Below are 54,888 nucleotides of genomic sequence, written 5' to 3'. Positions count from 1 at the left end.
CGCTTGCCGGGTGCACCACTACATCTGACGTCTACCTGAAAAACGGCGAACAAGGCCTGACCGTCGACTGCTCGGGCGAGGCCAATTCCTGGGCCAGTTGCTACGAAAAGGCCGACGCCTCGTGTGCAGGCACCGGCTACCGCATCGTCGGCACCGAGGGCACGCCGGCCTTGAGTGAAGACGACAAAACCCTGGGCAAAGACGTCGGCAACTATAAAAGCCGCAGCGTCGTGGTGGTGTGCAAATAGGCTACAGGTGAATCTCGGCGAACTTGATACCTAGCCCGCGCAGGGTTTCGGTCAGGTCATCGAGGCTGGCAAAGGACTCGACTTCATCGTGTTCGTCCACCAGAAAAAAACTGCGCCCGCCGCTTTTCTTGAAGAAGACGATCCACTCGCCAAGGTCGGCGGGATTCTGGATGACATGGGTGGCCGAGATCTGACCCTCGGCGTGACGGGCGGTGACGTGTTCACGTTTCATATCGGATATTCCGTAACGGCATCAGCCAGAAATGCAATCTTCCCCAGCCTTTTTCACATCACCCGGACGGATCGGCACATTGGACATGCTCTCGTAGAGCTTGATGCTACTGCCGCTGGAGCGTTCTTCAATTTCAAAAATCGCGGAAGGGTCGGCGGAAAACTTCTGCGGCACGATCACCCGTACACCATCCTTGTGCGGCTCGATCTGCGGCGGACGACGGGTGGTCGATAGTTTGCGCACCACACAAGCGGCATATTCCTGCGGCTTCTTGCCGGAAATGACCGCAAGGGTGGGCGGGGTCTGCTTGATATCGGCAACCGAAGCACAGCCACCTATCGCCAGGGCCAGAACCAACACACTCCACTTCATATAAAACCTCCGATAAAGACCCTACGACAGCGGGGATGGTAATTTTCTCCCGCCAACGTAGGATTTATCCCTGATAACTCGAGAAAAAACTGTTTTAAATTGTCGATGTCACCGACAACGGCCCGATAATAAAAGCGCTGGGGCTGATAAACTCTATCTTAACCTACGTATCGTTCTGATTTTTCAGAAAAAGTCCTTCTGGAGACGCCCCCCATGAAATTCATCCACCAGCGCGAGCACCTCAATGAGGGAGACATTGTCGTCATCGAATGCTCACAGACTTGTAATATCCGTCTGATGAGCGACGCAAATTTCCGCAGCTTCAAGAATGGCGGCCGCCACACCTACCACGGCGGCGCGTTCGACAAGTTCCCAGCCAAGATCACCGCACCGAGCACCGGTTTCTGGAACATCACGCTGGATGTGGTCACCCGCCGCGCCATCAGCGTGACCCGCAAACCAGCGCTGTCCCACAAGATCCGTATCGTCCGTCGTACCAGCACCAAACTGAGCTGACCCGGGCCCTTCACAGGAAACAAGCAGTGACCACCACCAAATACGTCATCAAGTACAAACTCAACGGCGAGCGCCGTTTCGAGTTCGCCCAACTGCACAGCAACAGCGTGGAAGAAGCCAAGCAAGCCCTGGCCAAGATTCACGATGCCAGTGATGAAATTACCGACATCACTGTGAGCAAGGCGCTGTAAGCCGATGCCCGGCCCCACTGCTGACCTGTTTGCCGATGACGCCCTGCAACAACCCGCGGGGCGTGAACAAATCGGCGATGAGTCCTACGTGCTAAGGGGCTATGCCCTGCCCTGGATCGATCGCCTTCTGCCTGCGCTACGCGGCATTCTGGCGCAATCCCCGTTTCGGCAAATGGTGACCCCGGGCGGCTTTACCATGTCGGCAGCACTGAGCAGTTGTGGTGCGCTGGGCTGGACCAGCGCGCACCACGGCTACCGCTACACCTCGCTGGACCCGCGCAGCCAGCAGCCTTGGCCAGCGATGCCCGATGAGCTGCGTGAACTGGCCGTGCTGGCCGCGGCAGATGCCGGTTTCATCGACTTCAACCCCGACGCCTGCCTGATCAACCGCTACGTTGCGGGTGCGAAAATGTCCCTGCACCAGGACAAGAATGAACGGCGCTTCGACGCGCCCGTGGTATCGGTGTCCCTCGGTTTGCCGGCGATTTTCCTGTTTGGTGGCCATGAACGCAGTGACAAGACGCAAAAAATTTCGCTGTTTCATGGTGACGTGGTGGTGTGGGGCGGCGTTGACCGCCTGCGTTTTCACGGCGTGATGCCAATCAAGGAAGGCCTGCACCCGATCATGGGCCCGCAACGCATCAACCTGACGTTTCGCACGGCAGGATAATTCGAGCGCAAGCTTCAGAGTGTCAGGCCGGTGCGCTGCGTTTAACCTACGCATCTCCATTCAGAGTGCAGAGGCCATGAAAACCGAACAAGACCCGCGCTGGGCCGCCGTCGTCGCCCGCGACCCCAAGGCCGATACGCTGTTCGTCTATGCGGTCAAAACCACTGGTGTGTATTGCCGCCCCAGCAGCGCCTCGCGGCTGCCACGCCCGGAAAACATCCAGTTCTTCGACACTGCGGCGCAAGCCGAGGCCGCAGGCTATCGCGCGAGTAAACGCGCGGCCGGGGATCAGACCCAATTGGCGGAACACCACGCGCACCTGGTGGCCGAGGCGTGCCGCCAGATTGAGCAGGCCGACGCCCCGCCCAGCCTCAGCACGCTGGCCGCGCACGCCGGGCTCAGCCCCTACCATTTTCATCGCGTGTTCAAAGCCGTCACCGGCCTGACGCCCAAGGCGTACGCCAACGCCCGGCGCTCACGCAAAGTGCGCGAGGCGCTCAAGGGCCGGCATTCGGTCACAGATGCGCTGTATGACGCCGGCTTCAACTCCAACAGCCGCTTTTATGAATCTGCCGACCAACTGCTCGGCATGACGCCCAGCGACTACAAGGCCGGCGGCACCAACAGCGCAATGTTGTTTGCCGTCGGCCAATGCTCGTTGGGGGCGATTCTGGTCGCACAAAGTCGCCGTGGCGTCTGCGCGATCCTACTGGGCGATGACCCGGATGCGCTGGTGCGTGATCTACAGGATCAGTTCCCCAAGGCCGAACTGGTGGGCGCTGACCGCGGCTTTGAACAGTTGATCGCGCAAGTCGTGGGTTTTATCGAAACCCCCGCCCTGGGCCTGGACTTGCCGCTGGACCTGCGTGGCACGGCCTTTCAGCAACGGGTATGGCAAGCTTTGCGGGACATCCCGCTGGGTAGCACCGCCAGCTATGCGCAGATCGCCGAGCGTATCGGCGCGCCCAAGTCGTACCGCGCAGTGGCCCAGGCCTGTGGGGCAAACAACCTGGCGGTGGCCATTCCCTGTCACCGCGTTGTGCGCAGCAACGGCGAGCTATCGGGTTACCGCTGGGGGGTGGAACGCAAGCGGCGCTTGCTGGAGCGCGAAGGCCAGCCTTGAGCAACACGAAAATGTACCTGCGTCCAGTGAATAAAACAGACTGGCCGACCGCCAAGGGCCCTGCTAAAACAGCGAAAAATCCTACTAAAGCTGGAGACGCACCCCATGAGCACCTGGCCAGACACCCGCCTTCTTGACCTGCTGGGCATTGAAGTGCCGATCATTCAAGCGCCGATGGCCGGGGCGACGACCGCTGCCATGGTCATCGACGCCAATGCGGCCGGCGCGCTCGGCTCGCTGCCGGCGGCAACCCTGAGCATCGAGCAACTGCGTGAAGCCTTGACCACTATCCGCCAAGGCAGCACGCGCCCGATCAACGTCAACTTCTTCTGCCACCAGCCGCCCGAACCGGATGAAGCCGGCGATCAGCGCTGGAAAGCATTGCTGGAACCCTACTACCGCGAACTGGGCGCTGACTTCGAGGCGCCTACGCCGGTATCCAATCGTGCGCCGTTCAACGACGCCGCCTGCCAAGTGGTTGAAGAGTTCCGCCCCGAAGTCGTCAGTTTCCACTTCGGCCTGCCGGAAAAAGGCTTGCTGGAGCGTGTGAAAGCTACCGGGGCGAAGGTACTGTCATCGGCCACGACTGTCGAAGAAGCAATCTGGCTGGAACAACACGGCTGCGACGCGATCATTGCCATGGGCATTGAAGCTGGCGGGCATCGTGGGATGTTCCTGAGTGACGACCTCAACACTCAAATCGGTTTGTTCGCGCTGCTGCCGCAGATCGTCGACGCCGTGAATGTACCGGTGATTGCCGCCGGAGGTATTGCCGACGCGCGTGGGATTGTGGCGGCGTTCGCCTTGGGCGCTTCGGCCGTGCAGGTAGGAACGGCGTATCTATTTACGCCCCAAGCCAGCGTCAGCGCAGCCCACCACTATGCACTGCGCCATGCCCAGGCGAGTGAAACCGCGCTGACCAACCTGTTCACCGGCCGGCCGGCACGCGGCATCCTCAACCGGGTCATGCGCGAGTTGGGCCCGATCAATATCCTGGCGCCGGCATTTCCAAGGTCCGGGGGCGCGCTGATGCCGCTCAAGGCCAAGGATGAAGCGGGTTTCAGCAACCTGTGGTCAGGCCAGGCGTTGCGCCTGGGCAAAGAGCTGTCCACCTATGACCTGACGCGCCAATTGGCCGAACAGACCCTGGCCAAACTCAAGAAGAACTGACACCTGGGGCAACTTGGCACTGTACCGGCAATGGCCAACCGCTATATATTCCCGTAGATAGCGGTAAAGCCTTCTCCCTATAACAAGCCGTACACCCTTTAAGGAGCTGCTCTATGAAGATTCGTGCCTCACGCCTGGCCGCGTTGGTCGCCGCCCTCGCCTTTGGTGCGGCCCACGCCGACGAAGTGCAAGTCGCCGTCGCCGCCAACTTCACCGCACCGATCCACGCAATTGCCGCCGATTTCGAAAAAGACACCGGCCACAAACTGGTCGCGGCCTACGGCGCCACCGGCCAGTTCTACACCCAGATCAAGAACGGCGCGCCATTCGAAGTGTTCCTTGCCGCCGATGACACCACCCCGCAAAAGCTGGAAACCGAAGGCGACACCGTCAAAGGCTCGCGCTTCACTTACGCCGTCGGCACCCTGGCGCTGTGGTCGGCCAAAGACGGTTATGTAGACGCCAAGGGTGAGGTCTTGAAGAAGAACGAATTCAAGCACCTGTCCATCGCCAACCCGAAAGCTGCGCCATACGGCCTGGCAGCGACCCAAGTGCTGGCCAAAGAAGGCCTGACCGACAAGGTCAAGGACAAGCTCGTCGAAGGCCAGAACATCACCCAGGCCTATCAGTTCGTCTCCACCGGGAATGCCGAAGTGGGCTTCGTGGCCTTGTCGCAGATCTATAAAGACGGCAAAGTCACCAGCGGTTCGGCGTGGATTGTCCCTTCGTCCCTGCATGACCCGATCAAACAGGACGCGGTGATCCTCAACAAGGGCAAGGACAGCGTGGCTGCCAAGGCCTTGGTTGAATACCTGAAAGGGCCGAAGGCCGCGGCCGTTATCAAGTCCTACGGTTACGAGCTCTAAATGCCGCTAACGAGTGCCGATTTTTCCGCCATCTGGTTGACCATCAAGCTGGCGTCACTGACCACAGTGATCCTACTGGTCATCGGCACTCCGATTGCCCTGTGGCTGTCGCGCACCCGTTCCTGGTGGCGCGGCCCCATCGGTGCAATCGTCGCCTTGCCATTGGTGTTGCCACCGACGGTCATCGGCTTCTACCTGCTGCTGACCATGGGCCCCAACGGTTACTTCGGCCAGTTCACCCAATGGCTGGGCCTGGGTACCCTGACTTTCAGTTTCTCCGGGCTGGTGATCGGCTCGGTGATCTATTCCATGCCATTCGTGGTGCAGCCGCTGCAAAACGCGTTCTGCGCTATCGGCACACGTCCTTTGGAAGTCGCCGCGACATTGCGCGCCAATCCTTGGGACACCTTCTTCAGCGTAATCCTGCCCCTGGCTCGCCCTGGCTTTATCACCGCTGCGATCCTCGGCTTTGCCCACACCGTGGGTGAGTTCGGCGTGGTACTGATGATCGGTGGCAATATCCCGGACAAGACCCGCGTGGTCTCGGTGCAGATCTACGACCATGTCGAAGCCATGGAATATGCCCAGGCCCATTGGCTGGCGGGCTCCATGGTGGTGTTCGCGTTCCTCGTGTTGCTGGCGCTCTACTCAAGCCGTAAAACCAAGATGGGTTGGAGCTGACCACGATGATTGATGCACGCCTGCAATTGAACTACTCGGGCTTTGCCCTCGACGTGAACCTGCAACTGCCCGGTCGTGGCGTGACGGCGTTGTTCGGCCATTCCGGCTCCGGCAAGACCACCTGCCTGCGTGCCATCGCCGGGCTGGAACGGGCCGAACACGGTTTTGTGAAGATCAACGACGAAGTCTGGCAAGACAGCGCCAAGGGCCTGTTCGTACCGCCGCACAAACGCGCGCTGGGTTATGTGTTTCAAGAGGCGAGTCTGTTCCCGCATTTGTCGGTGCGCGCCAACCTGGAATTCGGCCTCAAGCGCATTGCACGTCAGCAACGTCGCGTAGACATGGGCCACGCCACCGCACTGCTGGGCATCGGCCACTTGCTCGAGCGCCACCCCCAGCACTTGTCCGGCGGCGAGCGCCAACGCGTCGGCATCGCCCGAGCCCTGCTCACCAGCCCCCGGTTGCTGTTGATGGATGAACCCCTGGCGGCCCTCGACAGCAAGCGCAAAGGCGAAATCCTGCCGTATCTCGAACGCCTGCACGATGAGCTGGACATCCCGGTGCTGTACGTCAGCCATGCCCAGGATGAAGTCGCCCGCCTGGCCGATCACCTTGTCTTGCTCAGTGACGGCAAGGCCCTGGCCAGTGGCCCCATCGGTGAAACCCTGGCACGGCTCGATCTGCCCATGGCCTCGGGCGACGACGCCGGCGTGGTGATCAATGGCACGGTCAGCGCCTATGACACACATTACCAACTGCTGACCCTGCAACTGCCCGCCAGTGCCTTGCACATGCGCGTGGCCCATGCGCCGCTGGCGGTGGGCAAGGCGCTGCGGATCAAGGTGCAGACGCGTGACGTAAGCCTCAGCCTGCAGGCGGAAGAACACAGCAGCATCCTCAATCGCCTGCCAGTGACGGTCACCCAGGAAATCGGCGCCGACAATAACGCCCACGTGCTGGTACGCCTGGATGCCGCAGGCACACCGCTGCTGGCGCGCATCACGCGTTTTTCCCGCGACCAGTTGCAACTGCATCCCGGCCAGACGCTGTGGGCGCAGATCAAGGCGGTGGCGGTCCTCGCCTGAGCAAGCTTTTGGCACGACTGCACACGGCTGCGGTCAATCAGGCATACCGGCCTGATTGTTGCCAAGGAACCGCACCATGCCTGACACCGACCTCCCCCATGACCTGCATTACGTCGACGACACCCAGCCCGGCATCCGCCGCAAGACGCTGCGGGGCAAGTTCCAGTACTTCGATACCCGCGGGGTACGCATCCGCGACGCCGATGAGATCCAGCGCCTGAACGCCCTGGCCGTGCCGCCCGCCTATACCGACGTATGGATCTGCGCCGACCCGCGTGGACATCTCCAGGCCACCGGCCGGGATGCCCGCGGGCGCAAGCAGTATCGCTACCACGCACGCTGGCGCGAAGTGCGCGACAGCGACAAATATTCGCGTCTGCAGGCATTCGGCAAGGCCCTGCCCAAGCTGCGCAAGCAACTGCAAGCGCAAATCGCCGCGCCGGGATTCACCCGCGAAAAGGTCCTGGCCACGGTGGTGATGCTGCTCGACGCCACACTGATTCGCGTCGGCAACACCCAATACGCACGGGACAACAAATCCTACGGACTGACGACCCTGCGCAACCGCCATGTGGGTATCAAGGGCAGCGAGATCCGCTTCCAGTTCCGTGGCAAAAGTGGCGTCGAACATCAGGTCAGCGTCAAGGACCGGCGCCTGGCCACGGTGGTCAAGCGCTGCCTGGAGTTGCCGGGACAGAACCTGTTCCAGTACCTGGACGAAGACGGCGAGCGCCATACCGTCAGTTCCCAGGATGTGAACGCGTATCTGCACAGCCTCACCGGCGCCGACTTCACCGCCAAGGACTACCGCACCTGGGCCGGCACCGCACTGGCACTCGCGGTATTGCGTGAGTTGGAGTGGCAGCCGGAATCCGACGCCAAGCGCCACGTGGTGGCGACGGTCAAGGACGTCGCCAAGCAACTGGGCAACACCCCGGCGGTGTGCCGCAAATGTTATATCCACCCGGCTGTGCTGGAGCATTTCAGCCTGGGTGAACTGTCCAGGCTGCCCAAGCCACGGGGACGCAAAGGGCTCAAGGCGGAAGAGGTGGCGCTGGCGATGTTTCTGGAGCAGCTAGCCGCAGACTTGCCGAAAAAAGCCCAGCCGGGTTAGGCTTTGCATCCCTTCTGACTCCCGGGACGACCGCCGACGTGAACAGCTAAGCCTTCCAAAATGTATCTGCAACAAGCCGCCCGGCGCGCTTGTTGGCCTGTTCGACATTTTTCTGGAGGTGCTGATGACTGACGTCAAACGCCTGCCCGCATTGGTTTCCCTGCAACACCTGTGCTTTCAGTTCGCCAATGGCGAAACATTGCTGCAAGACCTGACCCTGTCCATCGACCACACGCCGACCGGCATCGTCGGGCGCAACGGACGGGGCAAAAGTATCCTCGCCCAATTGATTGCCGGGCGGCTGCAGCCCTCCACTGGCACACTGAATCGTACCGCCAGCGTGGCTTACGTGCCGCAAAGCCTGGATGTCGCCCAAGGCGACACCATCGCCCATCTGACAGGCACAGCACTGACCTTGGCTGCACTTGAACGCATGGCCGAGGGCACTGCGCAGCTGCACGATCTAGAGCTGATCGATGATCGCTGGGACCTGCGCGAACGCCTGTGCAGCGCGCTGGATAGCGCAGGGTTGGCGCACCTCGCGCCGCAAAGCCCGGCCGCTCAGCTCAGCGGTGGCCAATTGGCACGGGTCGCGCTGATCGGCGCGTTGCTGGCGGCCCCACAACTATTAGTGCTCGATGAACCCACCAACCACCTCGACAGCCGCGGCCGCGACTGGCTGCTGCAACAGTTGGCGGGTTGGCGCGGCGGCCTGGTGGTGGTCAGCCACGACCGGCAACTGCTCAACAGCCTGGGGCGCATCATCGAACTCTCGCCCCTTGGCGCCCAGGTCTATGGCGGCAACTACGATGCCTACCGCCTGCAACGCGACGCCGAACAGCAGGCTGCGGTCGCGGCCCTGGAACATGCCCGCCTGGCCCGCAGCCGCGAAAGACGGCGCCTGCAAACCGAGCATGACAGCCTGCAACGCCATGCCGCGCGCGCGCGCAAACAAGCCGAAACGGCTAACGTGGACCGCTTCACCAAGGCACGCTGGAAAAGTACCGCCAGCGAAATCGTCAGCACTGTGCGCAGCGCGCACTCGGCCCACAAGCACGAACTCGACGCCCAGGTGCGTCAGGCCTACGAGCGGGTGCAAGATGAAACGCCGACCTTGCTGGCGCTGCCCGCCTCGACCGTGCCCAAGCGGCGACAGGTGCTGGGCCTGGTGGATGTTCAACTGCCGTGGCTACCGCACACCCGCCTCAACCTTCATCTTGCGGGCGCCGTTCGCGTCGCCGTGCGCGGGCCGAACGGCTGCGGCAAGTCCACGTTGCTCGCGGTGCTGGCGGGCCAATGGCGGGCGGTCAGTGGGGTCTGCAGCGTACATGTGCCCTGCGCCTATATTGATCAACACCTCGCGTTACTCGACGATCAACGCTCCGTCATCGAGCAGCTCCAGCTACTCGGCACACCGATGGCCGAAGCCGAACTGCGTACACGTTTGGCGCTGTTGCAACTGGACGCCTTGCGGGTGACTCAACCGCTTGGGCAGCTCAGTGGCGGCGAACGCATAAAGGCGGCGATGGCGATTGCCTTATGGCGCGCAACGCCGGCACAGTTGCTGCTGTTGGACGAGCCGACCAACCATTTGGATCTGGAGTCGATACTCGCGTTTGAACAGGCGTTACACGGTTTTACCGGCGCGCTGTTGGTGGCGTCCCACGATCAAGCGTTCATGCGTGCAATCCGGCCGACGCACTGTTTGACCTGGGAAAACGAGGGCTGGCGCCTGGAGTGTGTCTGAGGTCATTGCGCGGGGTGTCAAAGCGTCCTACCGTAGTGGCCGAATAATTTCACCCAGGAGCCCGGCCCCATGCTGCCTTCGTCCCCCAAGCCATACGTGAATGCTGCACTTGCCCACCGCCAGCGCTGGCGCGGCCGGGTCGGGATGATGCTGGTGGCCAGCCTTTCGGTGTTGGCGGGCATGACCGATGCGATTGGCTTTATGGCCAGTGGTGATTTTGTTTCGTTCATGAGCGGCAACACCACGCGCCTGGCGGTGGCGATCAGTGCGGGAGATCTGGGCTTGACGGGACGCTTGCTGTTGCTCGTCGCTACCTTTGTCATCGGCAACGCGTTGGGCGTGGTGGTCAGCCGCTTCAGCCGTCGGCATGCCCTGCCGCTGCTGCTGTGTATTGCCGCCTTGTTGTGCGTTGGCGCCTGGTTGCCGATGGTCGATGCGCTACCCGCCTTGCTGGCGGCAATCCTGGCGATGGGCATGCTCAATGCGGCGGTCGAAGAGGTCAACGGTTTGCCGGTGGGGCTGACGTACGTGACGGGCGCGCTGTCGCGCTTTGGCCGCGGCCTGGGGCGCTGGTTGCTGGGAGAACGCCGCAATGGCTGGCGTGTGCAACTGATTCCGTGGACTGGAATGTTTGTCGGCGCGGTGATCGGGGCGGTGCTTGAGCAGCAGATGGGCCTCAAGGCGCTGCTGGTCAGCGGCGGATTGGCGGCGGCGTTGGGGGTCTTGTCGCTGAAGATTCCCCGGCGCTGGCACTTGGGTTATATGCCCCGCTAGAGGAAAAAGATGCTCGTCCGACGCTTCGGCCTCGACGTCCGTGTACTGGTAAAGAGCCATCACGCCGAACGAGCGGGGGGAATGATAAGCCAATGTCCGGCGGCTGTCCCGCCGGGCAATTCCTAAATCCGCTAAGGCAATGGATTACAGGCAAGTCGCGAGTGCTGCCAGGCGACGCTTGGCAGGCATGTTGTCTTCAATGGCGTAGTACTTGACGCTGGCACCCGCGCCCGCGCTTTGCACGTCGACAAAGTAGTCGCCGCCGGTGGTGTACACAGTAAAACCACCCGCCCCGTTCGGCTCCTTGAAGCCGCCGGCGTCCACGCCAAATACGCTCTCATCCTGCCAGCCGAACTGGATGCACTGCGCAACCACCAACGTGGCTTTGTCCGAAGCCAGGGTTTTGTAGGGCGTACCGGAGCGCGCCTCTTTCATCTTCGAACCTGCGCAACCGGCCAGCGCTGCCAGTACCAATGCGCCCATTACCACTTTGTGCATGCCATTGCTCCCCAGGAAAAAACGCGACTCTACCATTTGCGCGCGACGGCGGGGCCAAAGCTGGCGCGGTCTGGCACATGGCATTATGATGCCGCGGTTGATCTCACTGAGGAGGTCAACGGGATATTCTCTACAAGGAAGCGTCATGAAAGATTTCGTCATCAGCGTCAACAACACCGTTCTCTACATCGCCTTGGCCTTTGTTTGGCTGATTGGCCTGGTGTCGATGTTCAGTGCGAGCTTTCTGTCGGGCCTGGCGGTCCTGGTCGGCGGTACGTTGACGTGGTGCATCATCTCCGGCTTCTGGTTCGTCCAGTCGGCCACGTATGAAGAACTGCGCAAGCTCAACGCCAAGAGCTGATATGACACGGCAGCCCCATACGGGGCTGCCTTGCTGTCGGCGGGATGAATTTAGTTTCACTGTGAAGGGAGAACGCGCCACCTATAGTGGCCGGGCTCATTTTTAGAAGCCTCCCTTCTGCCCGCCCTCCCGCGGGCTTTTTTTCGCCTGGAGGTCAGAGCAGCCAGCGCAACAGATAGAACAACGCCATGCTCAGCAGCACAGTGAGCAACACGTTGCGCGTCCAGTACATCAACGCCACCGCGCTGATGCCCGCGAGCAAGTACGGGTTGGCCGGGCTCAGGTTGAGTTGGTGGTCGGCGAGAAAAATGATCGGCCCGCAGATCGCCGTGAGCATGCCCGGCACCGCAAACCCAAGAAACTCCCGCGCGCCACGGTTGAGGCGCACCGGCAGGCGCGGCTCGATAAACAGATAGCGGTTGAGAAATACTGCCAGGCCCATCGCCACAATCATGATGAAGATCATTGCTGCCCTACCCCCAATCGCTTGCACGCATAGCCTGCGCTCATCCCCAGTACACCAGAGACCACCACCGCCGACTCCCAGTGCAGGAAGCTCAGCCAGACCGAAAACAGCAACGCCACGGCCACGCAGACCACGGTCGGCACATCGCGCACCACCGGGGTGATCAGCGCGATAAAGGTGGCGGCGATGGAAAACTCCAGGCCCAGTTGATCCAGGCCGGGAATGCTCTTGCCAAGCACGATGCCGGCCAGGGTGAACAGATTCCAGACGATGTAGAACGTCAGGCCGACCCCCAGTGCGTACCAGCGGTTGAAGGTGTCGCGATCATAGTGGCTGACCAGGGCGAAGAATTCGTCGGTGAGCAAAAAGCCCAGGCTCATGCGCCAGCGCGTGTTGAGCGCCGACAGCGTGGGACGCATGTGCATGCCATAGAGCAGATGCTGGGAGGTCAGCAGCACAGTGGTCAGCAGGATGGAAATCAGGCTCGCGCCGCTCTTGACCATGCCAATGGCCACCAACTGCGCGGCACCGGCGAACACGATGGCCGACAACCCTTGAGCTTCCAGCGGGGTGAATTGCGCATCGATGGCCATGGAGCCGGCCAGCAGCCCCCACGGCGCACAGGCCAGGGACAATGGAATGACGGCGATTGCGCCGCGTGCGAAGGCGTAATGAGGCAAGGCGGTAGGCATGGAAACAGCTCATCGACAGACAGTCGACAAGCATGCCAGCGCAACAAGGGGCTTGTCTTGAACGATCTTGCTCAGGCGAGCCGCACAGACACCTGTTCCACCGAGTCCCGCGCTTCGCGCAACTCGTGGGCGTCTTGATTCAAGCGATGAATAGTATTGAGCAAGCGCTGGCGCAGCACTTCATCGCCGAGTTTTTCGACGGCGCGCATCAGGTCGAACGCCGCGGTTTCGTTATTTTCCGCGACGGAATCGAGGGTCTTGCGCAGGTTGCGAGTGGCACGGGTCACGCGGGGGCTTCCTTCATCAGCAATGGGCAGGCACTTTAGGACATTCGTGTTTCATTTTAATTTCAAACACTTGTGGCTGATTTGAGGAGCGTTGATCCATATCAATCGTAACCGGATTTGACCGACACATATGGAAATACGTATATTCGAATTTCCATATGTATAGGGCCAAGGCCATGTCCGAGCTCATCTCCCCTCCCACGCTGTTCAAATGCCTGGCCGATGCCACCCGCGCACGCATGACGTTATTGATCCTGCGTGAAGGCGAACTTTGCGTGTGCGAACTGATCCATGCCTTGGATGACAGCCAGCCGAAAATTTCTCGTCACCTGGCGCAATTGCGCAGTTGCGGGTTGATGCTGGATCGTCGCCAGGGTCAATGGATCTACTACCGCATCAATCCCGCACTGCCCTCCTGGGTCACCCAAGTGCTGGAGATCACCTTGCAAGCCAACCTGCCGTGGTTGCAGACCGACGCCGAGCGTCTGGATGCAATGGGCGACCGACCACAACGGGCCAGCAGTTGCTGCTGAGCCATCGGAGTTTTTATTCATGCTTGTCGCCATTGGCATCTTTATTTTCACCATCGTATTGGTCATCTGGCAGCCCAAGGGCCTCGGGGTCGGCTGGAGCGCGACGATGGGCGCGATCCTGGCCCTTGCCTGCGGCGTGATCAGCCTGGGGGATATTCCGGTGGTGTGGCACATCATCTGGAACGCCACCGGCACGTTTGTCGCCCTGATCATCATCAGCCTGCTGCTCGACGAGGCCGGCTTCTTCGCCTGGACCGCGTTACATGTGGCGCGCTGGGGACGTGGGCGCGGGCGACGATTGTTCGCCTATATGGTGCTGCTCGGCGCACTGGTCTCGGCACTGTTTGCCAATGACGGTGCGGCGCTGATCCTCACGCCTATTGTTATGTCGATGCTGCTGGCGCTGCGTTTCTCGCCGGCGGCGACCCTGGCCTTTGTCATGGGCGCGGGGTTTATCGCCGATACTGCGAGCCTGCCGTTGGTGGTGTCGAACCTGGTGAATATCGTCTCGGCGGATTACTTCAAGATCGGCTTCAACGAATACGCAGCGGTAATGGTGCCGGTGAACTTCGTCAGCGTCGCTGCCACCCTGGCCGTATTGTTGTGGTTTTTCCGCCGCGATATTCCGCAGGCCTACGACCCGGCCGACCTCGAAGAACCGGCCCATGCCATTCATGACCGCGCCACGTTCCGCGCTGGCTGGTGGGTGTTGGGCATCCTGCTGATCGGCTGTTTTGCCCTTGAGCCGCTGGGCATTCCCATCAGCGCGATTTCTGCCGCTTGCGCCCTGCTCCTGCTGGTCATTGCCGCCAAGGGTCATAAGATCTCCACACGCAAAGTGCTCAAGGAAGCCCCGTGGCAGATCGTGGTTTTTTCCCTGGGCATGTATCTGGTGGTCTACGGCTTGCGCAACGCCGGCCTCACCGCGTACCTCGCGACCTGGCTCGACACCTTCGCCACCTACGGCGTATGGGGCGCCGCGATGGGCACCGGGGTTCTGACGGCGTTGCTGTCTTCGGCGATGAACAACCTGCCGACGGTGTTGATCGGCGCACTGTCGATCGAGTCCAGCCATGCCGTGGGCGTGGTCAAGGACGCGATGATCTACGCCAACGTGATCGGCAGCGACCTTGGTCCGAAAATCACCCCGATTGGCAGCCTGGCCACGTTGCTGTGGCTGCATATCCTCGCGCGCAAAGGCATCACCATCACCTGGGGCTACTATTTCAAGGTCGGCATCGTGCTGACCTTGCCGGTACTGTTGATCACCCTTGCCGCCCTGGCCTTGCGTTTGAGTATCTGAAATGAAAGTCCTGTTCATGTGTACCGCCAACAGCTGCCGCAGCATCTTGTCCGAAGCCGTGTTCAACCACTTGGCGCCGCAGGGTTTCGAGGCCATCAGTTCAGGCAGCTTCCCCAAGGGCCAGGTGCTCCCGCGCAGCTTGAGCACGCTGGAAGCCGCCGGCATCCGCACCGCGGGTCTGTACAGTAAAGGCAATGACGCGTTTGAAGGCTGCCCGCCGGATCTGGTGATCACCGTCTGCGACAAGGCCGCCGGTGAAGCCTGCCCGGTGTATTTCGGGCCAGCACTCAAGGCCCACTGGGGGCTTGAAGACCCTTCGGATGTGCAAGGCGACGAAGCCATGCTCAATGCCGCTTTCCAGGCCACGCTGGAAACCATCGAGTGCCGCTGCCGGGCGTTTTTTGCCCTGCCCTTTGCGCGCCTCGGCGCGGCCGAATTGAAGGCGGAACTTGAGCGCATTGGATTGCTGTAACGGAAATCTGCAGCGTATGCTCCCGCACTTTCCTGAAAGGACGCGGGCATGCTGACGATCTTCTTTTACGCGCTGGTTTTTGGTTTTGTGTTTTGCCTATCTCCCGGTGCCGTGCTGGCGGAGACCCTGCGTCGTGGCTTGCTCCAAGGTTTTACCCCGGCGCTGCTGGTACAAATCGGATCGCTGGTGGGCGACGCGGTATGGGCGGTGATTGGCCTTACGGGGATTGCACTGCTGATCCAGCATGACGCCGTGCGCGTGCCGCTGACCGTGGCCTGTGCGCTGTACCTGGCCTGGCTCGGCGTGCGCAGCCTGCTCGACGCCTGGAATTTGCCGGACGCCGACAGCGCGCCAGCCAGTTCGGCGAAAAATGCACTGGCCGTCGGCGCGACGATTTCCTTGGCCAACCCGAAAAACATCGTCTATTGGGGCGCCTTGGGCAGTGCGCTGTCGGGCATTGTCGGCGCGACGCCGAGCCACGGGCAGACGTTGATGTTCTTTGCCGGCTTCATGCTGGCTTCAGTGCTGTCGTGTTTCCTGATTGCCGCACTGGTGAACCTGCTGCGCCAGAATGCATCGCCCACTTGGCAACGCGTCAGTTATGGCGCCTGTGGCGTGGTGTTGATCTACTTGGCCATTCTCGCGGCACAAGGCATTTGAAGTTATATATCGACTAACTTCCAAGTGCCTCTTGTCTGAATGAACTCTGAACGCCGGGCATTTTAATTAATCATGCGTTGACATTTTGTAACTGCCTGAGTAGATTGCCCCTGCCCGCAACTGGGGCCTTTTTTAAACCTCACAAAAGAAGCCAATGGACACAGTATCTAGTCGCTGTCCGAGCACCGCGTTTGCGGGCATCGGGCGCCAAACCCAGAATATGACAGGACTCGCCTCCCCGGTCCGGTAAGCTGCGCTAGAGCTCGATGCTCCACCGTAACTGCCTCGCCGGTCGCCCGTCCGGTCCCGAGGTGTGTTATGACCTTCCAAGCCTTTGTTTTACATGATGTTCGCACCTTGGCCGCAGCCCTGCGCGCCAAGCTGTGCCGCACGCCTGGCGGTTTTTCCGCGGGCCGCTCGGCCTTTGCCACACCCTCCCCCAAAGTGCGTCCGGCGCATCCGCTGGCGCATTGGCGTATCTGCCCACACAGCGGCCAACTGGTGCAGCACTGGGATCACGCCGACCCTCAAGATCCACAGAGACCGAAGGTTTCCAGCCTGGGTCTTTACGTGAGCGCACGCGCCGCTTAAACCCGCTGGAAACAGCAACTAACTGATTATGATCCTGGAGTTCTTTATGAACTATTCCAGTTGTAACTCGCTGCGCGCTAATTAATTAACGCCGCAACAACCGTTGTCCAGACACTTTATTTAAACCGATCGCGAAGTCCGCGGCTCGGCATGCTTTCGCTCGCCTGTCAGCAGGTAAGTACCGGGTATGTTTTGTCGAGAATTGGCGACAGGAGTACAGCAAATGAGCGCCGTAAAAAACACGCCACTGCACAACAAAAAAACCAGCGACGCCGACACCAGACTGTCGATGCGCGCCGCCCGCGAAGCCCACAACGGTCTGTCGGCCACACTCGCCAACGTACGCGCCACCCGGGATGGCCTGACCGAACTGGATGCCCAAGCGCGCCTGCAACGCGAGGGCTACAACGAAGTGGCCCATGACAAGCCGCCACACGCCATCGTCCAGTTCCTGCAAGCACTGAACAACCCGTTCATCTACGTGTTACTGACCCTGGGCGGCATCAGCTTCGTCACCGACTATTGGCTGCCGTTGCAAGCCGGTGAAGAGGTCGACCTGACCAAAGTCATCATTATCATGACTATGGTCATGCTCAGCAGCCTGCTGCGTTTCTGGCAGGAGCACCGCTCGGCGAAATCCGCCGAAGCCTTGAAAGCCATGGTGCGCACCACCGCCACCGTACTGCGCCGCGAACAGGTCGGCGCCCAACCGACCCTGCGTGAAGTGCCGATGCGCGATCTGGTGGCCGGCGACATCGTGCAGCTGTCGGCCGGCGACATGATCCCGGCCGACATCCGCCTGATCGAGTCCCGCGACTTGTTTATCAGCCAGGCGGTCCTCACCGGCGAAGCCTTGCCGGTGGAAAAATACGACACCCTCGGCGACGTCACACAAAAGTCCGCCGCGCCCCTGGCCGCCGACCAAGGCAACCTGCTGGACCTGCCGAACATCTGCTTCATGGGCACCAACGTGGTCAGCGGTCGCGCCACCGCCGTGGTGGTCGCCACCGGCTCGCGCACGTACTTTGGCTCCCTGGCCAAGGCGATTGTGGGCTCACGGGTGCAGACCGCGTTCGACCGTGGGGTCAACAGCGTCAGTTGGCTGCTGATCCGCTTCATGCTGGTGATGGTGCCGATCGTGTTCCTGCTCAACGGCCTCTCCAAGGGTGACTGGGGCGATGCGTTCCTGTTCGCCCTGGCGGTTGCCGTGGGCCTGACCCCGGAAATGCTGCCGATGATCGTCAGCGCCAACCTGGCCAAAGGCGCCACGGCGATGGCCAAGCGCAAGGTGGTGGTCAAGCGCCTCAACGCGATCCAGAACTTCGGGTCGATGGACGTGCTGTGCACTGACAAGACCGGCACCCTGACCCAGGACAAGATCATCCTCGAACACCACGTCAACGCCTTCGGCCAACGTGATGATGCGGTGCTGTCCCTGGCGTGGCTCAACAGCCATCACCAAAGCGGCATGAAAAACCTGATGGATCAGGCCGTCGTGCAGTTCTCGGAGCAGAACCCGAAGTTTCAGGTGCCGTTTGCCTACAGCAAGGTCGATGAATTGCCGTTCGATTTTGTGCGCCGTCGCCTGTCCATTGTGGTCAAGGACGCCGCCGATGATCAGTTGCTGGTGTGCAAGGGCGCGGTTGAGGAGATGTTGAGCATTTCCACCCACGTCATGGAGGGCGGTGACGCCATACCGCTGGATGAGCGCCGCCGCACCGAATTGCTGGCGCTGGCCAACGACTACAACGAAGACGGCTTCCGCGTATTGGTGGTGGCCACGCGCAATATTCCCAAGGCGTTGGCCCGCCAGCAATACACCACCGCCGATGAGCGCAACCTGGTGATCCAGGGCTTCCTGACCTTCCTTGACCCACCAAAGGAAACCGCCGGCCCGGCAATTGCCGCGCTGCAACAAATCGGCGTAGCGGTAAAAGTGCTGACCGGCGACAACGCCGTGGTCACCAGCAAGATCTGTCGTCAGGTCGGCCTTGAACCTGGCCAGCCGCTGCTCGGCGCGGAAATCGAAGCGATGGACGACGCCACCCTGTTGCGCCGCGTCGAAGAACGCACGGTGTTTGCCAAGCTGACCCCGCTGCAAAAATCCCGTGTGCTCAAGGCCCTGCAAGCCAACGGCCATACCGTGGGTTTCCTCGGTGACGGCATCAACGATGCACCGGCACTGCGCGACGCCGACGTGGGTATCTCGGTGGACAGCGGTACCGACATCGCCAAGGAATCAGCCGACATCATCCTGTTGGAAAAGAGCCTGATGGTGCTCGAAGAAGGCGTGCTCAAGGGCCGCGAAACCTTCGGCAACATCATGAAGTACCTGAACATGACCGCCAGCTCCAACTTCGGCAACGTGTTCTCGGTACTGGTGGCCAGTGCATTTATCCCGTTCATGCCAATGTTGGCGATCCATTTGCTCCTGCAAAACCTGATGTACGACATCTCCCAGTTGGCCCTGCCGTGGGACAAGATGGACAAGGAATACCTGGCCAAGCCACGCAAGTGGGATGCGAAAAACATCGGCCGCTTCATGATCTGGATCGGGCCGACCTCGTCGATCTTCGACATCACCACCTTTGCCCTGATGTGGTACGTGTTCAGCGCCAACAGCGTGGAAATGCAGACCCTGTTCCAGTCCGGCTGGTTTATCGAGGGCCTGCTCTCGCAAACCCTGGTGGTGCACATGTTGCGCACCCGCAAGATCCCGTTCTTCCAAAGCACCGCCGCCTGGCCGGTGTTGATGATGACCTGCGTGGTGATCGCGCTGGGGATCTACGTACCGTTCTCGCCCCTGGGCACCCTGGTCGGCCTGCAACCGCTGCCGCTGGCGTACTTCCCATGGCTGGTGGGCACCCTGCTCAGCTACTGCTGTGTGGCCCAACTGATGAAAACGATCTACATCCGCCGCTTCAAGCAGTGGTACTGATCCCCGCCGTTCAAACGGTGGCGGTCGCCCGGCCGTCACCGTGCATCACAAGGATTCGAATATGCGCGTGTTGATCTGTGCAGGTCGTCATTACGCCGACACCCGAAAGTCCCGCCAAGTGCTGGACGCTTACCACCGCCTGTACCCGGTGCAGGTATTGATCCACGGCGGCAACCAATTCCTTGGCAGTGACGTCGAGGAATGGGCGCGCGAACTCGGCATCGACGTGGTGCGCTACCCGCCCAACTGGCAGCGCCACGGCAAGCAGGCGGAACGCCAGCGCAACCATTTCATGCTGACCGACAGCCGCCCCAACGTGGTCATCGCCCTGCCGGGTGGTGACGACACCTCGGAGCTGGTGTGCCAGGCCAAAGCCAGCGGCATTTCGGTGCTGACCGTAGAAAGCTGAATTCAAGGGAGGTGCATCATGCACAACAAACACACCCCGAAGCGCCGGGACGGCTTCGCCAAATACCGCGCGCGTCATGCTCGCGACGTGCGTCACAGCTTGTTGCTGTTGCCGCCCGCAAAGCGCCGCGCGCTTCAACGCAACCTGATTTTCATCGGTTTGACCCTGGCCTTGCTGCTGATCATTGCGCTGCTGTCCAAGGCCCATGCCGCCGGCGGGGCTTATGTCGTCGACGATGGCGCGATCAATGCGCCGGGGGAATGCAACGTCGACGCCTGGTTCACTGCCAACCGCCACGACGGCAGCACGCACAGTGAAACCCTATCGCCCGCCTGCACCTTCAGCGGCTTGCCGTCAGTGCAGTGGGGCACGGCGCTGTCACGGGCCGACGGTGAAACTCAGGCCAACCCGCAGCTCAAGGCGCAGGTGCTGTCGCGCAGTAGCGTGCAGATCGCCGTATCGGCCGGGGCGCACCTCGCCCTTGACCGTCGGCACGCGTTTGATGGCGCGGACCTGAACGTGCCGCTGACCTGGCAACCCGTGCAGGCGCTGCGCCTGAACCTCAACGCGGGCTGGACGCATGCCTACGACGACGGTAAGCAAAACCACCGCCTGACCTGGGGCACGGGGGTGGAGTACCAGACGGCGCAGTGGCTGACGCTGATCGCCGAACGCTACGGTCAGCAAGGCGGCGATCAGGCTTGGCAGGCCGGGCCGCGCGTGCACCTCGGCGAGTTGCTTGATGTGGACCTGGTGGTCGGGCGCAGCCTGATCGGTGAGCGCGACCAATGGTTGACCACCGGCGCCACGTTGCGCTTCTAGGCTTTGGCCTGGCGCTCCAAATGCAGTTGCAGTTGTGGGTCGAGTTGCAGCTGCGCCGCGAGGTCATCCAGATAATTGCGTTCAGCGTCCTGCTGATCGTCCACCAGCATCACACTGGCCAGGTACACCTCGGCGGCCACTGCCGGGTCGCCGGCAAATTCGGCAAAGTCCGCCGCATCCAGGGGTTTGGCGACTTCAGTGTCGAGCCACTGTTGCAGCTGCGTGTCGTCCGTATGCTGGCGCAGCTCATTGGAAATCATCTGCTGCTCCTTTTCATCGATGCGCCCATCGGCCTTGGCCGCCGCAATCAACGCGCGCAACACCGCATTGCTGTGGGCTTCGGCTTCAGGGCCGGCGAGTTGGTCGGCCGTCTGGAAGGCTGCCTGCGGTTTGCTCGCTTGCTGGCTCTGCCACGCCTGATACGCCTGGAAGGCCATCATGCCCAGGGATGCCAGCGCCGCGTAATTCATCCCGCCGGCACGTCCCTGTGCCGGACGCGCCGTAGCGCCACCCAGCATGCCGCCGAGGCCGCCCAGCAAATCCCCCAGACCGCCGCCGGCCGAGGCATTGCCGGTGCGGGTGCCTTTCAGTAAGCCGCCGAGCAGTCCGCCCAGGCCACCGCCCGAGGAGGCACCGCCCGCTTGCCCGGCGCGCAACAGTTGTTCGAGTAGATCGCTGGTGTTCATGGTGTCACCCTCCGAGGGCGCAGTATTGGCGTCTAACAACCATAGCCCGCGCCTGCCGGAACACCATGACCGCCGGGCGGGCGCAGCTTATGATGGCGCCACCGCGCCTTCAGGAGAAAACCCACGTGAACCGGATCGAGCACATCGCGCTGATGGCCCGCTACAACCAGTGGATGAACCGCAAGCTCTACGATGCCGCTGGCACACTGAGTGCTGCGCAGCTGGCCGTGGATCGCCAGGCGTTTTTCGGCTCAATCCTCGGCACCCTCAACCACTTGGCCCTGGGCGACACGGTGTGGCTCAAGCGCTTTGCCCGGCACCCCGCACGCTACACAACCTTGGCTGCGCTGGACGGGGTAGCCACACCAGGCGACCTGAAACAACTGGCCTTTGCTGATCTGCGCGAACTCACTGCTCGACGTCGCTGGCTGGATCAGATGATCATCGATTGGGCGCACACCGTGCGTGAGCCCGATCTCGATCACCGCCTGCATTACCACAACATGCGCGGCGTGGCAGCGGACAAGGATTTCTTCAGCCTGCTGCTGCACTTTTTCAATCACCAGACCCACCATCGCGGCCAGGCCACCACCTTGCTGTCCCAGGCCGGCGTGGATGTGGGCGACACCGACCTGTTGGCGTTGATTGACTAGCGTCAGCGCGCCTTGAACACCGCGTAGGCTTGCAACAATCGCGGGAAGTCCTGGGGCTCGGGCAATTGCGCAAAACTTTCGACGGCCGGGGTCGTTGCCCAGGCCAGTTTTTCGCAGGTCCAGGTCTCCATGAAGGGCGCGTAGGCAGTGGTGTTATCCAACAAGGTCGCGCGCACGTTGACGAACTCGTCGATGCCATGGGGGCGCGTAAACAGCCAGCTCATGCAATGGGAGCAAAAGTAGTGGCGATCGACCCCGTGCAACCCACCAATGACCGGGCAGCCCTGGGTCACGGTGAAGCCGCTGGCGGGAACCAAGGCACTCAGGGAGAACGCGCTGGAGGACATTTTCTGGCAACCGGTGCAGTGGCACGCCATGGTAATCACCGGTTCCAGGCCCAGGCTGAAACGCACGCGGCCACAGCGACAGCCGCCCTCTTGCGGCAGGGTTTCGACGCTCATCATTGCTTCCTTTTTATGATTGGGGGCGTGGCAGATTAACCCCATGCCCAAGGGTTGAACAGGCCTACCCGCGCGTATCGAGCGACCTTGGAGTCACGCCAAAAATCCTCTGTAGATCACTGATCTACCGGGGTTTTTTCTGGCCTCTCGGGTGTAACAAACCTGCTATTCGAACTTGCACCGAAGCGTCCGGGGCTATATATTCCCAACCCTGCTGCAACGCGCTACCGCCCGAATGGCGAAACTGGTAGACGCATGGGACTTAAAATCCCCCGCTCGTAAGGGCGTCCCGGTTCGATTCCGGGTTCGGGCACCATATATATCAAGGGCTTGCATGAGATACTTCATGCAGACCCTTAGTGTTTCTGTTGCGCAATTTCTTAAGCTGCTCCGCAATTCCCCTTCCCCGGCGTCCCGATCTTTCTGCCAACCGCCGGCGCGAATCACTGCCTGATCGGCTGGATGCTGGCGGTACGCCCTCCTTGAAGATTCTCAAAACGAGCACGTCGAGCTATTGAGGCACCTTCTAGCGTCGGGCACACTTGCGTGGACTCATCGCCAAAAAAGGAATTTACGATGCCGTTTTCATCAGATGAAAGGACCGCTTTGCTCGCGCTCAAAGGCGTAGGACCAACCGTCATTACACGGCTTGAGCAAATGGGTATCGAATCGCTCGCAGAACTCCGAAAATCAGATGTTGGTGACATCCTGGCTCAAGCATCAGCAGCATTAGGCTCGACCTGCTGGAAGAACAGCCCTCAAGCCAGAGCGGCCATCACCGCTGCAGTGGCGCTTGCGAGGCGCTCTGCAGAGCAAATCCCGGCCAGGTAGGTTCGTTCGATTGTCTCCCAGTCGGGTTGCTTGAATGGTCGAGCACGTGAACTACCCCACTCTGATTGAATCCATTACAGCAATGGAGACTCAGACAACTGCAATCACGGAAGAACCGCCTTTGAAACTTCGTCTTTCAGTCCTCCTTTTCAGCATCGCTCTGTGTGCTGAGGTGCAGGCTGTGCCAAGCCCCGAAACCGAAGCTGTCTTTGAACACGCAATGCTGTTAGGTGATGCCATACAACAACGAGCTGCTCAGCTGGTTGAAAGAGAACAGCAGGGTAAAATTGACAAGGTCACACTGAGCCAGTCAATACAGGAGGCAACCAAAGGACTTGAGACTTATGAGGACGAGCTGCGTAAAGCTAGCGCCGGAGGGCACGGTGTAGCGACTTTCATGTTGGCGAATATGCAAGAGAGTAAAGCGGCAACCTTTTTAAGTGGCTATAAGGCTATGCATGTAGAGGCTTGCGCGCTTTACCAGAACGCCGCGGATCAAGGCTTGGTTGCCGGAGCGATAATGGTGTTGCGCGACTGTGACGAGGCATTCCTGCGATTCAAGCTCGATGACCCCGAGTCTCTTCGCAAGTATAGCCAGCTAGCCAGTGCTCTAGAGCAGCCGGATCTGTACGCTGACCATTATCCACTGCCGGCAGTACGCTCGTACTGCTTCAAAGATTCACTGCAAGTCGAAGCCAATCGCGAACTACCGTTGACCACTATGAGGGACTTCCTCAAGCCGGTTTCTCTGAGCCTGGAACAGTTTCGCGCCGACGGGTATTACCTGTTAGCGCTCAAGGGCGATTTCGCGAACCCGAAAGTTCAGGCCTATTTCAAGCAGTCGCAGACGATAGCACCTGACTGCCTAGACCCTTCCAATCTCAAAGCACTGTTCAAAAATAGAGAGGGGAAAAGCCACTGACGCTAGCCCTCGTTCAACACGATTTGGCACATTGGAAAACGTGGCGCTGATAAACCTAGCGGCCGGCAACGACTACAACACCCTGGCGTACCACTTCCACCGCACCGAGCCAGGCGGTGATGGACGGGCTCGGCCAGTGGGTGAAACCATGATAGCCCCCCCTCTGGTTCGCCTGAGTGTCTATCTACAAGGTGGTGAACTGACTCACGAAGTCTTTGGGGTCCTCGTGTGGTACCCGAGCGCAAGCAGGATCGGGCCCAAACTTAACGAATACATCGGCCACACGTCGATCTTACCCAGGCCATGCAGTGCGATCGCTGAAAGACCGACCAACACAGCAGTGGCATAACCAAAAACCACAGATCTTTTCATAGTTATATCTTGGATTCCATTTTCGATAGCTAGCGCTGAATAGTGAGCATGATACCCACACCTCAGATGCCCAACTAGTTAGTCCGCGCCCCTAAGGACTGCCCCTCTCCAGTTCCGTAATCAGCCATCAAACAAAAAACCGCTACTTGGCGGTTTTTTTCGTTTATGGGATTCCAGTTGAGTCCAACGGTTATAAGGGTACGCTTTGAGGGTGCAAGTCAGTTCGACAGAAGGCTCTACCCCTGCCCCCCTTACTGATGCGGCTTTAACAAGAACAAGCGCTGAGCAACCCCTAATCAGACGCCTCTGAATCCAAGGGTATCGGTGTAGGTATTTGCCATGCGGGCTTTGTGTGATCCTGACTGTCGAAAATACGCCGCGCTTCGCGAAAATCCTCAACGTTCTCGACAACCCAAGTCCAGATAGGCGACATTCGGGTCAACAGGCCCATCCCCAGTGGCGTCAGCTCATACTCGACCCGTGGTGGAACTTCCCCGAACTCGCGCCGAGCCACGAGGCCATCGCGCTCCATGGAGCGTAAGGTCTTGGTCAACATCCGTTGAGTCACCCCGGTCATCTGCCTTTTTATTTCGGCATGACGCATGGTGCCGTACACCCCCAGGGCATGCAGGATACCCAACGACCAGCGGCTGCCTGCGTGAGCAAGTACTTCCCGCCTGACGCCATCATCGTCTTCCCTAAGCGTTCGACAGATTGTCTCTGCCTGGCGGAGAGCCTCCTGAGCGGTCATTTCTATCTCTGGTATCACAGGTGTGCCTTCTTACGAGCGGTGCTGAATCGTGCAAGCATTTGGTCATCTTACAGGCAACAGATCTCAGGAGAAATCATGACCGAAGTGACCCAGTCCGCCCCCCAATCCATTCTCGTTCTAGGCGCCGGTGAGCTTGGGCTACCGGTTTTGCGCAATCTTGCGCGAGTGGCAAAGCGCGCTCCCGGTTCCACCATCAGCGTGCTGCTCAGGGACTCGGCCATCAATACTCAGGTGCCCGAGAAAAAGCGCGAAATCGATGAGCTTCGGGGCCTCGGCATCCAGATGGTGGCCGCAGACCTTGTGAATGACTCAATCGATCAGTTGGCTGCAGTATTCGCACGTTTTGATACCGTAATCGGTTGTGCAGGTATGGTGGCAGGTCGGGAAACCCCGATGAAGCTGGCTACCGCTGCACTGAAGTCCGGGGTGAAGCGCTACTTCCCGTGGCAGTTTGGCGTCGACTTCGAAGTCATCGGCCGGGGCAGTCCTCAGGATCTGTTCGATGCCCAGCTTGATGTGCGCGAATTGCTTCGAGCCCAGGATAAAACTGAATGGGTCATCATCTCGACGGGTATGTTCACCAGCTTCCTTTTCGAGCCTGTATTCGAGGTGGTGGACTTCGAAAACGATACCGTGAACGCGCTGGGCAGTCTTGAGACCAGCGTGACGCTGACGACTCCAGACGACATTGGTACGTTGACAGCGCAAATCGTTTTCTTCGAGCCTCGCTTGCGCAATCAGATTGTGTACCTCTCGGGAGACACTGTGACGTACGCAGAGGTTGCGAGCCTCCTCGAACGTGTACTGGGCCGCCCATTCAAACGGAATGTCTGGACGGTGCCGTACTTGCTCGAAGAATTGCACAAAGACCCAACCCATCACATCAAGAAGTACCGCGCTGTGTTCGCTCAGGGCAGAGGTGTGGCCTGGCCTAAAGCAGATACCTTCAACGCGCAACAGTCGATTCAGGTCACGACCGCTGAGCAATGGGCCCGGGCCAATCTGACCACCTCTGATGAATAACAACCGGTTATTCACCGGCCCGTTCAGCGCACCTCCCGATGAGTGAGCAAGAAACGATCGAGCACATTTTTTGTGATCATCACGGTGTAAGTGTCAGCTTGCATGAGCCCATGTACCCATTCGCACGTGGCGGCGGTAAAGACCTCACCTCGGCCTTTGTGGAAGTGCACCACCATACCGGCCCCACGGCTGTGTAAAGCGATGTTGGCGTCACTAAGGTCAGGCGCCAGGATGGAAACCCGAAACCGGGCATCGCCATCGCCGAGCATGAATGAATAGGCATCTTCGCTGCGGCCATGCTCGGCATTGGTCGCCCAGCCCATTGCAAGGATTTGCAATCGGCAAGGCGCACCGTCTGTGCCGAGCGGTTCTGGGAGGCCGTCGACGAACGTGTATTCGAGGCCATCGACTTCATAGCCAAAGATGTTGGCTTCATCTCCGAACATGTCCGCGTAGCCGAGGCCTGTTCCCACAAACGCCCAGTGCTGAGGCCTGAAGACCGTGTATCCGCGCGGGTTGCGCGGTGCCATTGCGCCAAAGCTAGCGTATATCCCACGCAGAGCATTCACCCCGAACGTCGATGCCCCCGGGTGATTGACCCTCGGATCTTCCCAGGCCCCCGTTAGCCGATGAGGCTCGGTAGCCGCCACAGGATCGAGTGCTCCGGCATCGTACTTGTAGGCCACCTGCCGCCGGCCCTGCTCCTCCAGGCGAATCTGCCACATGAAATTGCCAGCGAAGCGCGCGACCTTGCCGCCCTCCTCGACAAAGGCGTCGACGTGGTCGCGCATTTCTCGCGTCCAATACTCGTCGTGCCCGGCAAAGACGGCGCAGGCGTAGCCCTCCAGCGCGTGCGGGTCGTGATGCAAATCGTCCTGGGTCAGGATATGGACCCTATACCCCTGCTGTTCGGCCCAGACCACAAAAGGCCTCTCGAACGAAGCCCAACCCGCCAAGGCGTAGTACTTGGCATAGCCGTTAAGAGCCGCCCATTCGATGAACTCATAACGCGCCGGGCCTGGCTTGCGGGGCCGGGTCGTGTTGATGCAACGGGGCGCACCCTCCGGCAGCCAGACCTGCCCGCGCGCCCAGGGCCGTTGTGCCGAGAGTAACGGTGAGCGGCCACGCGGCGTGCCGGGGTGAAGGCCAAAGTAATGATTGGCACCGCCCCAGTCGTTATAAGCGGCCCAGGTCGATGTGGCTGCAACGAGCACCAAGGCATCGGCGCGCTTGAGCACCGCCTTGAGGATAAACAGATGATGCCCCAGCACGCTGTCAGCGCCATCCCGTACTTCGACCATATAGCCACCCGGCTCGGCCTCCACCGGGATTGTCCATCGCATGAAGACGGGCCACTGGCAGCCATGCTCATAGGCACGTTCGGGTATGGGGTGAAAGCAAGCATCCAGGCTGTCGGTGGTATGCACCGTACAGGTGTTGGCTCCATCACGATAAATCCGCAGTCTCACTTGCGCGCAGTTCGACGACAGATACAGGCAAACCGTATCACCCGGGCTGTAGGCACGGCGGTCCGAGTAGCACCAAGCGGCAGCCGGGCCCGACTCGCAAGGAACTTCCACCCAGGTCTCGCGTGCGGCCTGACGTGGGCCCGAAGCCTGGCTGACGGTCACGTTGGCGCCCGGGCGTTCACCTCGGGCAGCGGTGTTTTGGGGGGCGGCTGAATTCATTGCGTCATACTCCTTGGTTCGGCGGATGCTGCGGATCGAGCAGCCAATGCATTTACGCGGACTCGCGCGCCAGGCGCCCCGATATGCGCAAGGTCAATGCCCGCCGTTTCTTCGATAAGAAACCCAGCCAGGACGGTGACAACGCCCAAGCCAATGACATAGCTGACATACAGGTAGCCAAGGTCGGCGCCGCTGAGATAGTTATGTAGATAGGGGGCGGTGCCGCCAAAGATCGCCACCGAGATCGAAGACACCAGGCCGACGCCCTGCGCCCGTGCCTGGGTCGGCACTTGTTCGGACAGCACCGCAGGGAAAATCGCCGCGATCAGCGACCAGGCGCCAAGCCCCAGAACCTGGGCCAAAAACAGCGTGTAGGGCTCAGTGGTCACCATTATCGAGATGGGATAGGTCAGCAGGATCACACCCAGGCCCCAGGCAATGACCATGGGCCGGCGCCCTACCCGATCGGACAACATTCCGCAGACCGGCAACCAGCACACACAGAGGACCTGCGCGAGAAGACTGGCCATGTAGGCACCCGTGGCGTCCATACCCTGGGCGATCGCGGTCGAAGCGCCGAACGTGACCCAGGCGTAGTAAGTGACATTGGCGGCCGCGGCCAGCATGACGATGTTACGCGCAACGCGCAGCATCTCCCCCGTGGACAGCTTGCGCGGCGGCCGCGCCTGCCCCTGCTGCGCTACAAACACATGAGATTCCTGCGCACCGCGGCGCAAGAACAGTGCGTAAAAACCAAGCACTCCCCCCATGGCAAAACCGATACGCCAGCCATACTCACCCATGGCCTGCGCGCCCAGCAGCCAGGTCAGCGCCGCCGCCACCGCCGTCGCTGCCATGACCCCTAGCGTCACGCCCACATAGACGGAACTCGACCATAAGCCACGGTGTTTGCTCGGGGCGATTTCGGCGACATAGGTGTAGGACACCCCGGTCTCGCCACCATGGGCGAGCCCCTGCATCAGGCGAAAAAACAGCAGCGCGACCGAGGCGTACAGGCCAATGCTCTGGTAGCTGGGAATCAGCGCGATGCCCAGGCTGCTGATCGCAAGCAGCAGCATGGTGATCACCATGATGGTCCGACGCCCCAGTCGGTCGCTCAGCCGGCCAAACAACCAGCCGCCGACCGGGCGTGCGACAAAGCCAACCGCAAACACAGCAAGGGTCGCGAGCATCGCTGAGCGCGCATCGGTCTTGTCGAACAGATTGCTTGCCAGGTACACCGAAAAGGTTGCGTACAGGGTCCAGTCAAACCATTCCAGCGCATTGCCGATACTTGCCGCGCGCAACGATTTGAGGCGTCCTTGGTGAGACGTCGTATTGTTCATGGAGTATCTCCTGGTTACGGAAGGGATCGCGGTTTGGCAAACCGGATCAAAGGTGCAACGCGGGCTTGGGCTGGCCTAAACCCTGGGCAACCGGGACGCGGACACGCAGCGCAATCAGCAATGCCGCCAGCAGCATGAGCACGGCCGCCGCGATGAATACGCCTGCGCTGCCACCGAGGTTGAACACGACACCGCCAGCGGCGGCGCCGGTTGCGATAGCTGACTGCACAGAAGCCACCACCATGCCCCCGGCGCTTTCGGCCTGATCAGGGACTGCACTGGCAACCCAGTTCGACCACGCCACCGGCACACCACCAAAGGCCAAGCCCCAGATGCTCAGCAGTACTGCTTGCCCCGCAATCGAGGCCGGCAACAGCACCAACGCCAGTGCTGCAACGCCGACCAGCGCGGGCATCAACACCAGCGTGGCCAGCGGGTAGCGCTCCAGCAGCTTTCCGGCCAACAGCGTGCCAACGAAGTTCGCCACACCAAACCCCAACAGCATCAGCGACAGACCCTGCGTACCGATGCCAGTCGTCCCCTCAAGAAATGGCCGAACATAGGTGAACATCGCGAAGTGCCCGCTGTGCACCAACACGCAACCGAACATCCCCATGGCGATGCCCGGGCGCTGCAGCACTTCGAGGATGGTGCGCAGACGTGCCGGCCGGCGCGGCGCCAGGCGCGGCAAAGTGAACGACTGGAACGCCAGAGTGGCCATGCCGACCGCTGCCGCCGCAAAGAATGCGCTGCGCCAGCCATACAGCCCGCCCAGATAGCTGCCCAGCGGCACTGCAACGACGGTGCCGATGGCAATGCCGCTGAAAATGATCGAAAGCGCCCGTGGCAACAACGCACTCGGTACCAAGCGCATCGCGACCGCCGCCGCCATGCTCCAGAACCCGCCAAGGGCAATGCCCAGCAAGATACGCATCAACAACAGCACCGCGAAGCTGGAGGAAACGGCGACCAACAGATTGGAGGCAACCATCAAGGTGGAAAACCCCAGCAACACCCAACGGCGGTCGATGCCGCGGGTCAGGCCCGGGACCAATAAGCCCGCGAACAGCGCCACCACCGCAGTCACTGTGACCGCTTGGCCCGCCAGCGCTTCGGACACTCCCAGGTCGTTCGCCATCAGCGTCAACAAGCTGGCCGGAAGGTACTCGGCGGTCAGTAATCCGAACACGCCCATTGCCAGCGAAAACACGGCCATCCACGCGGGGGTGGCAGGCTCCACGTCCGGGACGACGCCGGGATGGCGGTCGGATACGGAATTACACACACAGTCAGTCATTGCACGGATCTCCCAATCTTCATGGCGATCCGCAGTCTAGGCGCGGGAATCCGGATGATCTATGATCTAAAGTCTCTACTTTTTGACCAAAACACCTGAACAATGCCTACAGATCAGTTTGCGCTCTCCTCGGACCTCATCACCGAACTGTTACGCGGCATGCGCCTGCGCGGCGTCGAATACCGGCGTATTCAAGCGGGACCCACCTTCGGTTTGGGCTTTGCTGAAAAACCTGGGCATGCCTGGTTCCACTTCATGGCCGTCGGCAATGCGGTGCTGCGGATGGAGGACGGAACCACCTACGCGCTGGGTGCGGGCAACGCCGTGTTCATTTCCCATGGCGCGGCCCATCAACTGTTTTCCGATCCGCACGTGCCTGTTCAAGACATCGACCTTCTAGACGGCGCCCCCCTCGGCGAAGCCGTCAGCGCGGTGGATACCGGAACCGATGGCAGCCCCACGCCGAGCACTCTTGTGTTCAGTGGCTGCATGGAGTTTGAACTGGGCAGTCTCCACGGCCTTGGCCGGCTGATGCCGGGCCTGATGTTGATCGATGCCGGCGGCCAGCGTTACCCCGGACTGGTGCCTATCCTGGCCACCATGGAACGCGAGGTCAGCGCTGCACGTATCGGCTTCGCCGGTATCCTCGCGCGCTTGGCCGACGTGGTGGCGGCCATGGTCGTGCGCGGCTGGGTGGAGTGCGCCTGCGGGAATGCCTCTGGCTTGGTCGCCGCCTTGCGCGATCCACGCTTGGCCGGCGCCCTGCTTGCACTGCACCAACAACCGGGCCGTGACTGGACCGTTGCGCAGTTGGCAGAGCAATGCAATACCTCACGCTCGGTCTTCGCGGACCGCTTCCAGGTAACGATTGGCATGAGCCCGCTGCGCTATGTCACCGAACTGCGAATGCGCCTTGCAAGCCAGTGGCTGACCCTCGAACGGCTGCCGATTGAAGAGGTAGCGCAGCGTTTGGGCTACACCTCCCAGGCCGCGTTCAGTCGCGCCTTCAAACGCATTACGGGCAACACACCTGGCTTGAGTCGCAAGGTCAGGTAGGCGACTGCCCGTTGAAGCCGAGCGCACCCAGTCGCTGATCCGTGGCGCTGGCTTATTTACCACCCGTCACGTCGAGAAATGTGCCGGTGACGAATGATGCCTGCTCGCTGGCGAGCCATAGAATTGCCTGTGCCACTTCCTCCGGCTGGCCACCCCGCCCCATGGGGATCGAGTCCTTGACCCGATCGACCCGGCCCGGCTCACCACCACTGGCATGCATGTCGGTGTAAATATGCCCGGGGCGAATACCGTTGACGCGTATGCCTTCCCGGGCCACTTCCTTTGCAAACCCAATGGTAAACGTCTCCAGGGCGCCCTTTGAGGCCGCATAGTCGATGTATTCATTGGGGCTGCCGAGACGCGCCGAGGCCGAAGAGACATTGATCACCACGCCGCCCGGGCCGTTGTGACGGTAAGACATGCGCTTCACCGCCTGCTGGGCACAGAGTATCGGCCCAATGGAATTGACCGCAAAAATGCGCTGCATCCGCTCGAAGCCAAGGCCTTCCAGGCGTGACTGAGGCGCCAGCATCCCGGCGTTATTGACCAGTACGTCAATACGTCCGAACGAGCGGTCGATGGCCGCGAACAAATCGGCCACCTGTTGCGGGTCCGCACTGTCGGCGCGCACCGCCAACGCCCTGCGCCCCAGTGCTTCGACATCCGCAACCACTGCCAGCGCGGCGGCCTCGTGGGCGACGTAGCTGATGGCGACGTCATAACCGCGTGCGGCAGCCAACCGGGCGGTGGCCGCCCCCACTCCACGACTTCCTCCGGTGATCAGAATCAGCGGTGCCTTTGAGACGTTGATCATTGAACCTACCTCCTGGCCAGTCGGCCGTATCAGCCGATAATGAGGGTACCGCTGGCGATCACGACGCACGCCAGTATCCGGCGCGCTGTAAGCGTCTCGCCGAGGAACACATAACCGATCAACAACGCAAACAACACGCTGGTTTCGCGCAATGCGGAGACCGCGCCCAGGGGCGCTTCGTTCATGGCGTAGATGACCATTGCATACGCAAGCAAAGAGACCAGACCGCCGCCCATGGCGGTAAGCATTCCTGGCCGAACCGAGAACAAGCTGCGCGGACCACGCAGACCGATGTAAACCACCGGCATCAGCACGCCCCACAGGGCGCACATCCACACGGCGTAGGACAACGGTGCACCGGATAGTCTGGCGCCTATGCCGTCGACAACGCTGTAGGCCGCAATGAAGCAGCCTGTTCCCAGCGCATAGGGCAAGCTGGGAACCGACAGACTGCGCCCTTTGAAGGCCAGCGAAACAATCCCGCCTGACACCAGCGCCACGCCGAGCAACTCGCCAGGGCTGATGCTTTCTCCGGCAAAAACCGCGGCCCCCAAGGTGATCAGCACCGGCGACGATCCGCGTGAAATCGGATAGATCTGCCCCAGGTCGCCAACTCGGTAACTGCGCACCAGGAACAAGTTGTAGCCCACATGCAGTAACCCCGAAAGCAGCGCGTAGCTCCAGCTTTCCATGGCCGGTGGGACCATGAAGGCGGCGGCGACAGCACAGACTATTGCAATGGCAATGCACATCACCGTCATGGACCACAGGCGATCGTTACCGCTGCGCAGCAGCGCATTCCAGCTTGCATGCAGGAGCGCGGCGAAAAGAACCAGCAAGACGATATGAATAGGCATGCGCCACTCTAGGCAGTCCGTTACCGAGACAAAAGCGAAGTATCCTCATTGCAGCATGAACGGATACTCATGCATTACGCTTGCACTCGTTGTACTTTCAGCGCCTCACTGACGAGCCATTGGCGAAAACTGGCGACATGCGGTTGCGATTCGATGCCCTTGGGGCAGACGAAGTAGTACGCAAGCGGCGATGGAAGCGGCACGTCGAACAGCCGAACCAAACGGCCATCGGCGATTTCGTTCTCGACATGCCCGCTGCGCACCAATGCCACGCCTTGGCCGAGCAAGGCCGCCTCGACCGTCATGTTGGTGTCGCCAAATCTGACGCTTTCCTTGAGCGGCAAATAGGCCAGCCCGACGGCTTGAAACCACGCCTCCCATTTAGGTACCAGCTCGGCACCATCACGCGTCAGCAGTGGCAAATCCAGCAACTGTGCAGGGCTCTGCGGTGTCCCGACGCGTCGCAGCAGTTCAGGGCTGGCCACAGGAAATACCTGCTCCCCAAACAAAAACTCCGAATACAGACCTGGGTAAGCACCCTTGCCGAGCCTGATCGCAACATCCGCCTGGCCGTGAGAGAAGTGGATGATTTTGTCCGTGGTATCCAGCGAGACCAACAGCTCGGGGTGCTGGCGAGAGAGCAGCGGCAAGCGTGGCAGCAGCCATTTGAGCGCGAAGGAATAGGTGGTGCTGACGCGCAGTCGAACCCGGCCTTTTTGCTCGCGCAGGTCGCCCAAAGTCGCCTCCAGGCTGATGAAGAATTCGCGCACGATGGGCGCCAGCGTTGCCCCCGCGGCCGTCAGGCGTAACGCCTTGCCACGTTCGAACAACTGCAGCCCCCAAAGCGCCTCAAGATGCTTGAGCTGGTGGCTGACGGCGCTCTGGGTCACATGCAGCTCCTGCGCGGCTGCGGTGAATGTCGGGTGGCGAGTGGCAACTTCGAACGCACGCAATGTCGCGGTGGGCGGCAAATCTCTCATAGGGGCGGTATCCGGCGAAATATCAGAAAGACGCTTGCATGAACGCTAGCTCATAAAGGCGCTGAATTCACTCTAACCGTCGCCGCCCTGCCGTGACAGGGGTGCACCGGAAACTGGCAGCTCAACGACGCCCAGGCTTCTCGATGGGCTGGGTGGGTGAGTCGTTGCGCTTGGAAGCAGCGTCTTGCCGGGGAGCTGTCTGTTGCCGGTGTTGTTCTTTATGGAATGCCTCATGCCACCGCATCAGTGCTTCAGCGCCGTCAGAAGCCAGGGCCGAGAGTGGCGCGCAGGCTATCCACGCGGTTGCCATTGCGAGTGTCAGTTTTTTCATTGCGTATCACCTGGGTTGGTTGAAATCCAAATAGTCGGCGCGCAGAAGCCTACGGCGCCCGTGTGGTGCCATGCGGTCATGCCTGGGTGTATGACTCAGGGCGTGGAACGCGCGAGCTGCGCGTATTGCTCCAGCAGCCAGGCCAAGTCTTGGTAACTGGTCGCTAAAGCGTGCGCGCCAAGCCTTCTCATCGACCTTGATGTGCGGCGAGCCTGCGCCGCACAGATCGTCGGGTCACCCGCCCAACGAGCTATCCGCCGGGCGCCGCTTTGTGCGCAATGGGCGACGGGCGAGCCCGGCTCAACACGCTTCGCCTTAGCCTGTAACCGGCGCAATTGCTTACTCAATTGCAGGGACAAGTAGCCCGCCCGGTAATCGTGCCGGTTATCGGCGCCGAGCAAATTGATCAACGCGACGATTCGAGATTGCTGCCTGGCCTGCCATTTAGCGTGGTCGATCGTGCTTGCAAGACGAAGTAGCTGGCGTGTGTGCTTATGCAGTGAACGTTTCAACGCCCGAATATGTTTGACCGGATCTCTGGGCAAGATCTGGAACGCCAATAAGCAGATCAGCATTGCAACAATCCACGCCAGCGCCTGGTTCGCAAAGTCGGCGAAATCATAGGAGGCGATGGCACCCGTGCTCACCAGGGTGTTGAACCCGATCAGGTAGGCGATGCCTTGCAAGGCGTGACGCGGTTGGCTCGTCGCATGGACCCCGAACGACCAGAACGCCGCCAACAGCATAAATAACAGCGGGAAACCGTTGATCTGTGGCATCAACAGGAACTTGCACAGCGCAGCCGCCACAATGGCGTAGAGCGTGCCACGTATAAAACTGGCCATACCCTGCGCCGGCGCCGCGGCCGTGGCCAGCAGCGTGCAACCTGGGCCCAAGACTGCCAGCAGCGTCGGCCCTTGATTCCAGCCGCTGAAGTACCAGACCGCCCCCGTGGCCAGGGTTGCGAGCACGGCCCGGATGCCGTTTCGTGCCGCGTCCGCGTAATGGCGGTGGTAGCCCACGGCGCGGACCTGCGCCGGGCGTCGCTGATCGAGGCTGGAGAAGTTCAGCAAGGCCTCAGTCAAATCCGTCAATTGCTCGTGCAAGCGTTCGCTGAACAACCGCGAGCCTTGAGTTGAGTCTGCATGCTCATCCGCCAAGCGACGCAGTTGCCCTACCGTATCGGCCGCCACCTGGAAGGTGCAGCGGCTACCCGCCAGGCGCTCACCCAGTTGCAGTAGCGCGCTGGCATTGTCCGCCAGCAGCACGGGATCGACGCCACGGGCGGCATCGTCCAGGTGCACGTCCAGCACCGCCGATTGCAAATGCGCCAGGCCTGCTTGAATCGCCAGTTGCCGGGAGCGAATCAGCGCCGACTCCCCACGGGCGAGTCCCAGTTGATCGTCCACCTTGCCGATGTCCATCGCGAGCTGGTGACGTTGTGCTGTCAACGCTGCGATAGGCTCGCTGGTGAGTCGCGCGGCGAGCAGTCGGGCACTGCGGGCACAGATGCCGACCAGCGCGCTGCGCACCTTGTCCTCCATGGTCTTGGCACTGAACAGCGTGACCACCAGGCTCAAGCTCAGCACCCCCAATGCGACCGCCGTACCACGGGTGATGATGTGCTCAAACCCCAGTTGCGGCGCAACGATGGCAGGGCCCAGCGCCAGGCAGACGGTATAGCCCGCCACCACCGCCGCCGTGGCCTGATAATGGCGCAAAACGGTCATTGCACTGACGCACAGGCCCAGCCACAGAGCGATACCGAGCAGGAACAACAGCATCTGTTGTGCGAACAGACCTGTCAGCACTACCGCCGCGACCAGGCCGACCAGGGTACCCAGCATCCGATAGACACCCTTGCCACGAACCGCCCCCTGGATGGGCTGTAGCAACAACAACACGGTGGATGCGCCCGCGAACGGGGCGTCCAGATGCAGTTCAAAGCCAAGCCACAGCGCCAGACCTGCGGCCAAGATACTGCGCAACACGTAGAAGAACGTGACGGACGTCCAGGGCCGCGCAATGCTCGCGAAAAGGTGTGTCAGCCGGCTCGTCATCACAGGAACGCCTGCAGCCATTGGGTGAGCCGCCAGCGTGGCGCAGCGTTCGACTCCTTGACTTCGACACTGGCGGTCATGCCCGCCACCAACTCCACGCCCTCCGGCACCTGATCCAACTCAATGCGCACGGGTACGCGCTGGGCCAACCGAATCCAGCTGAAGGTCGGGCTCACCTCGGGCAAGCCGTTGGCATTACGCACTTCATTAACATCGGCGATCCCCCTGCCCATGCTTGCCACGTGCCCTTCCAATAGCGGGGCAAACCCCATCAGCTTGATGGAGACCGGGGAGCCGACCCGCACGGCCGGCAGCTTGGTCTCCTCAAAATAGGCCGTGACCCAGAAACTATGGCCATCGACGACGAACAGGTTGGTAATGCCAGCCTGTGCGTAGTCACCGGGTTGCAGGCGCAGTTGAGTGACGTAGCCGTCTACCGGCGAACGAATGGTCGTGCGCTCCACGTCGAGCTGCGCTTGGGCGACCTGGTGGGCAGCTGCGTCCAGGCGCGCTCGGGCAACGGCCAGGTCGCGGGCGGCGTTATCAATCTCTTCCTGGGCAATGGCCCCGGCCAACTGGGCTCGCCGCTTGAGTTGGGCGCTGCGTTGCTCGAACACACTGCGCGCCTCGGCAAACTGCGCCGTGCGCTGCTGTAGGGCCAATTGATAAGCGCGCGCATCGATGCAATAGAGCAAATCGCCCTTTGCCACCCATTGATTGTCCCTGGCTGGCAACCGATCGACTTGGCCGGACACCTCCGGAGCGATACGGATAACCTGCGCACTGACCCTCCCGTCACGCGTCCACGGGGCCAGGACGTACGCCCGCCATAGTTGCAAACAGAACACCAGGGCCAGCACACCAAGCAACAGGGTGAGCGCCGGTTTGAGAATTTTGACGATAGACATGACCTGCCCCACTCAACAATTGACGACCATCGTCGACAGGACGATGAGCGAGACAAAAAAACGCGCCAGTGCCGGGTGCCAGGCCCAATCCAGCCAACGGCGGGTCAGGTTCTCGATAAGCGTGTAGGCCAGGACCGACACGCCCAGGTAGATCAACAAAGGTGGGAAATACAGGTTGGCGATGGAGACTTCGCTAAACATGGCAAATACCGGGTTCAAGGGGCTGTAGCATCTCCCCTTCCTGCAGGGGGCTTGTTGATGATGCTAAGCAATTACCACCACTGCCGATATTGAGTAGACTGCCAGAATATAATCAAATCCAGACAACCTCTCGATTGCATGCCATGGCCGAAATCCAACCTTTACACGTCGATCAGTTCGAGTACGACACGCTTGTTCAACCTGCCGTCGCACTGAGGCTGGAAACACAACGCAACGACAGTGAGTCCGCGGTACACAAGCACCGCAAGGGGCAACTGGTCGTGGCGTATGGCGGTGGCATTGTGTGTACGGGCGAGGACGGCGTGTGGATGGTCCCGTCGGGTTTTGGCGTGTGGATACCAGGGGGCGTGGCCCACAGCAACCGTGTGACGGCCAACGGGCAGGTGTGCTTTCTGTTCGTAGAGCCCGGCGTTGCGTTACTGCCAGACCACTGCTGTACGCTGGCGCTGTCGCCCCTGATCCTCGAGCTGATCCTCCACCTCAGTGACCAGGCCCAGAATTACCCTCCACACTCGCGCACTGCGCGGCTGGCCAACGTGTTGCTGGAAGAGCTTGAGCTGGCCCCCACCGAACAGCTGTACCTGCCGTTGCCGGCATCAACCGCGCTTCGCACAATCGCTCGGGCGCTGGCGCAAGATCCAGCCAATCGCGCCACCATGGCGAGCTGGGCGCACCATGTGGCCATGAGTGAACGCTCGCTGTCGCGCCTGGTAAAAGGCGAAACGGGCCTGACCTTCGGCCAGTGGCGCAAGCAATGGCAGATCATTGTCGCGCTGCAAAGCCTGGCCGAGGGGTTGTCGGTACAGAGGACGGCCGAAGCCCTCGGCTACGAGTCAGTCAGCTCGTTTATCTCCATGTTTCGTAAAACCCTGGGCACCTCTCCAGCACGCTACCTGCGCAACACTGCTCTTCCCGCCAAGAACTCCGGTCATCGCGCTTCTGCCGTTGCGTCTGTTCCCAGGTGATCAACCTTACGTCCCACTTTTGACCTTGCTCCAGATCCGCGTACGCAGGCGCTCTCATTTGAGGAGTGGAGAACGTGCACGAAGTCTAGGTTGCGAGGCAGCCGGTGACGATAACCCGCTGTTGTTACCCCGAAGGCGTTAAGCTACGCCCCCCCGAGCGACGGAGCCCCCGGATGACACAATGGCGAACACAAGGCACATCGAGCAAGGCGTGGACCTATGCACTCCTGGCCTGCTTGCTCCTGTTTACCTGCTTCACGGGGGCGATCTGGCCGGACGGCTACACGTCCAATCGCAAGCGGGTGTTCACCCCGGGCTTCCTGGTGGTCTGCACGATGGTGGCGGTGGTTGAGTTGTTAGTGCTGAACCACTTTTACGGCGTGCGTTAAGACCGCTGGGCCGAGCACTCTGATGAAATCCAGCCTCAGGCGGTGGTACTGACCAACGTACCCGACGTGTCGCTACCCTCAGCGGTCACTGCCTGCAACAACGCTGCCGTAGCGGTCTGCAATGCCGCCGTCGTCGCAGCAATCTGCACCTGGGCCGCGGCAACCGCAGCCGCCTTGGCCTCTTCACTTAGCTTGCCGGACTGGGCTTTTTGCAGCGCCTGCTGCTGGGCCTGAAGTTGCTTTTGCAACTGTTCAATCTGTTTTTTCAGTTGTTTGACAGTGTCGGACGTTTGCGTCGATGAACTGCCGGAAGCCCCGCCACCGGCAGCAGTTGCGCGTTTGCTGGCACTGGTGGCGGTAGTCGCGGTGGTGCTGCTCGACGACTCGGCAGTCGTGTCTGCGCTCGCGGGACTGGTGGCCGCTGGCGTGGTAGGAACTGCGCTTGGAACAGTGGCGACATTGACGATCATGCTGAGTACTCGGTTGCGACTGGAAGAGCTGCTGCGGATATTTCAATTTGTTTCTGGGCCCTGCAGGGCAACTTTATACGCCGCACTGCCATCATCACGCCAGCCCTGTTGGGCTGAACTTAGCGTAAGAAGGCCGTATCTCTGATTCAGATCAGATTCTTGCCCCGCCGGTGGCGTACAAAAGAAGCGTCTGCGGGGTGTGCTGTGCGCGCCCGTGTTTTAAACCGAACAGAGGGTTTACTCATGCTTAGCGTCAAAGAGCACAATGAACGGGCCGCCGCGATTTATGCCACGAGCACCGGCCAACACTGGATTGAAGCGCTCACGGACGGCCGCCACGTGCTGATCAGGCCCTTGAGCGAAAAGGATCGGGAGCGTGAATACGCTTTCATCAAACACTTGTCGCCCGAATCGCGGCACATGCGTTTTCTGGGGCAGATCAGCGAGCCGTCCGGGACCTTGCTTAATCAATTGATGGACACCGATAACCGGCTGCGCATGGCCTACGTGGCGTTGGTGCATGACAATGGTCAACTGATCGAGATCGGTGTAAGCCGCTATGCCGCCACCGGCGAGCATGAATGTGAATGTGCCGTGACGGTCGCGGATGAATGGACGCATCTGGGGTTGGGGACGTTGCTGATGAAGCACCTGATCAAGGCGGCGCACAACAATGGTATGCGCCGGATGTATTCAGTCGATGCCGCCAGCAATGCGCCCATGCGCGACCTGGCCCAGGCGCTGGGCTTTGCGCGGCAGGCTGATCCTGCAGACCCCCACCAGGTGATTCACAGCCTACGCTTGTAACGTCTGGCCCCGACGAGCGTCGGGGCGCTCGCCGGCTGCGGCCGCTATAGCCCCCGGCCCGGCTTGATCGCCAACAGGCTACAAGGCGCACGGTGCAGGAGCTGTTCGGCAGTGGTGCCCAACAGTTTGCTCAGCCCTTTGTGTTGCACCGTACCCGCCACAATTACATCGACTTGGTGTTGTTCGACGAATTGGCAAATGACCGACACCGGTACACCCTCGATGAAGTGACGGCAGTCGGCCGCAACGCCATGGCGCTCGGCTATCGCCGCGAACGCTTCACGCTGTGCCACGTCCTCGGCTTCGTAAATGCCGGTGGCCAGGGGCAAGGCGCCGAAGCCCATGTCCAGCGTGTACGCAGCCGTCCAGTCGTACGCATGCAGCACTTCAACCTGAGCATTGCAGACCTCGGCCAGTTTCGACGCGGCGGCGAGAATCTGATCGTTGAATACCAGGTCCTGGTCTTCGCTGCGCAACACATCAATGATCGCCAGGATACGACGGGGGTGCGGGTTCTGGGCGTTGGTCACCAGGTGCACCGGGACCGGGCAATCCCGCAACAGTTGCCAGTCCAGTGGGGTGTAGAACACCCGTTTCACCACCGACTCCTCGCGGGCATCCTTGATGATCATCGTCAGCGGCATTTCTTTGATGAAGTGCAGGATCTCCGCATACGGATCGCGCACCCACACCACCTCGCTGGTGACCGTGACACCGTATTCGCGCATCCGGCTCGCCTGTTCTTCAAGCCAGTGGCGGTGCTTTTCCAGATACGCATCGCGGACCGCGGCGATCTGTTCGGGCGCGAACAGGTCGGCCACCGCCAGCGCCTGTAAATAGTCAAACGCCACGATATGCAGGGGCTGTCGCAAGGCTTGCGCCAACGCCGCTGCACGTTCGAAGGCCGGCGTATGGGTCATGGCTGACGGGGCGATCAAGAGTAAACGCGGTATCTGTGACATGGTGCACCTCGGCACTTGAGCGATGGCTGGGAATACTCCAAGGCTGATCCCCTCGCCCGACGACCCACTTGATCTTTGTCAGTCATCGGGCAAATCATCGTTCAATGCACCAGCAGCGCGACCCACATGGCCGAGGTCAGCAGAATCTGCCCGGGGATGACATACGTGGCAAAGCGTCGCCCACCGCTGATCCAGGCCAACAGGCATTTGCTCAGCGCATTGCTGCTGACCGCCAACAGCACGGGCGGGGCAACGGCGCTATAGGCCAGGTGCCCGCCTTTGGCAAGCGAGGCAATCGAGGCCGTGGACGAATGGGCGTCGGCCAAGCCGCTGAAGATGGCCGTGAGCATCACGCCCGTCTGACCAAAACGATCAAGCATCAGTGACGATAAAAACGTCATCCCGGCCATGGTCAAAGTGACCGCCAGCGCAAGTTTGAGGTTGAACGCCCCGCCGACCTTGATCGGCCGGCTGGCGATACCCGCGGTTTTCGGGAAGAGCAGGCAAGCGCTGAACAGCAGCGTGACGCCAAGCCCGGCCAGCAGCGGCCCCCACATGTACGGCAACAAGGCGGTATCGACCGCGCCGAGGATCAGTGCAACCTGGGCCACCGTGGCCAGATTCGACAGAATGGCCGCCGCACTCAATACCTTGAGGTTATCCGGCTCTTTGCGCGCAATGTGCCCCATCGCCGCGATGGTCATGGTGCTGGAGGCAAAACCGGAGGCGATGGCGCTGACGACATAGCCGTAACGAACACCCAACGTGCGCACGGCGATATGGCCAATGGCCCCCACCGCCATCAGCATCACGGTCAATGTGCACAAGGTGCGCAAGTTGAGCGCCGAGTAGGGACCGATGAAGCGATCAGGGGTCAGCGGCAACACCACCAGCGCAGCGATCAGCAACACCAGGCCGTCGCGCATCTCGGCTTCGGTCAACTGGCTACGGGCAAAGTGATGGAGTTTCTCTCGGTAAGCCAGCAACCCCGCCATCACCACGCCAATGGCAATCGCCTGTTCCGGTGCTGTACCGCACAGTGCACCAAGCAACAACACCGTGAGCAAGGCCACTTCGCTGGTCACGCCCGGATCGCTGCCCAGGCTGCGCCAATAGGCCACACTGACCAGCAATGCCAGGCAGCCGCCCACGATCCCCAGCAATAGCGCTCCGCCAACCTGCATCGCCACGTAACCCAGCAACGCTGTGATCGCAAACGTGCGCAACCCGGCACAGGCACGGCTGTCGCCCCGACCTTTATGCCGTTCGCGCTCAAGACCGATCAACAGCCCGATCCCCAGCGCCGCGGCGGCGCCCGCCAGCCCCGGTGTTTCATGCATGGCGGCGCAACCCCGGCGGTTGCGTCGGGCCGGGCCTGGCATTGGCCGAAAACCGTCTGCGCGGCGTCCTGGTTATCAACATTCACCTCCGGCTGATGGTCGTGTCTGGCCCATATTCAGGGCGCCCAAGACGTTTGCTGCAAGGCTCTCCCGCTGACCCAGACTGCGCCGGGCGACGTTGCCGGGAGTTGATCATGATCAACAATCCGGGTGGGACACCCTCACGCCCTGGATGACGACGTGCGTCGCGGCTGCCCGAAAACACGGTGTGTTTACACTTTCTGACTTAAATCAAACGACCACTGAGGATTCACGGGGACATTTGAGCCAGCATTCACACCACCCTACGCGGTGAGTGTAGAAACCCTCGTTTCGTGGAGGCTTCTATGACTACGCACCTGCAAGACACCCACTCAACCGTTCCTCCCGCAGGGCAACCCATCGCAGGCAGTTTGCAAAGAGCCGACTCCCGGCGGCTCTCCCTGAGCCTGCTGGTGGCCCTTGTGATCGGTTCGATGATTGGCAGCGGCATTTTCAGCCTGCCGCAGAACATGGCCGCCCATGCGGGTGCCGGAGCGATCCTGATAGGTTGGGTGATCACCGGCATCGGCATGCTTTCGTTGGCGCTGGTTTATCAAACCTTGTCCAACCGCCAGCCGGCGCTGGACAACGGCGTATTCGCCTACGCCCGGGTCTTGGGGGGCGAGTTCCTCGGGTTCAATTCCGCCTGGGGCTACTGGATCAGTGCCTGGATCGGCAACGTCAGCTACCTGGTGATTCTGTTTGCAGCCTTGAGTTACTTCTTCCCGATGTTCGGCGAAGGCAATAACGCCGTCGCCGTTGCCGGCGCCTCGATACTGCTGTGGTCGCTGCATTGGATGATTTTACGAGGCATGCGCACCGCGGCCCGCGCCAATGCACTGACGACGGTGGCCAAAATCGTGCCCTTGTTGCTGTTCATCGGCCTGGTGATCGTGGCCTTCCGGCGCGAAACCTTCGCTGTCGGCTTCTGGGGCTCGCCTGATTTGGGCAGCACCCTCGATCAAGTCAAAAGCACCATGCTGGTGACCGTTTGGGTGTTCATCGGGATCGAAGGGGCCAACGTTTTCTCGGCGCGTGCGGCCGAACGCAAAAATGTCGGGCGTGCCACCGTGATCGGGTTCGTCATCACCTTGTTGCTGTTGATTGCGGTGTCCCTGTTGTCACTGGGCATCCTCAAGCAACCCGAGCTGGCGACCTTGAAGAACCCGTCCATGGCCGGTGTGCTTGAGGCTGCGACCGGCCCTTGGGGCGCGGTGCTGATCAGCATCGGCTTGATCATCTCGGTGGGAGGCGCCCTGCTCGCCTGGACGCTGTTGGCCGCCGAGTCGGTCTTCACGCCGGCCAAAGAGAACGTCATGCCTGGGATGCTGGCAACGGAAAACGTGCACGGTGTGCCCAGCCATGCGCTGTGGATCACCAACGGCTGCATTCAGCTGTTTCTGTTGCTCACGCTTTACTCAAGCGCCAGCTATCTCGCGCTGATTTCCCTGGCGACCTCAATGATTCTGCTGCCGTACCTGTTCAGCGGCCTCTATGCCCTGAAACTGGCCTGGCAAGGCCTGACTTACGAGGGCCATTCTGGCCTGCGAGCCCGTGACGCGGGCATTGCCTTGGTAGCCACGGTGTATTGCGTGTGGCTGCTGTATGCCGCCGGCCCCAAATACATGCTGCTCAGTGCCTTGCTGTACGCGCCAGGCTCGTTGATTTATCTGGCCAGCATGAAAGCCCGTCAGGGCCAACCCCTCAACGGCGCCGAAACGGGCCTGTTGATCATCATCTGGGCCGCCGCGGCCTTTGCCGGCCGAATGTTGTGGACGGGGGCACTGACCTTGTGAGGAGCGCGCTCACAGCGTGTTTTTTTCAGGGCGGCCTGGCGTACCGGGAGTGTGCCGCCTGCCCTTCACCCAAGAGGAGTCGTCAAGATGAGCAATTCCGAGAAAAAAATGCCGATCCAGACCGAGGCCAAGTCCAATCAGCATCCGTTGTCGTCAGACCTGTGGCAGCCCTTTGAAAAACTCCGGCAACAGGTCGATCACCTGTTTGCCGATTTCAATCGCGGTTCAGGGCTGTCGCCCTTCAGTCGCGGCTTGTTTGATCTCGAACCACTGTGGCGGCACGAACGGATCGGCCAGCGCCTGCCCGCCGTGGACATCACCGAGAAGGACAAAAGCTTTGAAATCAGCGCAGAACTGCCCGGCATGGATCAGAAGAGCATCGAGCTCAAGCTGTCCAACGGCAACCTGATCATCAAGGGGGAAAAGAAAGCGGAGAAGGTTGAAAAAAACAAAGGCTACCACCTCAGCGAGCGTCACTACGGCTCCTTTGAACGGGTATTCAGCCTGCCCAAAGGCGTGGATGCCGAGAAGATCGAAGCCAGCTTCAGCAACGGCGTACTGAACATCTCATTGCCCAAGAAGCCCGAAGCCATGAAGGCGGACAAGGTCGTGCCCATCAAGGCCGACTGAGGCTTGCCCCACTTGCCCCTGCCAGGATAACGACAGGGGTTTTCTTTGATCACAGGGTTCACGCCATCACCGCATGACCGTTCGACGCCTTTTATTGAATTAAATTGAACCAAACGAACGTATGAACTTTTGCGCCGCTACTCTTAGCTGACTTTTACAGGGGGGGCGCAAGGTCAGCCATGTCTGAAGTCAACTATCAGCGCCGCTCCGTCAAGGCGGCCTGCGCCAATTGCGGCGTGCTGGAGTTGTGCCTACCGCTCGGGCTTACAGGGCAAGAGGTCGAACGCCTGGACCAAATGATCTTGCAGCGCATCAAGGTCAAAAAAGGCAATGCACTGTATCGCACCGGCGACCCATTCAGTGCGCTGTACGCAGTGCGCATCGGCTCCTTCAAAACCACTGCACTCACGATTGATGGTCGCGAGCAGGTCACGGGCTTCCAGATTTGCGGCGAGATGCTCGGCCTGGATGCCATCAGCAGTGGTGCACACGCTGGAAATGCCTTTGCCTTGGAGGACAGTGAGGTCTGCCCTATTCATTACCGGCATCTGGAGCGACTCGCGCGGGACCTGCCTTCGCTGCAACACAACCTGAACAAGATCTTCAGCCGCGAAATCGTTCGCGATCACGAGGTGCTGATGATGCTGGGCAACATGAATTCAGATGAACGCCTCGGCGCTTTTCTGCTGAACCTGTCGCAACGCTTGAGTATGCGCGGGTACTCGTCCAGCCATTTTGTGCTGAAAATGTATCGGGAGGACATCGGTTCCTACCTGGGCCTGCGCCTCGAAACCATCTGCCGGAGCATCGCTCACCTGCGTGAACTGGAACTGGTGGAAATAAGCGGGCGCGAGGTCAATATCCAGAATATGGAGGGGCTCAGACGACTGATCACAGGCTGCCATCGCCTGCGCTGACAGCCGATGCGGCTCACTCAACGATGCAATCGAGTGAACCGCAGGCCAATGCCACGCCCCCGGTTCACGGCGTGATTGCAACTTTCATGACCCCGTCCCGCTGGTGTGCAAACAGGTCGTAGGCCGCTTCAATGTCGTCGAGACGGAATCGGTGAGTGACCAGCGGCGACAGATCCACCAACCCGCTACGCACGACGGCCATCAAGCGGCGCATACGTTCCTTGCCGCCAGGGCACAGCGTCGTAACGATGCTGTAATCGCCCAGCCCTGCCGCAAAGGCATTGAGCGGTATGTGCAGGTCTTTGGAATACACGCCCAGGCTCGACAGGCGACCACCGGGACGCAATACGCGCAACGCCGATTCAAAGGTGCCCTGGGTACCGAGCGCTTCGATCGACACATCCACCCCGCGCCCGTCGGTCAGGGCCATGATCTGTTCGACCACATCGCCGTCCTTGAAATTGACCACATGGGTAGCCCCCAATCCACGCGCCACCGTCATGCGCTCGGCCACGGCATCCACCCCTATGATGGTGCTGGCGCCTTTGAGCCGGGCACCGGCAATTGCACACAAGCCAATCGGCCCCAGGGCAAAGACGGCTACGGTATCGCCGATCTTCACTTCACCGCGCTCGGCGCCGGAAAAGCCGGTGGACATGATGTCCGGGCACATAAGCACCTGTTCATCACTCAGGCCGTCGGGAATCGGGCACAGGTTGGCCAACGCATCAGGCACCAGCACATATTCAGCCTGGCAGCCGTCGATGGTGTTGCCGAACTTCCAGCCGCCGATAGCCCGAAAACCATGGCGAGTATCCGGGCCGTCCTGGGAACCACAGCCACACAGGCAGGCGTAACTCTGGCCGCTGGGGGTGATGGCGCCGGCAATCACGCGCTGCCCTTCCACAAACCCACGCACCTGAGACCCCAGCCGCTCGATGATGCCCACCGGCTCGTGACCCACCGTCAGGCCCTTGGCCACCGGGTATTCGCCTCGCAGGATGTGCACATCCGTACCGCAAATGGTGGTGGTGGTTATTCGAATCAATGCGTCCAGCGGGCCGACCTCCGGAATCGGCTTGTCTTCGAGCACGATGCGATTGTTTTCGACGAATATCGCCGCTTTCATAGTGGCCATTATCTTCTCCTGGTGGGTTCGACGCTTGGCCCAGGCTGCACCGGACTGCCTGGCCCGGGTTTGATAATGATCAATAAAGCGTGACGTACCGCCGGGTGGACCACCTGTCAGGCAACCGGATGCGGGTATGCGTTGTTTGACAAAGATCAACCACCCGGATCGCGCCAGGCGCAGCCTGTTGGCATCGACTCGACACACCTTGCCAAGGGAGCTTCGCCATGTCCGGACAACCGCGTTTCATGCTGATCATCTCACCGTTGATGGAACACAGCCCCGCCTTGGACCGGGCCGCGGCACTCGCCAAGGCGTCGGATGCGGCCCTGCATATCGTGGCCTTCGACTACCTTGACGGGCTGGCGACAGCCGGCATGGTCAACGAGCAGGCACTGGAACAGATGCGCATCGGCTACGTCGAACGTCATCGCCAATGGTTGGAAGACCAGGCACGGCCACTGCGCAACATCGGTATAGCCGTCACCACCGAGGTGGTCTGGGTGGAACGAGCGCTGCAGGAAATTCTCACTCATCTGAGGGAGCAGCCCATGGCGGTGCTGATCAAGGCCTTGGTCCAGGAGTCGTTCATGTCGCGCCTGATGTTTACGCCGCTGGACATCCACTTGTTACGCGAATGCCCGGTGCCGCTGCATTTTGTCAGCCACGCCAAGCATGCCCTGCCGCGCAAGATCCTCGCCGCTGTGGACCCGTTTCACCGCGACGGCCAATACGCCGACCTCAACGACAGAATCCTGCGCGAAGCGGTGAAACTGGCCAGCGCCTGCAATGCTGAGCTGGATGTGCTCTACGCCCATGACCTGTCATCGAGCAGCGCCAATGAACTTGGCATCGATAAGGCCATGGCGTTTTTCTCCTCAGGTGCCGCCAAGTCACTGTTGGATGCCCAGGCCGATGCTTTCCGCGCGCTGGCCGAACGCAACGGGATTCCAGAAGAACGCCGGCACCTGGTCATGGGCAACCCGGCCAAGGTGCTCTGCAACTACGCCGCCAGCTACGACATCGACATGGTGGTCATGGGTCGCGTCGGTCACCGGGGTATCAGCCAGTTGATCGGCAGCACGGTGGAACGGGTGTTGTACAAAATGCCGTGCAGCGTATGGGTAGTTTCACCGCAACCCCTGTCGGACTGAACATCCAGGCCTACTAGGAGCGCTCACGCCCGCCCAGCATGCGGTCCAGGGTGTTGTCCCGCACCCAATAGTGATGCAGCAACCCTGCCGCCGCATGCAGGCCGATCAGCCAATAGCCCGCACTGCCAAGCCATTCGTGCCACCCCTTGAGCTGCTTGGCCAGGTCGGGGTCGACCGCCACCAGCGCCGGCAGATGAAAGCCGAAGTACGGAAAGGCTTTGTCGCCGGCGGCGAGCATCAGCCAGGCCAGCACCGGGGTGACGATCATCAACACATACAGGGCCAGGTGCATCAGGTGCGCGAGTGCGGTCTGCCATGCCGGCGGTGTCGGCGTGATCGGCGGGCGCGGCGACAGGCGTGCGAGCAGGCGAACCCACACCAGGACGAAGATGCTCGCGCCAAACACCCCATGCAATCCCATGAACAGGCTTCGCGCCTCGCTGCCTCGGGGCAGCAAGCCCTTGATTTCAACGCAGGCATAGACACCGACGAACAGCACCAGCATCAGCCAGTGCAAAGTGATCGACAGTTTTCCATAACGGGTGACAGCGGTGTCGCGGGTCATAATAGCCTCGTGATGATCGTAAGCGACGGCCGATTCGTTCGGCAGTCTCGAGTCGGTTGCCACCCTGCTCTGATAGTCTTAAGACAATCTGAAGATCGACGGTTACGTCGGTTTTTTTTACCTTCAGCCTTGGTTAAGAAATGGCCCGGATACTCCACTCGCCACCCCCCTTGGGAGCGGCGTTGCGCCCATGGCCGGTGGGCGTGAACAACAATCCCGACTCAAAGGAGTCCGTGTGCGTCTATTACTGATCGAGGATGATGTGGCCCTCGGCGAGGGCGTTCAGCAGGCGCTGGGGCGCGAAGGCTATACCGTCGACTGGCTCAAGGATGGCGCCAGCGCGCTGCACGCCTTGCTCAGTGAAACCTTTGACCTGGCGGTACTCGACCTCGGCCTGCCGCGCATGGACGGTCTCGACGTATTACGCCGCCTGCGTGACAGCGGTTCAAACCTGCCGGTGCTGATCCTCACCGCCCGTGATGCCACCGAAGACCGCATCGCAGGGCTGGACGCCGGCGCCGACGACTACCTGATCAAGCCCTTCGACCTCGCCGAACTCAAGGCCCGCCTGCGCGCCTTGCTGCGACGCAGTGCAGGGCGCGCGCAAATGCTGATCGAACACGCCGGTATCAGCCTCAACCCCGGCACCCAGCAGGTCAGCTATCTCGGCCAGCCGGTGGTGCTCACGCCCAAGGAGTATCAACTGCTGCACGAGCTGCTGTCGCCACCGGGCCGGGTCATGACCCGCGATCAACTGACACAGCTGCTCTACGGCTGGAACGAGGAAGCCGAAAGCAACACCCTGGAGGTGCACATCTACCACCTGCGCAAGAAATTCTGCGCCGACCTGATCCGCACCATTCGCGGCGTAGGCTACCTGGTGGAGGAGCGCCCATGAGCTCGATCCGCCGCCGTAGCCTGACCCTGGTCATCGGCCTGATGCTGGCCGGCCTGGCAGTGCTCAGCCTTTTCAGCCTGCACGACAGCAACCACGAAATCGCCGAGGTCTACGACGCGCAATTGGCGCAGAACGCGCGCCTGCTGCAAGGCGTCATGCGCATGCCGTTGGCCGGGCAGGAACGCGCCAACCTGTATCAAGCCTTCAACTCGGCGCTGGCTGAAGCCGTGCCTCGGGGTGATGGCCATCGCTACGAAAGAAAGATCGCCTTTGAGGTGTGGAACCCCCAAGGCGAAGTCCTGGTGCGCACCGCCAGCGCGCCTTCCTTTTCCACGCCACCCACCCAGCCCGGCTTCAGTGATACGCAAGACCTGAACAAGCACCACTGGCGGTCCTTCCTCCTGGAGGATAAACAGAACGGTTTGCGCATCTGGGCCGGCGAACGCTATGACGTGCGTGCGGAACTGGTCAGTCGCATCGTCCGCCATACGTTGTGGCTGAACCTGATCGGCAGTCTGGTGCTTGCCACAATGATCTGGTTCGCCATCGGCTGGGGCCTCAAACCCCTGGCCAACATGGCCGCGACCCTGCGCGCGCGGCACAGTGGCGCCCTTGAACCGCTGCAACTGACGCCGCTGCCCAGCGAGCTGGAGCCGATGCAGACCGCGCTCAACCGCATGCTCGCGCAGATCCAGGAGGTGCTGGGGCGTGAACGGCGCTTCATTGCCGATGCCGCCCACGAAATGCGCACGCCCCTGGCGGTACTGCGGGTTCACGCGCAAAACCTGCTGGAGGCCGGCACCGAACAGGAGCGCCACGAGTCACTCGAATTTCTCATCGCCGGCGTCGATCGTACCAGCCGCCTGGTCAGTCAATTGCTGACCATGGCCCGACTCGAACCCCAGGCCACCGCGCCCGCCTACAAACCCATCGACCTCGGCGAAACCGTCCGCAACAGCCTGGTGCAGCTCACGCCATGGCTGCTGAGCAGGCACCTGGAACTGGCTTTTGACGTCAGCGACCACCCCTTCAACACCCTCTCCGATCCCATTGCCATCGACATCGCCCTGAACAACCTGATCAGCAACGCTGCCAACTTCTCCCCGGAACATGGCGTGATCACTGTGCAACTGACCCAGGCTGACGGGTTTTACCACTTGAGCGTCGACGATCAAGGCCCAGGTATCCATGAGGCGGACCGGGCGCGGTTGTTCGAACGCTTCTACAACCGCGGCAACCCTAAGGGCGCGGGGTTGGGGCTGACCATCGTCAACACCATCGCAACCCGATTGGGTGGGCGAATCGAGCTGGCTAACCGAGCAGAAGGCGGCCTGCGGGCGACACTGTCGATTCCGATCAACGCGTAAGCCGCCCCTACGCCGCTCAGGGAACAATACGCCAGCGCCGCTGGGGTGAACTTGGCATAAAAAAGCCTTAACATGCGGCGTTCGGCTACACACCCCAAGGAAGAAATCACTGATGAGCACGACCGTTTACTGGCTACGTTTATTGGCCTCCATCCCGGTTTATGGCTTATCCATCTTGGTGTGGGTCCAAACCCCCAGGTCTATCCTTGATGCCATCCGGCTATGGCGCCGGGGCTACCTGAGTTCGTACGAGATCGGCCTGACGATTGGCTATGTGGCCGGTAGCCTGTTGGCTGCGGTGGTTGCCTACGGCATCTGGCGATTGGCGCGCTACTTGCGCACTGCCTACTTCAGGAAACAACCCAAACCCGCCCCAACCCCCTGGCCCTAAACCTGTAGTGAGCGGGCTTGCCCCGCGCTGGGGGGCGCAGCCGCCCCAAATCCAGGCACCTCGTTCTTCCTGACCCACTGCGGCGTACCGTTTGGGGCGGCTTCGCCCCCCAGCGCGGGCAAGCCCGCTCACTACATGGGGGTAGTGCTGACGATTCGTAAGGCCAAGCCTTCGTATGCATCCAGGGTAATGGTGAATTCACCCTCCTGCGTCAGATCCCCCTCGACCCGTTCATTGATAATGTCCACCACCGGCCCTGGCGCAATGCCGGGCAGGCGCAGGGTTTCGGTAAGCGGTGTGGCGCCGAAGTTGAGCGCGGTGATCTGGGTGCCTTTGCCCGCCGGCAGTTCGTGGACCATGATCAGCAACCCCGGGTGCTGCACATCCGGCACCAGGATCTGGCGGCTCGCGGCAATGTCGTACGCGCGGCGCACCGCGAGGATTTTTTGCAACTGCGAGGCAAACGATTCAGGGTCCTGCAATTGGCTGTTCAGGCTGCCGTACAAGCTGTGCGCACGGGGCATGTGCCCGGCCGACTGTTCGGCGGCGGGGTTCAAGTCCACCAGGTCGTAGGCGCCACGGTGAATCCAGCGCGTATCGCCATCGCCCATCAAATGCGCCACCTCATCCGCCGGCAACGGCAACGCCCCCACCAGATCCCAGCCGGACAAGGCAAATACCCCCGGCTGCATGGCGTTGTACATCACCAGCAGCAGATGGATCTGTCGGATTTGCCCCACATCCTCCGGCGTGATCGCCGCCAAATCGCGAATCCCCAACGCCGCCGTGATGATGCTGGCCGTGGTGCAGGCCACGCCATTGGTGACGAACTTGAGGTTGTACGGCGCCTGTTCACCCGTCAGGCGTTCATACATCTGCTCGCGGATGTGCTCGCGCAGGCTGTTGCCGGGAAAGGTCTGGCCCTGGTAAACGAAGCTGTCGTGGGCATGCAACGTCCAGAAGTGCACCAGTTCCAGGGTCAGTTCATCGTGGTTTTGCAGCGCATGGATCAACGAACCGGGGTCGATGCCCAGGCTGTGCATCTGGCGCAGCATCAGGCGCAGGAACTCGGTGTCCCCCATCAGCAAGGCGTGCTGGTAGGCAGGCCGGGTAATGAAATCGTAGGACAGGTCCGCACCGCCATGGGACATCGCTGCAATGTCGTCCACGGTCAGGTTCAGCTCCTGGAAACTGAAACCTCCGGCCTTGCGGATCGCGCCGCCGAGCAATTGGTTGCCGGTGATCGACAGCGGATGGCTTTCCGACCAGGCCGTGCCGTCGGCCTTGCGCTCCACGCCAAGGAAACCGTTGGCGTCGAGGCGCAGGATCTTCGCGCCCATTACGTCGATGGCATGCAAGGCGTCGCCGATGATCATCTGCTGCGCGGCGAAACTGGGGTCCAGCCAGTTCAACGACGGCTGGCCTGCCTTGAAGTAATGCAGGTACACCCAGCGGCGCGGTTTGCCGTCCACGCCGATGACCACGGGCGTGGCGCTCCAGTCGGTTTCCTTGACCCCAGGCTCGAAGAAAATCACCCGCTGCAACTGGCCGACGATGTAGTGCTTGTCGCGGAGTGCATCCACCTGCAGCGGGCTGAGGTTGTGCGCATCCTGGCCGTCGACGACCTCGGGCAGCAGTGGCCAGTCTTCTTCGCGGATCTCCACCATGTGGTACAGCCCGGGATAGTCCTCGTAGGCCATCTCGGCCAGGCGGAAGTCGGCGCCTTTGCCGGTGTGGGACGGGATCACGTCATCGATGATCACCGCATTGTGCGCAGCCGCCATGCGCGTCAGCGCCTGCAACTGCGCCTCGCTGCCCAGTTGCGGGTCGATCTGGAAACTGATGCGATCGAAATTGCCGTCGATGGTCGGCGTGTGCCGTGTGCCGCTCAAGCCGCCGGACATCTTCAGCGGGCCGTTATGGATGCCCTGGATGCCGATCTTCGACAGCGCCTGCCACAGGCTTTCATCGCCCAGCGCCTCCAGCACCGTGCCGCCCTCGCGCGTCACGATCGACGCCGGGTACGCGGTGAACCACACCGACGACAACGCTGATGCATCCCGTGGCCGGGTTTGTGCGTAGGGCTGTTGCCACAGGCGCCCGTGCCCGGAATAGAGCCGCGCACGCTGGCGTGCCGCGTGCAGCATCGACTGTTCAACCAGCCAGTTCACATGATCGTTGTCCGGCGCCGTCATAAGCTCAGTCCCTGTCGTGGTGAAATGTTGCTTGTAGACATATGAGGGGGCTGCGCGCCAATCGTTGCATTGCGATGCGCAGTTCGAAATCGGGCGGGTGTTGTTGCGATGCGCAATCACGCGCGGCGATCAGCCTGTAGCCAATACGGCACGGTCAACAATACCAATACGCACGGTCAACAAACTGTAGTGAGCGGGCTTGCCCCGCGCTGGGGGGCGAAGCCGCCCTGAATCCGGGCACCTCGGTCTTTCAGACACACCGCGGCGTCCCGTTTGGGGCGGCTTCGCCACCCAGCGCGGGTGTAGAACCGTAGACATCCTTTACATCTGAAACCGGGGACATCGTTTACACATTTTAGGCTTGGACGCGGCCCATGCCTCGTCCAAGCCTCCCTAGGGGATAGTCACACAGGTACAGATCCCAAACATCATCTTCAACTTCTTTGAGCGCAATCCGCTCTCCTGATAGCGCTTCGCTTACAAACAACAACTTTCCTTTCCACATGATTGAGCCGTTCTGTCTGACGCTTCGTACTTTCATTTCCGCGGCATACTCCACATCCGGCAGACATCCTGGATAAGGTCGAGTAGACGGCACATATACTTCACCCGGGCGCTTCATGCCCAGCGCCTCGTGAGGTCGTATGTAATTGAATTCATGTCGAAAATGCTCCAGCAAGAGCTGCTGCTCAACCAGGTTTTTCCCCAGTGGCAACTCAAACTTCAAACTAC

General features: G+C 60.9%; 60 protein-coding genes, 1 tRNA gene and 1 pseudogene (1 of these 62 only partly in view). 37 read left to right on the top strand and 25 right to left on the bottom strand.

The window, feature by feature from the left end:
- Positions 1-248, top strand: the 3' portion of a protein-coding gene (locus IB241_RS20405; RefSeq protein ID WP_192300014.1) for a hypothetical protein. It extends 34 nt beyond the left edge of the window; the window shows 248 of its 282 coding nt (coding positions 35-282); its start codon lies off the left edge, out of view; it ends in the stop codon at positions 246-248.
- A 1-nt stretch (position 249) separates the two neighbouring features.
- On the opposite strand, the gene IB241_RS20400 is transcribed toward IB241_RS20405, so the two are convergent.
- Positions 250-480, bottom strand: a complete 231-nt coding sequence (locus IB241_RS20400) for a hypothetical protein (protein WP_192300013.1) — start codon at positions 478-480, stop codon at positions 250-252.
- Between the two features lie 21 nt (positions 481-501).
- Positions 502-852 carry a hypothetical protein gene (locus tag IB241_RS20395; protein WP_192300012.1) on the bottom strand — a complete coding sequence of 117 codons (351 nt, stop codon included), beginning with the start codon at positions 850-852 and terminating at the stop codon, positions 502-504.
- Between the two features lie 213 nt (positions 853-1,065).
- On the opposite strand from IB241_RS20395, the gene IB241_RS20390 reads away from it, so the two are divergent.
- The 11 genes from IB241_RS20390 (at position 1,066) to IB241_RS20340 (ending at position 10,789) form a co-directional block, all read left to right on the top strand.
- Positions 1,066-1,368, top strand: a complete 303-nt coding sequence (locus IB241_RS20390; protein WP_003173824.1) for a DUF1883 domain-containing protein — start codon at positions 1,066-1,068, stop codon at positions 1,366-1,368.
- Positions 1,369-1,394: 26 nt separating this feature from the next.
- Positions 1,395-1,559 carry a hypothetical protein gene (locus tag IB241_RS20385; protein WP_017734220.1) on the top strand — a complete coding sequence of 55 codons (165 nt, stop codon included), beginning with the start codon at positions 1,395-1,397 and terminating at the stop codon, positions 1,557-1,559.
- A 4-nt stretch (positions 1,560-1,563) separates the two neighbouring features.
- Entirely contained in the window at positions 1,564-2,229 is a 666-nt protein-coding gene (gene alkB / locus IB241_RS20380) for a DNA oxidative demethylase AlkB (protein ID WP_192300011.1), read from the top strand.
- 76 nt (positions 2,230-2,305) lie between these two features.
- Complete coding sequence (gene ada / locus IB241_RS20375) at positions 2,306-3,352, top strand: bifunctional DNA-binding transcriptional regulator/O6-methylguanine-DNA methyltransferase Ada (RefSeq protein ID WP_192300010.1); 1,047 nt, start codon at positions 2,306-2,308, stop codon at positions 3,350-3,352.
- Between the two features lie 105 nt (positions 3,353-3,457).
- Positions 3,458-4,522, top strand: a complete 1,065-nt coding sequence (locus IB241_RS20370; RefSeq protein WP_192300009.1) for an NAD(P)H-dependent flavin oxidoreductase — start codon at positions 3,458-3,460, stop codon at positions 4,520-4,522.
- A gap of 113 nt (positions 4,523-4,635) precedes the next feature.
- Entirely contained in the window at positions 4,636-5,388 is a 753-nt protein-coding gene (gene modA / locus IB241_RS20365; protein WP_192300008.1) for a molybdate ABC transporter substrate-binding protein, read from the top strand.
- The gene (modB, locus tag IB241_RS20360) at positions 5,389-6,069 is read left to right on the top strand and encodes a molybdate ABC transporter permease subunit (RefSeq protein WP_192300007.1); all 681 of its coding nucleotides are present in this window, start codon (positions 5,389-5,391) and stop codon (positions 6,067-6,069) included.
- A 5-nt stretch (positions 6,070-6,074) separates the two neighbouring features.
- Positions 6,075-7,154: a molybdenum ABC transporter ATP-binding protein gene (gene modC / locus IB241_RS20355; RefSeq protein ID WP_192300006.1), complete on the top strand. Its 1,080-nt coding sequence runs from the start codon at positions 6,075-6,077 to the stop codon at positions 7,152-7,154.
- Between the two features lie 76 nt (positions 7,155-7,230).
- On the top strand, positions 7,231-8,268 hold the full coding sequence (locus tag IB241_RS20350) for a DNA topoisomerase IB (RefSeq protein ID WP_192300005.1): 1,038 nt from the start codon (positions 7,231-7,233) through the stop codon (positions 8,266-8,268).
- Between the two features lie 124 nt (positions 8,269-8,392).
- Positions 8,393-10,015 carry an ABC-F family ATP-binding cassette domain-containing protein gene (locus IB241_RS20345; protein ID WP_192300004.1) on the top strand — a complete coding sequence of 541 codons (1,623 nt, stop codon included), beginning with the start codon at positions 8,393-8,395 and terminating at the stop codon, positions 10,013-10,015.
- Between the two features lie 69 nt (positions 10,016-10,084).
- A complete protein-coding gene (locus tag IB241_RS20340; RefSeq protein ID WP_192300003.1) occupies positions 10,085-10,789 on the top strand; it encodes a YoaK family protein in 705 nt (234 codons plus the stop codon).
- A gap of 144 nt (positions 10,790-10,933) precedes the next feature.
- On the opposite strand, the gene IB241_RS20335 is transcribed toward IB241_RS20340, so the two are convergent.
- Positions 10,934-11,287, bottom strand: coding sequence for a hypothetical protein (locus IB241_RS20335; protein WP_192300002.1), 354 nt, complete (start codon positions 11,285-11,287; stop codon positions 10,934-10,936).
- 145 nt (positions 11,288-11,432) lie between these two features.
- Here IB241_RS20335 and IB241_RS20330 point away from each other — a divergent pair, with 145 nt between their 5' ends.
- Entirely contained in the window at positions 11,433-11,648 is a 216-nt protein-coding gene (locus tag IB241_RS20330; protein ID WP_192300001.1) for a hypothetical protein, read from the top strand.
- A 154-nt stretch (positions 11,649-11,802) separates the two neighbouring features.
- Here the strand turns inward: IB241_RS20330 and IB241_RS20325 are convergent, their stop codons facing one another.
- The 3 genes from IB241_RS20325 to IB241_RS20315 all read right to left on the bottom strand — a co-directional run bounded on the left by IB241_RS20325 (position 11,803) and on the right by IB241_RS20315 (position 13,093).
- Positions 11,803-12,114, bottom strand: coding sequence for an AzlD domain-containing protein (locus tag IB241_RS20325; RefSeq protein ID WP_192300000.1), 312 nt, complete (start codon positions 12,112-12,114; stop codon positions 11,803-11,805).
- Positions 12,111-12,806, bottom strand: a complete 696-nt coding sequence (locus IB241_RS20320; protein WP_192299999.1) for an AzlC family ABC transporter permease — start codon at positions 12,804-12,806, stop codon at positions 12,111-12,113. The genes IB241_RS20325 and IB241_RS20320 overlap by 4 nt, the downstream gene beginning before the upstream one ends.
- Before the next feature lie 71 nt (positions 12,807-12,877).
- Positions 12,878-13,093, bottom strand: a complete 216-nt coding sequence (locus IB241_RS20315; RefSeq protein WP_025856028.1) for a hypothetical protein — start codon at positions 13,091-13,093, stop codon at positions 12,878-12,880.
- A gap of 176 nt (positions 13,094-13,269) precedes the next feature.
- Between IB241_RS20315 and IB241_RS20310 the strand changes: the two genes are divergently transcribed.
- The 8 genes from IB241_RS20310 (at position 13,270) to IB241_RS20275 (ending at position 20,821) form a co-directional block, all read left to right on the top strand.
- The gene (locus IB241_RS20310; RefSeq protein ID WP_192299998.1) at positions 13,270-13,626 is read left to right on the top strand and encodes a metalloregulator ArsR/SmtB family transcription factor; all 357 of its coding nucleotides are present in this window, start codon (positions 13,270-13,272) and stop codon (positions 13,624-13,626) included.
- A 19-nt stretch (positions 13,627-13,645) separates the two neighbouring features.
- Entirely contained in the window at positions 13,646-14,929 is a 1,284-nt protein-coding gene (locus IB241_RS20305; RefSeq protein ID WP_192299997.1) for an arsenic transporter, read from the top strand.
- A 1-nt stretch (position 14,930) separates the two neighbouring features.
- The gene (locus IB241_RS20300; RefSeq protein WP_192299996.1) at positions 14,931-15,401 is read left to right on the top strand and encodes an arsenate reductase ArsC; all 471 of its coding nucleotides are present in this window, start codon (positions 14,931-14,933) and stop codon (positions 15,399-15,401) included.
- Positions 15,402-15,449: 48 nt separating this feature from the next.
- Complete coding sequence (locus tag IB241_RS20295) at positions 15,450-16,061, top strand: LysE family transporter (RefSeq protein WP_192299995.1); 612 nt, start codon at positions 15,450-15,452, stop codon at positions 16,059-16,061.
- Positions 16,062-16,379: 318 nt separating this feature from the next.
- A complete protein-coding gene (locus IB241_RS20290) occupies positions 16,380-16,652 on the top strand; it encodes a hypothetical protein (RefSeq protein WP_192299994.1) in 273 nt (90 codons plus the stop codon).
- 223 nt (positions 16,653-16,875) lie between these two features.
- Entirely contained in the window at positions 16,876-19,590 is a 2,715-nt protein-coding gene (gene mgtA, locus IB241_RS20285; protein ID WP_192299993.1) for a magnesium-translocating P-type ATPase, read from the top strand.
- A gap of 61 nt (positions 19,591-19,651) precedes the next feature.
- Entirely contained in the window at positions 19,652-19,999 is a 348-nt protein-coding gene (locus tag IB241_RS20280) for a DUF2493 domain-containing protein (RefSeq protein ID WP_192299992.1), read from the top strand.
- An 18-nt stretch (positions 20,000-20,017) separates the two neighbouring features.
- Positions 20,018-20,821, top strand: coding sequence for a hypothetical protein (locus IB241_RS20275; protein WP_192299991.1), 804 nt, complete (start codon positions 20,018-20,020; stop codon positions 20,819-20,821).
- Here IB241_RS20275 and IB241_RS20270 read toward each other — a convergent pair.
- The gene (locus IB241_RS20270) at positions 20,818-21,507 is read right to left on the bottom strand and encodes a tellurite resistance TerB family protein (RefSeq protein WP_192299990.1); all 690 of its coding nucleotides are present in this window, start codon (positions 21,505-21,507) and stop codon (positions 20,818-20,820) included. The genes IB241_RS20275 and IB241_RS20270 overlap by 4 nt on opposite strands.
- 125 nt (positions 21,508-21,632) lie before the next feature.
- On the opposite strand from IB241_RS20270, the gene IB241_RS20265 reads away from it, so the two are divergent.
- On the top strand, positions 21,633-22,160 hold the full coding sequence (locus tag IB241_RS20265; RefSeq protein ID WP_192299989.1) for a DinB family protein: 528 nt from the start codon (positions 21,633-21,635) through the stop codon (positions 22,158-22,160).
- A gap of 2 nt (positions 22,161-22,162) precedes the next feature.
- Here IB241_RS20265 and IB241_RS20260 read toward each other — a convergent pair whose 3' ends face one another.
- On the bottom strand, positions 22,163-22,621 hold the full coding sequence (locus IB241_RS20260) for a GFA family protein (RefSeq protein ID WP_192299988.1): 459 nt from the start codon (positions 22,619-22,621) through the stop codon (positions 22,163-22,165).
- A gap of 229 nt (positions 22,622-22,850) precedes the next feature.
- Between IB241_RS20260 and IB241_RS20255 the strand changes: the two genes are divergently transcribed.
- The 3 genes from IB241_RS20255 to IB241_RS20250 all read left to right on the top strand — a co-directional run bounded on the left by IB241_RS20255 (position 22,851) and on the right by IB241_RS20250 (position 24,374).
- Positions 22,851-22,937: transfer RNA gene (locus IB241_RS20255), tRNA-Leu, on the top strand.
- Between the two features lie 260 nt (positions 22,938-23,197).
- A complete protein-coding gene (locus IB241_RS27560) occupies positions 23,198-23,452 on the top strand; it encodes a helix-hairpin-helix domain-containing protein (RefSeq protein WP_225595626.1) in 255 nt (84 codons plus the stop codon).
- 46 nt (positions 23,453-23,498) lie between these two features.
- Positions 23,499-24,374 (top strand): hypothetical protein, encoded by an 876-nt coding sequence (locus tag IB241_RS20250; protein ID WP_192299987.1) that lies wholly within the window; start codon positions 23,499-23,501, stop codon positions 24,372-24,374.
- 664 nt (positions 24,375-25,038) lie between these two features.
- On the opposite strand, the gene IB241_RS20245 is transcribed toward IB241_RS20250, so the two are convergent.
- Positions 25,039-25,497: a winged helix-turn-helix transcriptional regulator gene (locus tag IB241_RS20245; protein WP_192299986.1), complete on the bottom strand. Its 459-nt coding sequence runs from the start codon at positions 25,495-25,497 to the stop codon at positions 25,039-25,041.
- Positions 25,498-25,593: 96 nt separating this feature from the next.
- Here IB241_RS20245 and IB241_RS20240 point away from each other — a divergent pair, with 96 nt between their 5' ends.
- A complete protein-coding gene (locus IB241_RS20240; RefSeq protein WP_192299985.1) occupies positions 25,594-26,541 on the top strand; it encodes an aromatic alcohol reductase in 948 nt (315 codons plus the stop codon).
- A gap of 23 nt (positions 26,542-26,564) precedes the next feature.
- On the opposite strand, the gene IB241_RS20235 is transcribed toward IB241_RS20240, so the two are convergent.
- The 3 genes from IB241_RS20235 to IB241_RS20225 are packed head-to-tail and all read right to left on the bottom strand — an operon-like array spanning position 26,565 to position 30,872.
- Entirely contained in the window at positions 26,565-28,229 is a 1,665-nt protein-coding gene (locus tag IB241_RS20235; RefSeq protein WP_192299984.1) for a N,N-dimethylformamidase beta subunit family domain-containing protein, read from the bottom strand.
- Positions 28,226-29,575, bottom strand: coding sequence for an MFS transporter (locus IB241_RS20230; RefSeq protein ID WP_192299983.1), 1,350 nt, complete (start codon positions 29,573-29,575; stop codon positions 28,226-28,228). Before IB241_RS20230 ends, IB241_RS20235 begins: the two co-directional genes overlap by 4 nt.
- 46 nt (positions 29,576-29,621) lie before the next feature.
- Positions 29,622-30,872: an MFS transporter gene (locus tag IB241_RS20225; RefSeq protein WP_192299982.1), complete on the bottom strand. Its 1,251-nt coding sequence runs from the start codon at positions 30,870-30,872 to the stop codon at positions 29,622-29,624.
- A 102-nt stretch (positions 30,873-30,974) separates the two neighbouring features.
- On the opposite strand from IB241_RS20225, the gene IB241_RS20220 reads away from it, so the two are divergent.
- Positions 30,975-31,928 (top strand): AraC family transcriptional regulator, encoded by a 954-nt coding sequence (locus IB241_RS20220; RefSeq protein ID WP_192299981.1) that lies wholly within the window; start codon positions 30,975-30,977, stop codon positions 31,926-31,928.
- Between the two features lie 52 nt (positions 31,929-31,980).
- Here the strand turns inward: IB241_RS20220 and IB241_RS20215 are convergent, their stop codons facing one another.
- From IB241_RS20215 to IB241_RS20190, 6 genes are all read right to left on the bottom strand, one after another.
- A complete protein-coding gene (locus tag IB241_RS20215) occupies positions 31,981-32,742 on the bottom strand; it encodes an SDR family oxidoreductase (RefSeq protein ID WP_192299980.1) in 762 nt (253 codons plus the stop codon).
- A gap of 29 nt (positions 32,743-32,771) precedes the next feature.
- On the bottom strand, positions 32,772-33,599 hold the full coding sequence (locus IB241_RS20210; RefSeq protein ID WP_192299979.1) for a DMT family transporter: 828 nt from the start codon (positions 33,597-33,599) through the stop codon (positions 32,772-32,774).
- A 74-nt stretch (positions 33,600-33,673) separates the two neighbouring features.
- Positions 33,674-34,579: a transcriptional regulator GcvA gene (gene gcvA / locus IB241_RS20205; protein ID WP_192299978.1), complete on the bottom strand. Its 906-nt coding sequence runs from the start codon at positions 34,577-34,579 to the stop codon at positions 33,674-33,676.
- 426 nt (positions 34,580-35,005) lie between these two features.
- Positions 35,006-36,970 (bottom strand): FUSC family protein, encoded by a 1,965-nt coding sequence (locus tag IB241_RS20200; protein WP_192299977.1) that lies wholly within the window; start codon positions 36,968-36,970, stop codon positions 35,006-35,008.
- The gene (locus IB241_RS20195; protein WP_192299976.1) at positions 36,970-37,878 is read right to left on the bottom strand and encodes an HlyD family secretion protein; all 909 of its coding nucleotides are present in this window, start codon (positions 37,876-37,878) and stop codon (positions 36,970-36,972) included. The genes IB241_RS20200 and IB241_RS20195 overlap by 1 nt, the downstream gene beginning before the upstream one ends.
- A 12-nt stretch (positions 37,879-37,890) precedes the next feature.
- The gene (locus IB241_RS20190; RefSeq protein ID WP_192299975.1) at positions 37,891-38,079 is read right to left on the bottom strand and encodes a DUF1656 domain-containing protein; all 189 of its coding nucleotides are present in this window, start codon (positions 38,077-38,079) and stop codon (positions 37,891-37,893) included.
- Between the two features lie 143 nt (positions 38,080-38,222).
- Here IB241_RS20190 and IB241_RS20185 point away from each other — a divergent pair, with 143 nt between their 5' ends.
- Positions 38,223-39,065 (top strand): AraC family transcriptional regulator, encoded by an 843-nt coding sequence (locus IB241_RS20185; RefSeq protein ID WP_192299974.1) that lies wholly within the window; start codon positions 38,223-38,225, stop codon positions 39,063-39,065.
- Positions 39,066-39,238: 173 nt separating this feature from the next.
- On the top strand, positions 39,239-39,454 hold the full coding sequence (locus IB241_RS20180; RefSeq protein ID WP_192299973.1) for a hypothetical protein: 216 nt from the start codon (positions 39,239-39,241) through the stop codon (positions 39,452-39,454).
- A gap of 35 nt (positions 39,455-39,489) precedes the next feature.
- Here the strand turns inward: IB241_RS20180 and IB241_RS20175 are convergent, their stop codons facing one another.
- On the bottom strand, positions 39,490-39,924 hold the full coding sequence (locus IB241_RS20175; RefSeq protein ID WP_192299972.1) for a hypothetical protein: 435 nt from the start codon (positions 39,922-39,924) through the stop codon (positions 39,490-39,492).
- A gap of 243 nt (positions 39,925-40,167) precedes the next feature.
- Here IB241_RS20175 and IB241_RS20170 point away from each other — a divergent pair, with 243 nt between their 5' ends.
- Complete coding sequence (locus IB241_RS20170; RefSeq protein ID WP_192299971.1) at positions 40,168-40,731, top strand: GNAT family N-acetyltransferase; 564 nt, start codon at positions 40,168-40,170, stop codon at positions 40,729-40,731.
- Between the two features lie 44 nt (positions 40,732-40,775).
- Here the strand turns inward: IB241_RS20170 and IB241_RS20165 are convergent, their stop codons facing one another.
- Both IB241_RS20165 and IB241_RS20160 read right to left on the bottom strand, forming a co-directional pair.
- Entirely contained in the window at positions 40,776-41,693 is a 918-nt protein-coding gene (locus tag IB241_RS20165; protein WP_192299970.1) for a universal stress protein, read from the bottom strand.
- Positions 41,694-41,794: 101 nt separating this feature from the next.
- Entirely contained in the window at positions 41,795-43,033 is a 1,239-nt protein-coding gene (locus tag IB241_RS20160; protein ID WP_192300135.1) for an MgtC/SapB family protein, read from the bottom strand.
- A 386-nt stretch (positions 43,034-43,419) separates the two neighbouring features.
- On the opposite strand from IB241_RS20160, the gene arcD reads away from it, so the two are divergent.
- The 3 genes from arcD (at position 43,420) to IB241_RS20145 (ending at position 46,457) form a co-directional block, all read left to right on the top strand.
- Positions 43,420-44,910, top strand: coding sequence for an arginine-ornithine antiporter (gene arcD / locus IB241_RS20155; RefSeq protein ID WP_192299969.1), 1,491 nt, complete (start codon positions 43,420-43,422; stop codon positions 44,908-44,910).
- A gap of 87 nt (positions 44,911-44,997) precedes the next feature.
- A complete protein-coding gene (locus tag IB241_RS20150; protein ID WP_192299968.1) occupies positions 44,998-45,540 on the top strand; it encodes an Hsp20/alpha crystallin family protein in 543 nt (180 codons plus the stop codon).
- Positions 45,541-45,719: 179 nt separating this feature from the next.
- Positions 45,720-46,457, top strand: coding sequence for a helix-turn-helix domain-containing protein (locus IB241_RS20145; protein WP_192299967.1), 738 nt, complete (start codon positions 45,720-45,722; stop codon positions 46,455-46,457).
- A gap of 64 nt (positions 46,458-46,521) precedes the next feature.
- On the opposite strand, the gene IB241_RS20140 is transcribed toward IB241_RS20145, so the two are convergent.
- Positions 46,522-47,595, bottom strand: coding sequence for an NAD(P)-dependent alcohol dehydrogenase (locus tag IB241_RS20140; RefSeq protein ID WP_192299966.1), 1,074 nt, complete (start codon positions 47,593-47,595; stop codon positions 46,522-46,524).
- A gap of 218 nt (positions 47,596-47,813) precedes the next feature.
- Here IB241_RS20140 and IB241_RS20135 point away from each other — a divergent pair, with 218 nt between their 5' ends.
- Positions 47,814-48,740 (top strand): universal stress protein, encoded by a 927-nt coding sequence (locus IB241_RS20135; protein WP_192299965.1) that lies wholly within the window; start codon positions 47,814-47,816, stop codon positions 48,738-48,740.
- Between the two features lie 13 nt (positions 48,741-48,753).
- Here IB241_RS20135 and IB241_RS20130 read toward each other — a convergent pair whose 3' ends face one another.
- Complete coding sequence (locus IB241_RS20130; RefSeq protein WP_192299964.1) at positions 48,754-49,305, bottom strand: cytochrome b; 552 nt, start codon at positions 49,303-49,305, stop codon at positions 48,754-48,756.
- A gap of 235 nt (positions 49,306-49,540) precedes the next feature.
- Between IB241_RS20130 and IB241_RS20125 the strand changes: the two genes are divergently transcribed.
- The 3 genes from IB241_RS20125 (at position 49,541) to IB241_RS20115 (ending at position 51,961) form a co-directional block, all read left to right on the top strand.
- The gene (locus IB241_RS20125; protein ID WP_192299963.1) at positions 49,541-50,203 is read left to right on the top strand and encodes a response regulator; all 663 of its coding nucleotides are present in this window, start codon (positions 49,541-49,543) and stop codon (positions 50,201-50,203) included.
- Positions 50,200-51,570, top strand: a complete 1,371-nt coding sequence (locus IB241_RS20120; protein ID WP_192299962.1) for an ATP-binding protein — start codon at positions 50,200-50,202, stop codon at positions 51,568-51,570. Before IB241_RS20125 ends, IB241_RS20120 begins: the two co-directional genes overlap by 4 nt.
- 112 nt (positions 51,571-51,682) lie before the next feature.
- Positions 51,683-51,961, top strand: coding sequence for a hypothetical protein (locus IB241_RS20115; protein WP_192299961.1), 279 nt, complete (start codon positions 51,683-51,685; stop codon positions 51,959-51,961).
- 131 nt (positions 51,962-52,092) lie between these two features.
- On the opposite strand, the gene treS is transcribed toward IB241_RS20115, so the two are convergent.
- Positions 52,093-54,156 carry a maltose alpha-D-glucosyltransferase gene (gene treS / locus IB241_RS20110; RefSeq protein ID WP_192299960.1) on the bottom strand — a complete coding sequence of 688 codons (2,064 nt, stop codon included), beginning with the start codon at positions 54,154-54,156 and terminating at the stop codon, positions 52,093-52,095.
- A gap of 355 nt (positions 54,157-54,511) precedes the next feature.
- Positions 54,512-54,888 (bottom strand): annotated as a pseudogene (locus IB241_RS20105) (IS481 family transposase); the annotation flags it as partial.

This window comes from Pseudomonas sp. PDM05 (assembly GCF_014851685.1).
Classification (GTDB): Bacteria; Pseudomonadota; Gammaproteobacteria; order Pseudomonadales; family Pseudomonadaceae; genus Aquipseudomonas.
Note: the sequence above shows the minus strand (reverse complement) of the source record. Positions and strands in the feature narration are given on the sequence as shown.

Bases quoted from the DNA above. Each gene is read 5' to 3' on its own strand.
- IB241_RS20400 (WP_192300013.1), bottom strand. From the start codon at position 480: ATGAAACGTGAACACGTCACCGCCCGTCACGCCGAGGGTCAGATCTCG.
- IB241_RS20395 (WP_192300012.1), bottom strand. From the start codon at position 852: ATGAAGTGGAGTGTGTTGGTTCTGGCCCTGGCGATAGGTGGCTGTGCT.
- IB241_RS20390 (WP_003173824.1), top strand. From the start codon at position 1,066: ATGAAATTCATCCACCAGCGCGAGCACCTCAATGAGGGAGACATTGTC.
- alkB (WP_192300011.1), top strand. From the start codon at position 1,564: ATGCCCGGCCCCACTGCTGACCTGTTTGCCGATGACGCCCTGCAACAA.
- ada (WP_192300010.1), top strand. From the start codon at position 2,306: ATGAAAACCGAACAAGACCCGCGCTGGGCCGCCGTCGTCGCCCGCGAC.
- IB241_RS20370 (WP_192300009.1), top strand. From the start codon at position 3,458: ATGAGCACCTGGCCAGACACCCGCCTTCTTGACCTGCTGGGCATTGAA.
- modA (WP_192300008.1), top strand. From the start codon at position 4,636: ATGAAGATTCGTGCCTCACGCCTGGCCGCGTTGGTCGCCGCCCTCGCC.
- modB (WP_192300007.1), top strand. From the start codon at position 5,389: ATGCCGCTAACGAGTGCCGATTTTTCCGCCATCTGGTTGACCATCAAG.
- modC (WP_192300006.1), top strand. From the start codon at position 6,075: ATGATTGATGCACGCCTGCAATTGAACTACTCGGGCTTTGCCCTCGAC.
- IB241_RS20350 (WP_192300005.1), top strand. From the start codon at position 7,231: ATGCCTGACACCGACCTCCCCCATGACCTGCATTACGTCGACGACACC.
- IB241_RS20345 (WP_192300004.1), top strand. From the start codon at position 8,393: ATGACTGACGTCAAACGCCTGCCCGCATTGGTTTCCCTGCAACACCTG.
- IB241_RS20340 (WP_192300003.1), top strand. From the start codon at position 10,085: ATGCTGCCTTCGTCCCCCAAGCCATACGTGAATGCTGCACTTGCCCAC.
- IB241_RS20335 (WP_192300002.1), bottom strand. From the start codon at position 11,287: ATGCACAAAGTGGTAATGGGCGCATTGGTACTGGCAGCGCTGGCCGGT.
- IB241_RS20330 (WP_192300001.1), top strand. From the start codon at position 11,433: ATGAAAGATTTCGTCATCAGCGTCAACAACACCGTTCTCTACATCGCC.
- IB241_RS20325 (WP_192300000.1), bottom strand. From the start codon at position 12,114: ATGATCTTCATCATGATTGTGGCGATGGGCCTGGCAGTATTTCTCAAC.
- IB241_RS20320 (WP_192299999.1), bottom strand. From the start codon at position 12,806: ATGCCTACCGCCTTGCCTCATTACGCCTTCGCACGCGGCGCAATCGCC.
- IB241_RS20310 (WP_192299998.1), top strand. From the start codon at position 13,270: ATGTCCGAGCTCATCTCCCCTCCCACGCTGTTCAAATGCCTGGCCGAT.
- IB241_RS20305 (WP_192299997.1), top strand. From the start codon at position 13,646: ATGCTTGTCGCCATTGGCATCTTTATTTTCACCATCGTATTGGTCATC.
- IB241_RS20300 (WP_192299996.1), top strand. From the start codon at position 14,931: ATGAAAGTCCTGTTCATGTGTACCGCCAACAGCTGCCGCAGCATCTTG.
- IB241_RS20295 (WP_192299995.1), top strand. From the start codon at position 15,450: ATGCTGACGATCTTCTTTTACGCGCTGGTTTTTGGTTTTGTGTTTTGC.
- IB241_RS20290 (WP_192299994.1), top strand. From the start codon at position 16,380: ATGACCTTCCAAGCCTTTGTTTTACATGATGTTCGCACCTTGGCCGCA.
- mgtA (WP_192299993.1), top strand. From the start codon at position 16,876: ATGAGCGCCGTAAAAAACACGCCACTGCACAACAAAAAAACCAGCGAC.
- IB241_RS20280 (WP_192299992.1), top strand. From the start codon at position 19,652: ATGCGCGTGTTGATCTGTGCAGGTCGTCATTACGCCGACACCCGAAAG.
- IB241_RS20275 (WP_192299991.1), top strand. From the start codon at position 20,018: ATGCACAACAAACACACCCCGAAGCGCCGGGACGGCTTCGCCAAATAC.
- IB241_RS20270 (WP_192299990.1), bottom strand. From the start codon at position 21,507: ATGAACACCAGCGATCTACTCGAACAACTGTTGCGCGCCGGGCAAGCG.
- IB241_RS20260 (WP_192299988.1), bottom strand. From the start codon at position 22,621: ATGAGCGTCGAAACCCTGCCGCAAGAGGGCGGCTGTCGCTGTGGCCGC.
- IB241_RS27560 (WP_225595626.1), top strand. From the start codon at position 23,198: ATGCCGTTTTCATCAGATGAAAGGACCGCTTTGCTCGCGCTCAAAGGC.
- IB241_RS20245 (WP_192299986.1), bottom strand. From the start codon at position 25,497: ATGACCGCTCAGGAGGCTCTCCGCCAGGCAGAGACAATCTGTCGAACG.
- IB241_RS20240 (WP_192299985.1), top strand. From the start codon at position 25,594: ATGACCGAAGTGACCCAGTCCGCCCCCCAATCCATTCTCGTTCTAGGC.
- IB241_RS20235 (WP_192299984.1), bottom strand. From the start codon at position 28,229: ATGAATTCAGCCGCCCCCCAAAACACCGCTGCCCGAGGTGAACGCCCG.
- IB241_RS20230 (WP_192299983.1), bottom strand. From the start codon at position 29,575: ATGAACAATACGACGTCTCACCAAGGACGCCTCAAATCGTTGCGCGCG.
- IB241_RS20225 (WP_192299982.1), bottom strand. From the start codon at position 30,872: ATGACTGACTGTGTGTGTAATTCCGTATCCGACCGCCATCCCGGCGTC.
- IB241_RS20220 (WP_192299981.1), top strand. From the start codon at position 30,975: ATGCCTACAGATCAGTTTGCGCTCTCCTCGGACCTCATCACCGAACTG.
- IB241_RS20215 (WP_192299980.1), bottom strand. From the start codon at position 32,742: ATGATCAACGTCTCAAAGGCACCGCTGATTCTGATCACCGGAGGAAGT.
- IB241_RS20210 (WP_192299979.1), bottom strand. From the start codon at position 33,599: ATGCCTATTCATATCGTCTTGCTGGTTCTTTTCGCCGCGCTCCTGCAT.
- gcvA (WP_192299978.1), bottom strand. From the start codon at position 34,579: ATGAGAGATTTGCCGCCCACCGCGACATTGCGTGCGTTCGAAGTTGCC.
- IB241_RS20200 (WP_192299977.1), bottom strand. From the start codon at position 36,970: ATGACGAGCCGGCTGACACACCTTTTCGCGAGCATTGCGCGGCCCTGG.
- IB241_RS20195 (WP_192299976.1), bottom strand. From the start codon at position 37,878: ATGTCTATCGTCAAAATTCTCAAACCGGCGCTCACCCTGTTGCTTGGT.
- IB241_RS20190 (WP_192299975.1), bottom strand. From the start codon at position 38,079: ATGTTTAGCGAAGTCTCCATCGCCAACCTGTATTTCCCACCTTTGTTG.
- IB241_RS20185 (WP_192299974.1), top strand. From the start codon at position 38,223: ATGGCCGAAATCCAACCTTTACACGTCGATCAGTTCGAGTACGACACG.
- IB241_RS20180 (WP_192299973.1), top strand. From the start codon at position 39,239: ATGACACAATGGCGAACACAAGGCACATCGAGCAAGGCGTGGACCTAT.
- IB241_RS20175 (WP_192299972.1), bottom strand. From the start codon at position 39,924: ATGATCGTCAATGTCGCCACTGTTCCAAGCGCAGTTCCTACCACGCCA.
- IB241_RS20170 (WP_192299971.1), top strand. From the start codon at position 40,168: ATGCTTAGCGTCAAAGAGCACAATGAACGGGCCGCCGCGATTTATGCC.
- IB241_RS20165 (WP_192299970.1), bottom strand. From the start codon at position 41,693: ATGTCACAGATACCGCGTTTACTCTTGATCGCCCCGTCAGCCATGACC.
- IB241_RS20160 (WP_192300135.1), bottom strand. From the start codon at position 43,033: ATGCATGAAACACCGGGGCTGGCGGGCGCCGCCGCGGCGCTGGGGATC.
- arcD (WP_192299969.1), top strand. From the start codon at position 43,420: ATGACTACGCACCTGCAAGACACCCACTCAACCGTTCCTCCCGCAGGG.
- IB241_RS20150 (WP_192299968.1), top strand. From the start codon at position 44,998: ATGAGCAATTCCGAGAAAAAAATGCCGATCCAGACCGAGGCCAAGTCC.
- IB241_RS20145 (WP_192299967.1), top strand. From the start codon at position 45,720: ATGTCTGAAGTCAACTATCAGCGCCGCTCCGTCAAGGCGGCCTGCGCC.
- IB241_RS20140 (WP_192299966.1), bottom strand. From the start codon at position 47,595: ATGGCCACTATGAAAGCGGCGATATTCGTCGAAAACAATCGCATCGTG.
- IB241_RS20135 (WP_192299965.1), top strand. From the start codon at position 47,814: ATGTCCGGACAACCGCGTTTCATGCTGATCATCTCACCGTTGATGGAA.
- IB241_RS20130 (WP_192299964.1), bottom strand. From the start codon at position 49,305: ATGACCCGCGACACCGCTGTCACCCGTTATGGAAAACTGTCGATCACT.
- IB241_RS20120 (WP_192299962.1), top strand. From the start codon at position 50,200: ATGAGCTCGATCCGCCGCCGTAGCCTGACCCTGGTCATCGGCCTGATG.
- IB241_RS20115 (WP_192299961.1), top strand. From the start codon at position 51,683: ATGAGCACGACCGTTTACTGGCTACGTTTATTGGCCTCCATCCCGGTT.
- treS (WP_192299960.1), bottom strand. From the start codon at position 54,156: ATGACGGCGCCGGACAACGATCATGTGAACTGGCTGGTTGAACAGTCG.